Source organism: Mesorhizobium sp. B2-3-4 (genome assembly GCF_006442315.1).
GTDB lineage: Bacteria > Pseudomonadota > Alphaproteobacteria > Rhizobiales > Rhizobiaceae > Mesorhizobium.
Genome location: NZ_VFVY01000032.1, coordinates 1 through 53,038, shown reverse-complemented (window position 1 = coordinate 53,038; position 53,038 = coordinate 1). Strand labels below are relative to the sequence as shown.

Genomic DNA, 53,038 nt, shown 5'->3' with positions numbered 1-53,038 from the left:
ACCATCGAGGCAGCCGAATGCAGGAACTATTTCGAAAACGCTGGTTACGTTTCCGTCAAAACATGAAACGCTCTAGGATGACGAAGGGTGGGAGGGCGTCGCCACCCACCACAATCGTCCCAAATCCTCTTTTAATTGCTCGCCGCCAGAACCAGCACCGGCTTCTCGCTGTAGAGCGCCGGGAACAGCGCCTTCAAATTCGCCACCTTGGGCAGGTCGTTGTAGACGATGTAGGGATAGGTCGGGTTCAGCGTCAGGAAGTCCTGGTGGTAGTTCTCGGCCGGATAGAAGGTCTTGCCGGTCTCGATCGTGGTGACGATCGGCGCGCCGAACAGCTTGGCCTTGTCGAGCTGGGCGATGTAGCTCTGCGCGATCTCTTTTTGCGCATCGTTTTCGGCGAAGACCGTCGAACGGTACTGGGTGCCGGAGTCCGGTCCCTGGTAATTGAGCTGGGTCGGGTTGTGGGCGACCGAGAAATAGACCTGCAGCAGCTGGCCGTAGGTCACCTTGGACGGATCATAGGTGATCTCGACGGATTCGGCGTGGCCGGTGCGGCCGGTGCCGACCGTCTCGTAGACGGCGTCGTCCTTGGCGCCGCCGGTGTAGCCGGAAACCGCCTTGCTGACGCCCTTGACGTGCTGGAACACGCCCTGCACGCCCCAGAAACAGCCGCCGGCGAAGATCGCCTTCTCGCTGCCGGCGGCGGCCTTTTCGTCCATCGCCGGCGGCGGGATTTTCACCGCGTCCTCGGCCGAGCGCGCCGGGGTCTGCCAGAGGGCTGCCGCCGCCAGCGCCGCGAAACCGAGCACGGCCAGCGCGCCGCGGGCAAAGAACGGCCGTGTCTTTTCGATACCGGTCATGTTCTGATCTCCTGTTGTTGTTGCAATATATACGATGCAAGCCGGGAAGCAGTTCTCAATTTGCCGTGCGGCGGGGGCTCCCCCTCATCCGGCCGCTTCGCGGCCACCTTCTCCCTATGGCGAGCGAAGCGGAGGCTGGGTGAGGGGCAGCTTGTCTTACTGCGCCGGCTTCATCGCATCAGCGGCAGGCTTCATCGCATTGGTGGCCATCGGGTCGGCCGGCTTCATCGCGTCGGTCGCGGGCTTCATGGCATCGGCCGGCTTCATCGCATCCGTCGCCGGCTTCATGGCGTCGGTCGCCATCGCATTGGCGGGCTTCATGGCGTTCGTCGTGTCATCGGCGCGGGCGCCGGCGACGAAAACGGCGGCCGAAAGCGCGAAGGCGAGCGCCGGCAGGGTCAGGTACTTGGTCATAGTGAGTCTCCTTGGGTTTTGGCGCGCGCAGGCGGGCCGGGTGATGCGTTGCCGCTCAAATGCGGCCCCGCGCGAGGGGAAGAAAATCAGTTGGTCGCGGCGGCCAGGATCGGTCCGCCGCCCGGCGATTGCACCAGCACGGCGGTGCTCAAGCCACCGGGCGCGGCGGGCAGCGCATAGGCCGTGGCGTCGCCGGTCCAGCTGCCGAGTTTTGTCAGCGCGTGCACGACATTGGCATGCGGCAGCGTGCGGCCGGTGTTTTCGCCGCGCGCCACCGGCACCTCGACGACACCCTTGGTATAACGCACCAGCCAGACATCGGCCTTGCCGCCGGGTGCCGCGCCGGCGCCGATCGCGACCTTGCCGCCCGCAAGCGACAATGACGGACCGCCGGTCTTGCCGGTCGCGGAAATCAGATGCTCGATCTCGCCCGGTGCCGCGCCGACGACATCGGCATGGCCGTTGACCACCACTTGCGGCGTGAACGGCCCGTCATGGCCGAGCGGCGGCTCGTAGGAAACCTGGCGCCGGGTGAATTCCTGGCGGCCGAACGTGTCCTTCCAGCCGAGATAATCCCAGTAGGTGACGTTGAAAGACAGCGCCAGCACACCGGGCTGGTCCTTGACCTTGATGAGATTGGCGTTGGCCGGCGGGCAGGACGAGCAGCCCTGGCTGGTGAACAGCTCGACCACGGTCAGCGGCTGGGCGGCGGCAGCGCCGAGCGAGGCGGCTAGCGCCAGCGCGGCAAGCATCGCGGCGAGCGACGTTTTTGCCTGGGATACGACCATGAGAAGAAATCCTCCTTTGCGGCGGGTCATGCACCCATTTCGCTACGGGGGATGGCTTCGTTACAGCGCTCACCGGTTCGTGATCGCGGCGCCTCTTTCCCTTCTCCCCTTGTGGGAGAAGGTGGCCTCGCGAAGCGAGGTCGGATGAGGGGTGTTCCAGCTTGGCGGAACGACTTGTTCAGCGCGACAGCCCCAGGCAATGCAGCAGGATCGCCAACGCCTCACTCCGCTGGAACACCCCTCATCCGTCTCGGCGCTGCGCGCCGATCCACCTTCTCCCACAAGGGGAGAAGGAAGAAGCGCGGCTATCGCCAGGGCTGGAGGCTGATGTCCCGCACATAGGCTATGATCGTGTCGCAGACAGCGTTCATGTCTCTCAGGACGTCGTCATTCCAGAGGCGCAAAACACGAAAGCCTCTCACCTTCAATTCGGCGTCACGGCTACGATCCGAATCGGAGTCCGCATGCTGGCTGCCGTCGACCTCGATGATCAGGCCGGCTTCGATACAAACGAAATCCGCTATGAATCTGCCGAACGGCACCTGGCGCCGAAACTTTATTCCGTCGAGTCTGCGGTCGCGCAATTCTTGCCAGAGCCTTCCTTCAGCCTCCGTCATGCCACGCCGAAGCGAGCGAGCGAAATTGCGTTTGGCTGGAGCGACAGGTTGATGTGGCATGGCGCCAGATTAGTCGAACGCCACGGTACGTCTACAGCTCCCGCGGCGACAGGAACGCACTTCCTTCTCCCCTTCTGGCCCCACAAGAAGCAAGAAGAGGCTACTTCACTGCGTCAGCGCGGTGTCCGAGGGCCGCTTGTTGAAATCGCATTTGCCGGTGACGTTGTAGAAGAAGTCGGCGTTGGAGACCGGCGCCGGAACCGAGTTGCCGCCGTCTTCCCAGGCCTGATAGCTGGTCGCGCCGCAAGGCACGATGCTGAAGATATCGACCGGCTGACCGGTGGCGGTCTCGGTTATGTTGTTCGCGCTCAGCCCGCTATACAGCCGGTTCGATGTCGCCGGGTCGTTCGAGAGCAGCTTTGACGGGTTGCCCGAAGGTACGTCCATCTGCAGATAGAGGCCGCCCATCTGGCTGACGTCGATCGCCGCACCCGCGCCATTGGAAGGGTACATCGTATCGACACAGTAATATTTCGTGCCGCTCGCATCGGTCTTGACCGACACACCGGACGGCGGGTTGTTGCCAACCGTGCACACCTGCTTCTGGACCAGGGTGGTGACGGTCTTGCCCGATGAATCGGTGCTGAGGACGTTGACGTTGGTGGTGCCGTAGCCTTTGGGATCCTTGGTGTTGCCGTAGGTATAGTCGATCGTCATCAGCGGCTTGGCCACGGTGGCACCGAATTGCGTGCCGTAGAGCGTCATCGTCTTGTTCCAGTAGCCCGACACGCCGGTGACCTTGAAGGTGGCCTGCACCAGCGCCGGCGGCTTGCTGACCGCCGCGGCGACAGCGATCGGCACGGAGTTGATCCTGGCGATCTGCATGAAAAGGGTCGGCATGGCGAAGGTGGCCTTGGCCTGCCCTGTCGAGGCGGTGGTGGTGGTGCCGGCCACGAAATTGGTCAGCGTCGCGGTGCCCTGGCCGCCATTGGCGTCGAAGGAATTCTGCAGCATCGTCTGGCGCTGCGCCAGCGTCGACGTGGTGTCCATTGTGGTGATCGCCAGGATCGCGGCATCCAGCGCCTGTTGCTGGTTGGATCTGGTCTGGACCGCGCTCGTATAGTCGACCGACATGCCGATGACCGCGATCAGCGGCATCAGGCTGACGAGGAAGAGCGGCATCATCGACCCGCTGCGGGAGCGGGCAAAGCCGCGGACAACCCTGAACATTTCCAACCCCCAACAGACATTAGCGAGCGTGCAAATACCACGCAGCCGGCAAACCAAGGTCTAATGTGAACGATCAAAGTTTATGCATTCTTGGCCTTTGGCCGGGTTTTCCCGATTTTTTTCGCCGCCGTCACCCCTTTGTGACCCGCAAGGCAGCCCTTGGGCGCCAAGCCTTGCCGCCGATTGCCGCCCCTGCTAAAGCGCGCGGCATGAGCACGCCCCTCGACCACATCCGGAATTTCTCCATCGTCGCCCATATCGACCATGGCAAATCCACCCTTGCCGACCGCCTGATCCAGCTGACCGGCGGGCTGGAGGCGCGCGACATGAAGGAACAGGTGCTCGATAGCATGGATATCGAGCGCGAGCGCGGCATCACCATCAAGGCGCAGACGGTGCGGCTGCGATACCGCGCCTTGAATGGCGAGGACTATATCCTCAACCTCATCGACACGCCCGGACATGTCGACTTCGCCTATGAAGTGTCGCGCTCGCTCGCCGCCTGCGAGGGTTCGCTGCTGGTGGTCGACGCCAGCCAGGGCGTCGAGGCGCAGACGCTGGCCAATGTCTACCAGGCGATCGACAACAACCACGAGATCGTCGTGGTGCTGAACAAGGTCGACCTGCCGGCCGCCGAGCCCGAGCGCATCCGCGAGCAGGTCGAGGAGGTGATCGGCATCGACGCTTCCGGCGCCGTGCTGATCTCGGCCAAGACCGGCCTTGGCATTCCCGATGTGCTGGAGGCAATCGTCCACCAATTGCCGCCGCCGCGCGAGGGCGACGCGTCGGCCCCCTTGAAGGCGATGCTGGTCGACAGCTGGTACGACGCCTATCTCGGCGTCATCGTTTTGGTGCGCATCATCGACGGTGTGCTGAAAAAAGGCCAGACCATCCGCATGATGGGCACCGGCGCCAAATACCTGGTCGAGCGCACCGGCGTGTTCACGCCCGCCCGCATCAATGTCGACGAGCTCGGCCCCGGCGAGTTCGGCTTCTTCACCGGCTCGATCAAGGAAGTGGCCGACACCCGCGTCGGCGACACCATCACCGAGGACAGGCGCCAGACCGCGCATGCCCTGCCCGGCTTCAAGCCGGCGCAGCCGGTGGTGTTCTGCGGCCTGTTCCCGGTCGACGCCGCCGATTTCGAGGACCTGCGCGCCGCCGTCGGCAAACTGCGCCTCAACGACGCTTCTTTCTCTTATGAAATGGAAACCAGCGCCGCACTCGGCTTCGGCTATCGCTGCGGCTTCCTTGGCCTTTTGCACCTCGAAATCATCCAGGAGCGGCTGGAGCGCGAGTTCAACCTCGACCTCATCGCCACAGCACCCAGCGTCGTCTACCGGCTGCTGCTCAATGACGGTTCGGTGAAGGAACTGCACAACCCGGCCGACATGCCCGACGTGGTGAAGATTTCGGCCATCGAGGAGCCATGGATCCGCGCCACCATCCTGACCCCCGACGACTATCTCGGCGGCATCCTGAAGCTCTGCCAGGACCGGCGCGGCATCCAGGCCGACCTCTCCTATGTCGGCAAACGCGCCATGCTGACCTACGACCTGCCGCTCAACGAAGTCGTCTTCGACTTCTATGACCGGCTGAAGTCGATCTCCAAGGGCTACGCCTCGTTCGACTATCACCTCACCGACTACCGCGAGGGCGACCTGGTGAAGATGTCGATCCTCGTCAATGAAGAGCCGGTCGACGCGCTCTCCATGCTGGTTCACCGCACCGCGGCGGAGAAGCGCGGCCGGCAGATGTGCGAGAAGCTCAAGGAACTGATCCCGCACCACCTCTTCAAAATCCCGATCCAGGCCGCCATCGGCGGCAAGGTCATCGCGCGGGAAACCATCTCGGCGCTGCGCAAGGACGTGACCGCCAAGTGCTACGGCGGCGACGTCTCGCGCAAGCGCAAGCTCCTCGACAAGCAGAAAGAGGGCAAGAAGCGGATGCGCCAGTTCGGCAAGGTGGATATTCCGCAGGAGGCGTTTATTCAGGCGCTGAAGATGGGGGATTGAGGGGGTTAAAACCCGATACGAACCAGAATCTCTGTAACTGCAGCACGCGAGGCCTTCAGGCCACCGATGGTGCTATGCCGCGTGAGTTCGATGATTTCGCCGAAACCCTCGTAAAGCTCCAAGAGGCTTTGGTGGTTCGCGTTACTTACAATCAGCTTTACCCCTCTAGCCTTAGCTCGTTCAACTGATTTGGCGAGTCTTTCTTGGTCGGCCCAGGAAAAAAGCTTTTCATTATATTTATTGAATCCGTTATTATTGTGCTTAACAGTATAGGGCGGATCTATATAGACAAAATCTCCACTGGATGACATGTCAACGATCCTTTCGAAATCGTCAGCCATGAGATCGGCCTTCGCCATGGCGGAGGAGACTTCGGCAAAGTCGTCGGTGTCTAGCAAAATTTCCGACTTTGACCCTTTTGGTACGTTGAATTCACCTCGTTGATTGACGCGGTAAAGTCCGTTGTAGCAAGCGCGATTCATATACAAAAACCATGCCGCCCGCTCGAACCGCTCCATAGGAGGAGCGCTGCGCTGTCCGTAATAGTGAGTTTCACTGTGACGCTCACTGTGCCACCGTAGTTTCTCAGACACTGACGACCAATCATCTCGGATCGCCTTATACATATCGATCAGTTCCGCGTTTGCATCTGACAGCACCGCGCTCACTGGCCGCAGCCCAAGAAAAATCGAAGCGCCGCCCAAAAAGGGTTCGAAGTATCGGTTGAACTGCTTAGGGAAAAGATCCTGGTGCCGGTTAGCCAACCACCGTTTCCCGCCCGCCCATTTGAGCGGAGAAATAATTGAACTAGGCGTACGAAGAAGCATCAAGCCAGCCTCTTCCTCAGCTCGCTTTCGATAAATTCGAGCAGTGCGACGTCGTCCTCGGAGTAGGAACGTCCGTACGGATGCGCCCAAATTTTCCGGACTTCGTTAAAATCCTCAAGCCACTTAAGATATTTTGCCAAACCCTTCGGTTGGTCGGGTAGCGAAAAGCTCAGAGCGTCCTTGAACAAAGACCAATTCTCAGCGGTCTCTACTATTTTCTTCAACTCAATAAGATCCAGGTACGTTTCTAAGGGCTTGGCACCTCCTGGATCATCGAGGCTTTTTTCATACGCCTTCTTTTTTATCTCTTTGTTTCGTACTGCAAGGTTGAAGAAATCATCCCCGTGCTCATCTCGTAGCCGTCTAACAACAAAGCCGTGTACCTCGTCTGTAATCCACGAAACCATGCGGTTACATTCCTCGCGAGTATCCTTGTTCGTGCCTGCCAGAAATTCCTTCAAGCCATCCGGATCGAAATCGGGATTGGCTTGAGCTACCAATTCGGCGGCCCTGTAGAAATATCGCGCCGGTCCGCCGGATCCAAACGGAACGTAAAATCGATCTTTAAAGGCTTCATCGGTGCTGCTCGATATGAAGTCGAAGAGCGACTTACAGAACCCGACAATCCTTTCGACAAGAACTTCTGGATCACTCTCGTGAGGGTCTAGTTCGGAATGTTGGCTCAGGTGCCGCACAACTTCGCCACATAGCCTAAGATGGGCCTGGATGGCAGGGTTGTAGCAGAGGAGCTGTTGAGGTCCGGCCTCCCATCGAGAGACATTCGCCGCGCGGACCGCTGTGAAATACGCGCTGAGAAACTGTGACGTATTTTCTAACGTTGATTTTTTAGTTCCGCCGCTCAGGGCGCCAGGCAGATATGAGCCATCCCGACTGGAGCGCCGCCCCAGGAGCCCGCTTTTCAGGAGGGCCAGTTTGATCTGTGGCAGCGTTAGAACTTGGTTCTTAGTCGCAGGAACGCCGGGCGGAGCAAAGCGGTCTTCAAACGGACCAGCGATCTCATGTCGAAGTTGATCAAGGGAGCGAGCTGCGATGCCTCTCGCGGATTCTTCCGGATCATCTGAGTCCCATTTCAACTCGCCATCCAGTTCGTCCAGTAGCCGCGGCTGAACTTGCTTCTGTTCCTTGTTGATTGTCGTGAAAAGAATTGCCTCTTCGGTGGCTGGGAGCTTCTCAAACGCAACGACGGGTATGATCGGATCAATACCTTCTTCCATTAGCGAAGCGCCATATAAGCGATGCTGACCGTCAATTACCCAGCATGTTTTGTAGGATTCGGGCAAGTAGAGTTTGCCAAACCGAACGTCTGACTCGTCATCGCGGCTTCCTTGGTCGAACCTGACCGAGGTGTGGAAGCTCACAATAATCGAGTTCGCAAAATATCCGCCTTTAGACAGAAAGGCGGCAATGGCCTTAATACGCTTGGAGTCGATTAGCCGCTGATATGATGGAGCTCCTGAAGGATCGCGAAGGTCTCTGTGATTGACGAATGCGCGCCGAAGCAGTTCCTTGGCAGGTATGGTAAAAGCGAAGGCGGTTCGGCCGCCAAGCTTGAAGCGGGAAGCGGAAACGTGCCGATTGGCCAGCGCGGGAATTTTCTGGCCACTTAGAAATTCAGCGACAAATTGGTGCTTCGCGGCTCGGCCGAGTGTCTTTGCGATTTCCTGAAAATATCGCAACTCCTGCTCGCGTAGGATATGTACTTGTTTTTCCTTCGCTTTCGTCAAATCTCCTTCCGACCAACGTATCTGAGACGTCACGACGCACCAGATTATTTTTCGGTTGGAGTCGCCCAGAAACTTCCTGAGTGTATTGGCTATCGCGCGCTTGTGCACATCGAGATCAGCCACCAAGCTAAAAGCGCTCTTCCGTCGAAGGCTCTCTGTTGTCTGGCATTCGGCAACGACGATCGTATCTTCATCGATCCCAAGCACGCTTATTTTCTTAGAAATGCGCTCGCCGTCGGCGTCGATGGGAACGACAAAATCATGTCCGACGTTGAGCTGTTCAAAGCCAAGCAGATAAAGAACCGACCAAAATCTGTTCTCCAACATTTCGACGCTGGACTTTGGCCGCCGTAGACGTATCCCCGTTTTGAGAGCCTTGTCGAACTCCCATCCCTGCGCTTTGAAATCGTCAACTGAGGTCGAGGCGACCCTTTCGTAATCGAACGGCTGTCGTCTGCTCTTGTATTCTGAGATTCGCTCAGTGCGCGTCGCGGCAAAGCTCGCGTTGCTCAATTTTTCAGATTGATTCGCCCCCATGGGTGGCACTTTCAAGATATTTACGGCGATTTCAACTGCGACATGATCCGTATCGCGGAGTAAGCAGACTTTTCTGCTCTGGAGCGATCATTATTTCGATCTGTTCACTATCGTCTGCGCTATCGAGCGGAAGTCCGCACCGCCTCTAGCAATACCTCGGCACCTTTCACCATCTCCTCCTATCGGCGTATTCTCTCCCGGGCTTGGGGGGACTTTCACATGCGCTTCACGTCTGACACCCTCGCCACGGTCGGCCTCTCCCATCGGCGGCGCGCTGGGCATGGCGGGCGCTTTTCGCTCCGAGCGACGCGCTGCGCGAACGCTGTCGACCATCGACGGCATGGCAATCTTCGTCGCGGCGGCGCTGCTGACGATGAAATACCAGCGGCTTAGCAACGACCTCGTCGCAGCCGGCTTCCTCACCTTCGTGGCGGGCGAGAGCCTGCTGCTGGCCGGCAATGCGCCAGGCTTGCAGGCCAGAGTGCCTTTCTATGTCGGCGGCATCACGCTCTGAGCGGCGGGGCTGGTCATGGTCAGCGCGCCAAGCACCTTTGCGCTGTGGATGCGGCTGACCGCGCTGGTGGCCACCGTGCTGTTTGTCGTCGCGGCTTGCATGATCCTGTGAGGCGCGCCCTTGCTGCCGACCTCGGCGCCGCTGCCGGCGGCAGGCTATCCGTTCCTGGTGCTGACTTTTGTTGGGTGCATCTGGACGTTAGTGAGAAGCGGGCGGTAGCGGTACGTTTAGATCGGCCCCGTCGATATCCGCGACAGGAATACGAGCGTCGGCGCTGCCCCTCATCTGCCTGCCGGCATCTTCTCCCCGTAAACGGGGCGAAGGGGCTGTTGTCACCGCTTTCGCCAATCTTCAACGTTTGAGGAAGAGCGCCGGCGTTGCGTCGGCTTCTCTCTCCCCGTCACTATACGGGGAGAGATGTCCGGCAGGACAGTGAGGGGCGGCGCTGACTTCTACAGAATAGTCCGTCGCATCGTCCTCCATCACGCATTCGTCATCGAGCCCACCGCCAACCCATGCTGCTCCCTCTCGACACTTCATCCGTATTCCGTCTCAATCTCCGCCCATGTCCGCCCCCGTCGAAATCCGCAACAGCGCCTCCAGCAACACATTCGCGATCATCGCGCCGTTCGTCGGCGCGGCGGTTGCAGGTGTTCTGGCGTTTCGGGCGATTTCGTCCGACATGACGCGCGGGCCGGTGTTTCTGCTCATTGTCTTCGCGCTCGGCTGCCTCGGCTGGGGGCTGTACAAGGCGGGCAGTGGGTTCGACAGCGGGGTTCAGGTGACGCTGGATGCCAAGGGGTTTCGCGACAAGCGCGCCGGCGATGTGCTGGTGCCGTGGGAGACGGTGCGCAGCGCCGGGCTGGTGCATGGCAACCATGGCGGGCCGGCGCTGGTGAATTTCGAGCTGACCGGGCCGCTGCCGGAGGCGATCAAATATTCCGGCGCCAATGCGCTCAATCTGATGCTGCCGGGCGGCGGGCACACCGTGCATATGGAGATGTCGTCGCTGGATATTTCGGAAGCCGAGATGATCGCGGCGATCCGGCGGCTGGCGCCTGGGGTCAAGGTAGGACGGTAGAGGCGGCGGCTCGGGGTGCTTGAAGCTTGGACCGTGCTTCGATCTGAAGGGTTGGCGCTGCCCCTCACCTGCCTGCCGGCATCCTCTCCCCGTATAGGGACGGGGAGAGGGGGCTGTGGTCGTTGCTTTCGCCAATCACAACCGTTGTAAAAGGGCGCCGGCGTTGCGGCCAGCCTCTCTCGCCCCGTTTACGGGGGGTTGAGGAGCGGTTCGCTTCAGCGGACGAAAAGCCAACTGCTTGGCTTTTCGAGCGACGAACGTCCGGCAGGACAGTGAGGGGCGGCGCCGGCGGGTGAAGACGAGGCTCGGCGCTGCCGACCTTCTCCCCTTGCCGGAGAAGGCAAAAGGCGCCGGCGCCTCAGCTTTCAATCCAGACCTTCTCGAAATGCTGCTCCAGCGCCTGGTGCTGTTCGCAGCCCTCGATGCCCTTGCGATAGGTCCGGTAGACCGAGCGCCAGTAGGGTTGGATGATGATGCCGGAATCGCGCAGGTTCTTCTCGATGCCGGCCATGATCTCCTTGCGGGCCTTGGCGTCGGGCATGGCGAGCGCCTTGTCGAGCAGCTCGTCGAATTCCTTGTTGGCGTAGGCGCTTTCGTTCCAGGCGGCGCCGGATTTATACGCCAGCGCCAGCACCTGGACGCCGAGCGGGCGGCCGAGCCATTCGGTACAGGAATAGGGGAACTTGCTCCAGTCGTTCCAGAAGGTGGCGGCGGGCAGAACGGTGCGCTTGATCTTGAGGCCAGCCTCGCGGATCTGCGCGGCGATCGCATCGGCGGTGCTCTTCTGCCATTCGATGTCGACCGAGATCAGCTCATACTCATGGTCTGATTTGCCGGCCTCGGCGAGCAGCTTCTTCGCCGCCTCGACATCGCGCTTCGCCGGGCCGATATCGGCATATTCGGGGTGCATGGGGCCGACATGGTGGTTGTCGGCTGACTTGCCGCGGCCGTCGATGCCGAGCTTCAGTACCGCCGAATTGTCGACGGCGAGCTGGGCGGCGAGGCGCACCTTGACGTCGTCATAGGGCGCGTTGGCGACATTGAAGCGGGCGACGATGGTGGAGCCGGTGGCGATCTCGGAATTCTTCAGGCCCATCTTCTCGGTCTGCGAGACGGCGTCGGCCGTGGTTTCGTGGTCGGTATCGATCTCGCCGGATTCGAAGGCCGACAGCATGGCGTTGGGATCGGAGCCGTAGTCGATCCACTGGATGCCATCCAGATGGAACTCGCCCTTCCACCACGGCTTGTCCTTGCGCTTCACCTCCGCACCCGTCTCGGCGTCCCATTTCACCAGTTCGCAGGGCCCTGTGGTGATGGCGAGCGCCTTCATGGGATCGCCGTCGCCATCATAGGAGCGGTGCATGACGAGCGCCGGATAGTCGGCCATGCCGGCGATCAGCGAAATGTCCGGTTTGGGCAGGTTCAGCTTGACGGTGTAGTCGTCGACCTTCTCGATGCCGCCGTCGACCACCTTCTTGGTGTCGGCATTGACCAGCGCGCCCATGCGCGCGGCGACCGAATTGCCGGCCACGCCCGCCTCGCACCAGCGGGTGAGGTTGTGGACGACATCCTCGGCGTTGAAGGCGTCGCCGTTCGACCAGGTGATGCCCTTGCGCACATGCAGGGTCAGGGTTTTGGCGTCGTCGCTCATCTCCCATTTTTCGAGCAGCCAGGGCTCGAAGGAGAAGTCGGTGTTCCAGCGAACCAGATATTCGTTGCAGTGGCGCGCGACATTGGACATCTCGACGCCGTCGAAGGTGCGCGGGTCCTTGAAACCCTTGACGTTCATGGCGACGCGCAGCGTGCCGCCCTTCTTCGGCTCGGCCGCGCGGGCGGGCGTGGGCTTGAGCCCGCCGAGCGCCAAGGCGCCGGCGGCGCTGACGCCGAGGCCAGCCATGAGCGCCAGATATTCGCGGCGGCTGATGGCGCCGGTTTTGAAATCGTCGGCGGCGGGTTTGGCCCGCGGGTGCAATTTGCGGTCGGTCAGCATGAATTTCATCGTCGTTCCCTTGTTTGTTGGCCCTTGTTGGCGCAGGGCGCGCGCAAAAGCAGGCTCGTCCCGACGAATCGCCAACGCGGGGGCGGCTGCGACCGCCGGGACGCCTTTGCCTGAGGGCGCAATGATAGGGCGGGGTTACGTTACGGAGTGTTCTGGAATCCGCAGGAGTTGTGCGGTGCTCCGCAGGGGAGGCCGTGGCCCGTGGGGCAATCCAGCCCTGGTGGCTGCCGAGTTTCCGCCCCCTGTTTACGCCCCTTGGGCCGCGGCTTCGCGTTTCACCAGCGGCTTCCCCCACTCCGTCGCCGCTTCGCGGCGCCTCTCCCCCCTCCGGAGGGAGAGGAAGGGAGCCAAGGTCGGCGAACTCGCGCCCTTCCTCTCCCCCGTCGATCGGGGGAGAGGTGGCGAGCGAAGCTCGGCGGAGTGGGGGTCGACCCATGGCTCGACCCTTGTATTTCGGTCGACCAGAACCCGTTAAGGTGCGCCTATGGGTGCGGCCCCGTCAGCGTTGCCAAGGGTCAGCAAGGCAACAAAAAACCCGGCGCGAAGCCGGGTTTTTCAAAACATCCGTTCAGCCGAGCCTCAGCTCACCTGGGTCTTCGACGCCGCGGCCTGGTCCTCGGCGATCTTCTGCTGGAACATCTGGGCGAAGTCGATCGGGTCGAGCATCAGCGGCGGGAAGCCGCCATTGCGGGTCGCCTCGGCGATGATCTGGCGGGCGAAGGGGAAGAGCAGGCGCGGGCATTCAATGAACAGGATCGGCAGCATGTGCTCCTGCGGGAAGCCCGAAATGGCGAAGACGCCGCCATAGACCAGCTCGACATTGAACAGCACTTCCTGGTCGAAGGAGGCTTTGGCGTTCAGCGTCAGGTTGACGTCGAACTGCTTGTCGGAAAGCGGATTGGCGTTGACGTTGACGTTGATGGCGATGCCGGGGGCCTTGTCGCGGCCGCGCAGCGAGTTCGGCGCGCCGGGGCTTTCGAAGGACAGGTCCTTCACATACTGGGCAAGCACGTTGAGCGACGGCTGCGCCGCCGCGTTGCCGTTTCCGTTGGCCGCGCCGGTCGGTGCGTCATCATTGCTGGCCATGAGCCGTTTCCTTTTCCCCTGGGCAGCTTTGCTGACCGAATTGAAATCGGGCGTTGGCTAGCATGGCCGACATGACAAGACAAGGTTTGCCGCCTTGTGATCCGAGGCGATGGCTCCGACCTTTTATGGGCAGAGATCAAGACCCAGGGACAGCGCTGGCTGCCCGTCCTCCGCAACCGTTGCGGAAGGGCGCCCTTCCTCTCCCCCGTCGATCGGGGGAGAGGAAAGGAGCCGACCTAATCGTCCTTCAGCCGCCGCCACGGCGAATTGTGGTCCGGGCCGCGCTTGAAATCGTCCTCGCGCGAATAGTCGCCGTCCTCGAGGTCGATGACCTTGTCGCGCGAGCGGCCGCGGAAGCCGCCGGTGGAGAAACTGGTGGCGACGACGATGCGGCCCTTGAGCCGGCTCCAGGCAAGGTCGCGCAGGGGCGGCAGGAACAGGAGCAGGCCGATAATGTCCGTGATGAAGCCCGGAATGATCAGGAGAACCGCCGCGACCACGATCATGGCGCCGTGCGCCAGCTCGCGGCTGGGGTCGCGGCCGGCATCCATCTCGGCGCGGATGCGGCTCATGACGCCAAAACCCTGGTGGCGCAGCAAGAGCACGCCGGCGAGGCTGGAGGCGATGACCAGGCCGACCGTGGCCAGGGCGCCGACCTCACGGCCGACGATAACAAAACCGACGATTTCCAGCAGCGGCAGCGCGAGAAGAAAAAGAGGAAGCAGCGAGATGCGCAAATCTTGACCGATCGTTCGATGTTTTGCCCGGGCGACCAATCGCCGCTGGCATTGAGACTGCTAGATAGGTATGCCTGCCTTTGATTTGAATGATTGCGCCTTGCGTTCTATATGCTTTGAATGTTGAACGCTATGCGACCGCGGGCTCCAGGCAGCGCGGTCCGGCCTAGAGGCAGGGATTGATTGGCGGAAGATATGGGCTTCTTCGACTTCGGCACGATTTTCTTCCTGATCGCGGCGGTGGTGATCTTCTTCCAGCTGCGCAACGTGCTGGGCCGCCGGACCGGTAGCGAACGGCCGCCCTTCGATCCCTATACGGCGGCGCGCACCGACAAGGACGCCACGCAGAAGCCCGAGAACGTCGTTTCGCTGCCGCGCAAGCGGCTGCCCGGCGAGTCGGCGCCGGCCGATGCCTATACGGCGATCGACGCTTTCGCCAAGCCGGACACCGATCTCAACAAGGGCCTGCGCGCCATCAAGGACAATGACGCCTCCTTCGATCCGAAGGGCTTCGTCGACGGCGCCAAGATGGCCTATGAGATGATCGTCATGGCCTATGCCGACGGCGACCGCAAAACGCTGAAGAACCTTCTGTCGCGCGAGGTCTATGACGGCTTCGTCGCCGCGATCGGCGAGCGCGAGGCCAAGTCGGAGAAGATCCAGTCCTCCTTCGTCGGCATCGACAAGGCCGACATCGTCTCGGCCGAGATGAAGGGCGGCGAGGCGCATGTGACGCTGCGCATCATCAGCGAGCTGATCTCGGCGACCCGCGACAAGGCCGGAACCGTCATCGACGGCGATCCCGAGACGGTGGCCGAGGTCAAGGACGTCTGGACCTTCGCGCGCGACACGCGCTCGCGCGATCCGAACTGGAAGCTCGTCGCCACCGAAGAAGAAGACTGAGTCCGGCAAAGGCAGGCTCCGGTGTCGCTGTCGCCTCTCCTTGTTGAAAGGTCCTTCGGCGACCTGCCGGGCTGGAGCGACGACGACCATCTGCCGGCGTTCGCCGCCTTTGCCCGTTCCGCCTTCCATGTCCTGGTAAAACCCTATCGCAGCGGTGCGCTGGGCGTCGATTTCGCCGCCTTCGCCGGTGCCCATGCGCAAGCGCGCGAAGCGCCCGCCGCCAGTTCTTCGCAAGCCCGCGCCTTCTTCGAGCGCCATTTCGTGCCCATGCTGGTGCGGCCGGAGACCGGCGCCGGCCTCGTCACCGGTTTCTACGAGCCGCAAGTCGAGGCCTCGCCGGTGCGGACGGCGCATTTTGCCGTGCCGCTTTTGGCGCGACCGGCCGATCTCATCGACGTGGACGACACCAACCGGCCGGCAGGGATGGATCCCTATCTGGCATTCGCGCGCCGGACGGGCGACGGACTTGCCGAATATCCCGACCGTGGCGCGATCGAGCGCGGCGCGCTCGGCGGCCAGGGATTGGAGATCGCCTGGCTGGCCGACAAGGTCGATGCCTTCTTCATCCATGTGCAGGGCGCGGCGCGGCTTGCCATGACCGACGGCCGGCTCTGCCGCGTCACCTACGCCGCCAAGTCTGGCCAGCGCTTCACCGGGCCGGGCAAGGTGCTGAGCGAGACAGGCGAAATCCCGCTCGCGGAGGTGACGATGCAGTCGATCCGCGCCTGGTTCAAGGCGCATCCGCAGCGGATCGACGAGATCCTGTGGCAGAACCGCTCCTACATCTTCTTCCGCGAGGCCGCCGTGGAAGACGCGGCACTGGGACCGATCGCCGCCGCCAAGGTGCCGCTGACGCCGGGCCGCTCGATGGCCGTCGACCGGCTGCTGCACACATTCGGCACGCCCTTCCATATCGACGCGCCGACGCTCACCGCCTTCGACAAGAAACCGTTCCGGCGGCTGATGATCGCGCAGGATACAGGCTCGGCGATAACGGGTCCGGCGCGGGGCGACCTGTTCGCCGGCTCGGGCGATGCCGCGGGCGAGATCGCCGGCGTGGTGCGCAATCCAGCCGATTTTTATGCGCTGGTGCCGCGCGCGCTGGCCGGAGGCGCAAGGTGAGCAAGCGTCCGGACAAGCTCAGTGAGGACGACCGGGTGCTGTGGAACCTGGTGGCGCGCACCGCCAGGCCGCTCAAGGGCCGCGCCGTCGTCGACATTCCGGATCTGGCCGCCGAGCCCAGGCCGACGGCGGCGCAAACACCCCAACCCGTCGCCAACGCGCCCGGCACGGCAAAGCCGAAGGTCCAGCATGTCACGCACCGGCTCGACGAGCCGACGCTGGACAAATTGCAGAAAGGCCGGCTGCCGATCGAGGGCCGCGTCGACCTGCATGGCATGACGCAGGACGAGGCCTATTCGCTGCTGTTCTCGTTCCTGCACCGGGCCCATGCCGGCGGCATCCGCTATGTGCTGGTGATCACCGGCAAGGGATCGTCCTCGGGTGGCGACGGCGTCCTGCGGCGGGCCGTGCCGGCCTGGCTGTCGACGCCGGCGTTCCGGCCGCTGGTCTCCAGCCACGACCATGCCGCCCGCAACCATGGCGGCTCGGGCGCGCTCTATATCAGGCTGCGGCGGGTGCGCTCGTGACGCCGTTCGGCGAGCGGCTGCGGGCGCTGCGCGCCGAGCGCGGCGTCAGCCAAAAGGACATGGCGGCGGCGATCGGGGTCAGTGCGGCCTATCTCTCGGCGCTCGAACATGGCAGGCGCGGCGCACCGACCTGGACGCTGATCCAGAAGATCATCGGCTATTTCAACATCATCTGGGACGATGCCGAGGAGCTGGCGCTGCTGGCCGAAGCCTCGCATCCGCGCGTCAGGCTCGACACGTCGGGCCTTTCCCCGGCCGCGACCGAACTGGCCAATCTGCTGGCCGAAACCATCGAGAGGCTGGACGAAGCCGAACTTCGCCGCATCACCGCCTCGATCCGCGCGGCATTGGGCCGGCGGGCGTAGTCGCGACAGGCGCGTTTTCATCGCAGGACGGTGCCCGCCGGAGCCGACCGGCGGGCAGCCGTGGCGGGATCAGGGCTTGCCGGCGGCGCCGCCATTGCCATTGGTGCCGCGGCCACCATTGTCGCCGTGGCCGCCATTGCCGCCATTGCCACCGCCCAGGCAGTCCGACGCGCCGGCGGCGCCGCAACAATTGCCGGCCCACAGATCGTTGAGGTTGGTCTTGGCACAGCTCTTGGTCTCATCGGCCATGGCGGTGCCGGCAAGGCTCGACACGGCGGCGACGGCGAGAAGGGTGTTGCGCAGGAAAGAAGTCATTTGAGGTCTCCATGGTTGGGTTTCTGTCGTTCACGGCTGTGTGTCGCCGGGCGGACGGAAATGGTTCATGGAGAGGCGTGGAAAATTTGAGGGCATGCGTTGCGTGGCAGGATATTCGCAACGTTGGCGCTGCCCCTCATCCGCCCTTCGGGCACCTTCTCCCCGTGAACGGGGAGAAGGCAATGGCCGCGGCGTCGCCGCCTGTCTTGCAACGTTGACGATTTGCGAAAGCAAAGATGACGGTGTGTTTCTCCCCGTCCCTATACGGAGAGAAATGCCCGGCAGGGCAATGAGGAGCGGCGCTGCCCCTTGTCAGCAGTTAAGCGAACACATTGTGACGGGCACGGAGCCGCCGCGACCCGAACCGCGGCGCTCGCTGCTACTGAACCGAGCCGACCAGGACCTGCTGGCCGCCGCGGATCGAGACCCAGCGGCCGGTGTTGTCGATTGCCTGCCGCTTGAGGAAGCGGTAGCCGGTCTGGTCCCAGGCCTTGACCTTGTCGGTCAGATTGTCGAGCACGTAATCGCCCCGGTCGGTGCGCACGGTGAGCACCGCGTGGCCTTCGCCGTCGGGCTTGCGCACCACGGTTATCAAGAGGTCGGCGAGCGAGATGCCCATGCGCGAGAGCTGGCGCCGCTTTTCCAGCACATAGTCCTCGCAGTCGCCGACGCCCTTGTCGGGATAGGCCCAGACCTCGTCCTTGCCATAGATATCCATGTCGCTCATCGGCTTGACCGCGGCATTGACCCTGGAGGTGACGTTGACCAGCTTGCGCATCAGCCCTTCGGTCAGGACAGCCGGCGCGAGCCTGGCCGGACGGATCGAGCATTCGCCGGGATGCTGCTTGCAGAAATCATAGTGGCCGATCGGCTGCGAGGTGAGCCCCCCGGTCGCCATGGCGCCGGACGCCCAGGCCGGTGCCATCCAGCTTCCCGTTAGTGCCAGCCCGGCTGCCGCGCATACGCGCAGCCTTCGCATGGTTGAGGAATTCATTGTCCCCGCTCGCCCTGTTGTTAACAAAACGTTAAGGGCCATTTACACTCCGTGTCAATTACGACGACGGGCTGATTTGCAGCATGGTTACCTGCGGGGAACCATAGCGTCTATTGTGCAACAGGTCGTGTGCCGCCAGCCGATGCCCCGGCGCGAGCCGCCCGCGCCGTTTTCCAGGCAGATGCCGGTGGAGCCGCCCTCTTTGTTTTTAGGCAATTCCCAAGGGGAAGCGCTACGCGCTTCTCCCGGGAAAACCGTTACACACTTTTCCTGGAATTGCCCTAGCGCTTGGCGGCGCGGACCAGCCTCGGCTTCACCGCGACGCGGTTCTGCCGGCCATAGCTGGTGATGAAGTCGACGATGCGCGGCACGATCTCGGAACGGAAGCGCGAGCCGTTGAAGACGCCGTAATGGCCGACGGCCGGCTGCATGTAATGCGCCTTCTTGTCCGCGGGGATGTTGACGCAGAGATCCTGCGCCGCCCTGGTCTGGCCAAGACCCGAAATATCGTCGTTCTCGCCCTCGACCGTGAACAGGGCGACGTTGCGGATGGCGGACGGATCGATCCTGGTGCCGCGATGCGTCATCTCGCCCTTGGGCAAGGCATGGCGCACGAACACCGTGTCGACCGTCTGCAGGTAGAACTCGGCCGTCAGGTCCATCACCGCCAGATATTCGTCATAGAAGTCGCGGTGCTTTTCGGCATTGTCGCCGTCATGCTTCACAAGGTTCATGAAGAAGTCCTTGTGGGCGATGATGTGGCGGTCGAGGTTCATGCTCATGAAGCCGGACAGCTGCAGGAAGCCGGGATAGACCTCGCGGCCGAAGCCCGGCACCGGCCACGGCGCGCGCATCACGACATTGTCGCGGAACCAGTCGATGCCCTTTTCCTTGGCCAGAAGATTGACCGCGGTCGGGTTGCGGCGGGTGTCGATCGGCCCGCCCATCAAGGTCATCGTCGAGGGCACGAAGGGGTCGCCCTTCGTTTCCATCAGCGAAACAGCCGCCAGCACCGGCACGGAAGGCTGGCACACGGCCATCACATGGGTGTCGGGACCCAGCGTGTGCAGCATGTCGATGACATAGTCGATATAGTCGTCGAGATCGAAGCTGCCATCGGCCAGCGGCACCATGCGGGCGTCGATCCAGTCGGTGATGTGGACATCGGCATAGGGCAGCATCGCCTCGACCGTGCCGCGCAGCAGCGTGGCGTAATGGCCCGACATCGGCGCCACGATCAAAAGCTTCGGATCGGGTTTGCGCCCGGCGGGAACGGCGCGCTCGAAGCGGACGAGATTGCAGAACGGCTTCGACCAGACGGTCTTTTCCGTGACGGCGACGCTCTTCCAGTCGACCACGGTCTTGGTCAGTCCGAAGGCCGGCTTGCCGTAGCGGCGCGTGGTGCGCTCGAACAGTTCGGCGCCCGCCGCGATCGAGCGGCCCCAGGGCGTATGCGAAACCGGGTTGAGCGGGTTGGAGTAGAAAAGCCGGACCGCGTCGGCATACAGCCGCGCGGGCTGCAAGGCGGCGTGGTTCATTTCGTAGAGCTGGTAGAACATCAAGAACCCCGCTGCTGCCTCGACCGAAGGGACGACGAGCAGCGCCGAGCCTAAATGTCTCGCGGGGAGGTTAACAACTAATTGCTGCGATGCAATACGTCACGTGGCGTGACCAATGGTTCTTTCGTCCAAAGCCTTGAAGCAGCCGCTTCCCGGGGGGCAGCCGGCTCAATGTGCGCCGCCGAAATGTGAAGGATATGTGTCCGGCCCCTCATGCCGGACACCGGAAGCATCAGACGCGCGCCATGCAGATCGCGGTCTGCCCTGAGCTGATGAAGCCGAGCTGGCTGGCGGCGCCCCTGGAAAGGTCGAGCACGCGGCCCTTGATGAACGGGCCGCGATCGTTGATGCGCACGATGACGCTACGGCCGTTGTTCTTGTTGGTGACCCTGAGCTTGGTGCCGAAGGGCAGCGTGCGGTGGGCGGCGGTCATCGCCGAGGGGTTCATGCGCTCGCCGGACGCGGTCTTGGAATGCAGCGCGTACCAGGAAGCACGGCCGCACTGGGCGGCGGCGGCGGTTGCCGAGGTGGCGGAGGCGCCGACCATCAGGCCAGCAGCGATCGTTACCGCGACAAGCGCGGTCTGTTTCGTGGTCTTCATATTTGGGGGATGGCTCCGTTTTTGACAGACCCCAGCCGTTAGGTCGAGAATAAGGCAGGAAATGCGGCAGTGATCTGGCGGTTCCATGGCGAGACCACACGTTTGGAGTCACCGGGTAACAGTCTGTCAGGGATTTTCCGACGTGCAGAAGCCAGTTTTCGATTCTATTTTGACCGGCATGAAGGACTTTTGTGACAAGATCTGGCGTTGATCTTCAAATAGAAGCCTGGACGATCTGACCACTTCCTTGCGCTCTTTCATCACACTGACAGCGCCGCAATCGATCGACTTTCGAAGATGGGATCCGGCAATGAGACTGATCAAAAATCTGCTGGCCTTGATTGTGCTGGCCATCGGTGCGCTGTGGTCGCTGCAAGGCATCGGCATGGTCGGCGGCAGCTTCATGACCGGCCAGTCGCTATGGCTGTATATCGGCCTTGCCGCCATGCTGGCGGGGGCGGCCGGCCTGGTGTGGGCGAACCGGCAGGGCGGTTGAGCTTCGGGCAATCGGCTAAGTCGCGATTCAGGCCGGGCCTAGCTCCTTTCCTCTTCCTTCGGATATGCGGGGATGGCCCGAAGCCGGGCTTCCCTTCACTGCGACCAATACTGCCAGGCCCAGTAAAAACTCTCGTCGCGCGGCGGCAGCCGGTCGTGGCCGGGCCGCAGCTGGACCGGCGCAGGCGAGCGCGGGCCGTCCTCCCTTGCCGCCTTGTCGTCGGCGGCAAGGCCGAGCAGCCAGGAGCCGACATGGGCAAACAGCACGGCGGTGGAATGGGTCATCTTCATTCTCCTCTTGCGGTCATTCCCGGCCCGCCCACGGGACGAGCAGGCGCTCGATGCGGCGGATGATGAATTCGAGCACGAAGGCGATGGCCGCGATCACCAATATGCCCATCACCACCACGTCGGTGACGAGGAACTGCGCCGCCGACTGGATCATGAAGCCGAGGCCGCGTGTCGCCGCCACCAGTTCGGCCGCGACCAGCGTCGACCAACCGGCGCCGAGCGCGATGCGCAGGCCGGTCAGGATCGAGGGCAGGGCGCTGGGCAGGATGACATGGCGGATCACTTGCGCGCGCGTCGCGCCGAGCGAACGGGCGGCGTTGATACGCTCCTGCGAGACGCCGCGGACGCCGGACGCGGTCGACAGCGCGACCGGCGCCAGCATGGCAATGGCGATGACAAGAATCTTCGACGGCTCGCCGATGCCGAACCAGATGACAACCAGCGGCAGATAGGCGAGCGGCGGGATCGGCCGCAGGAATTCGAGCAGCGGATCGAAAATGCCGCGGCCGATGGTGCTGATGCCGATGGCCAGCCCCACCGGCACGCCGACGAGAATGGCCGCGGCAAGGGCGGCGAAGACACGGCCCAGGCTGGCGACGGCGTGCTGGGCAAGCGTTGCGTCGACAAAGCCATTCTGCGCGACTGCGACGAACTTGTTCCACACCGCAAGCGGCGAGGGCAGGAACACCGGCGACACCAGCTGCAGGCGGGCCGACAGCGTCCAGAGCGCCAGCACCGCCAGGATGGTCGCGACGCTGACCATGCGCGCCGAAACGCCAGCCCGTTTCGTCCGTGGCCTCGACCACGGCACCGACAGGCCGTCTGTCTCGTCCGTCCTCGAGCCGGCTCGTTCCGTGTAGGAGGAAATCGTCATGCCGCCTCTCCCTCGAAGATCGCGTCGGTCAGGTCGCCGCGTGCCACGGCGAAGGCCGGATCGGCCTTGATGGCGCGGATGGGCTCGCCCGCCGCGTAGCGCCGGGAGAAACCTGGCTCGAAGCTGCGCACCACGCGGCCGGGACCGGGCGCCAGCACGACGATGCGGGTGGCGAGCACCAGTGCCTCCTCGATGCCGTGCGTCACCATCAGCACGCCGGCCTGGCTTGCCGTCCATAGGTCGAGCAAGGTGGTCTGCATGCGCTCCCGCGTCAGCGCGTCGAGCGCGCCGAGCGGTTCGTCGAGCAGCAGGAATTGCGGTTCGGCGGCAAGCGCCCGGGCCAGGCCGACACGCTGGCGCATGCCGCCCGACAGCTCCCAGACGCGCTTGTCGCCGGCATCGCCGAGTTTCACCAAATCCAGCAACCGGTCGGCGCGGCGCGCCCGCTCGGATGGCGCGACGCCGCGCAGCCTGAGCGCGAAGGCGACGTTCTCGCGCGCCGTCAGCCAAGGAAACAAGGCGTCGTTCTGGAACACCACCGCGCGGTCCGAGCCGGGCCCGGTGATCTCCCGGCCGTCGATCGAGGCCGTGCCGCGCGCGGGCGCGACCAGGCCGGCGGCGACATTGAGCAGCGAGGTCTTGCCGCAGCCGGAACGGCCGACAAGCACGACGAAATCGCTCCTGTCGACAGCGATCGAGACCCGCTCGACGGCGGGTGCCGGCTGGCCGTCATAGTGGATGGAGATCTTGTCGAGCACGAGATGCGGCATGGGGCCCTCGTATCTGGAGGAGACTTCATCTGGAGGAGATTTGCCTGCCCCGGAACCGCGCCTCGTCAGCGGCTCCGGGACAGGCAACACACGGCGTCAGGGAAGGAGAGCCGCGCGTGTGAGGCGTCAGTTCGAGGCCAGCGCCTCGGTGACGTATTTCGATGTCACGTATTTCGAATAGTCCGGCAGCACGGCGTCGACCTTGCCCTGTTCCTTGAGGAAGGCGGATGCGGCCGCGACCGCCTTGACCGTGCCGCCGCCGAGGAATTTGTCCGAGGCCTGCTCTTCGAGCGTCGGGAAGACGTAGCCTTTGAGCAGTTCTGGAACCTCTTCGACCTTGGCGCCCGTGAGCTTGGCGATCTTTTCGGCCTGCGGTGAGGACACCGACCAGGCGTCGGGCTTGGCAAGGTACTCGGCATAGGCGGCGCCGGTGACCTTGACGAAGTCGCGCACCGTTTCCGGGTTCTTCTCTGCAAAGTCGGTGCGCACGATCCAGGCGTCGAAGGTCGGCGCGCCCCAGGCGGCGACCTGCGAGGAATCCAGCACCACCTTGCCTGATGTCTTGATCTGGCCGAGCGCCGGATCCCACACGTAAGCCGCATCGATGTCGCCGCGCGCGAAGGCGGCGGCTATTTCCGGCGGCCGCAGATTGAGAATCTGAACCGATTTCGGATCGACATTCTCATGCTTGAGCGCGGCAAGCAGGCTGTAATGCGTGGTCGAGACGAAGGGCACGGCGACCTTCTTGCCGGCAAGGTCGACGACCTTCTCGATGCCGGCGCCATTGCGGGCGACCAGCGCCTCCGACGGTCCGATCAGGCCAACCACGAAGATGGTCTGGATCGGCAGTTCACGGCTGGCGGCGGCAGCCAGCGGGCTCGAACCGACATAGCCGATATCGACCGAGCCGGAGGCGACGGCGGCGATGACATCGGCGCCGGAATCGAACTTGCGCCAGTCGATCGAGGCCTTGGTGGCCTTTTCATAGGCGCCATCGGCCTGCGGCACTTTGGAGGGCTCGACCACTGTCTGGTAGCCGATGGTGATCTTGAGGTCGTCGGCCATGGCCGGGCCGAGGAAGGCGGTGCCGGCAAGCGCGGCTGACGACAGGAGAAGGATGCGGCGCGAAATGCTGGACATGAAAGGCTCCTTGAAAAAGGGAAAACCGGATTGCCTCATGATGGTCCGCTAATTCTATGATTCTTGTAGAGTTAAATCCTTCCAAGGAACACCGGCTTGTTGGAAAAAAGTAGTCGGTATCGGGCGGGCAGGACGGAAGAGATGGCTGCGTCGCTCAGGAGCAGGCAAGGCGCGCCGACTTCGCCATGGCTTGCAGCCCAGGCCCAAGCCATGGCCTGCGGATCAGAAGGAAATTCCGGCTCCTGGGGGCAACCAGCAAATCCATACTGCGACCGGCACGGAATTTAAAACCGGATTCCAGGTGAAGACGGTTAAGTATAGTAATCTTATCGACATAGGGAGTTGGAGGCGAGGATGACGGGCCAGACCCAGCCTATCGCGGCGATTGCCGGCATCCCGCGAACTTGCGTGCGGGACGGGTCCGTTTCTGTGTCGCGGGCGTCACAAGGCGGGCCAAATTCGCCGCAACGGCCTGAAAACCAAGCAAGATCAACCGCAATTGGCTTGTATATCATGTCACTAGAATTTATGTGTCGTGGATGCTTCGGCGCGGCGGGGAGGCACGCCAGGCGTTTCGCAGGGATGGCCCGGCCATCGCAGGACAGAGAAACGTTCGGTTCATGCTCACCAAAAAAGGCAAGTACGGCCTCAAGGCACTCGTCCATCTGGCGCGGATGCCGACCGGACAGCTGGCTTTCGTTGGCGATATCGCAACCGGCAACAACATTCCCAAGAAGTTCCTCGACGCCATCCTCGGCGAGTTGCGCAATGCCGGCTTCGTCCAGAGCCGCAAGGGCAAGGATGGCGGCTACCGCCTGGCGCGGCCAGCCGACGACATCAAGGTCGGCCATGTCGTGCGCGTGCTCGACGGGCCGCTGGCCCCGATCCCCTGCGCCAGCCGCACCCAGTATCAGCGCTGTGAAGATTGCAACGAGGCGACATGCCAAGTCAGACATCTGATGCTCGAGGTCCGGCAGGCGATCGCCGAGGTGCTCGACCAGCGCAGCCTCGCCGAGATGCGCGACATTGGTCTCGACGACCTCGCGGTCGGGATGAAAGTCCAGGCCTGACGCCGGCATTCGCGGTAAAAGGCGCCGCCGCATGACCGCGCGCGCCAACGCCGTCAACTCGATCATCATCGTCGGCGGCGGCGCCAGCGGCGTCGTGCTGGCCGCGCATCTGTTGAAATCGCCCAATCCGGACCTGCGCGTCACGCTGATCGAAAAGCGCCCGCATTTCGGCCAGGGCATCGCCTATTCGACGCTTCTGTCGGCGCATGTGCTGAACGTCAGCGCCGCCGGCATGAGCGCCTATGCCGACGATCCCGGCAATTTCTGGCGCTGGCTGCTGGAACGCGGGCTGGCGAAGGCGGACCAGGCGCCGGTCTACGCGCCGCGCAGCGTCTATGCGCGCTATCTCAAGGAGCTGCTCGACGACCTGGAGACGCGCGAGCGCGAAAGCGGCCGGTTGCGCCTGATCCGCGAGGAAAGCCTGTCGATTTCGCCGACCGCGTCCGGTGTCGAGGTCGCGCTCGCCAACGGCACCAGCGTCGTCGCGCATATGGCGGTGCTGGCCACCGGCCATGACGAGCAGCCGGCGCAGGGCCATGCGGTCCGGATGGGATCGGAAGCCGATACGGCGCTCGATCCCGACGCAAGCGTCATGGTGCTGGGCACCGGCCTCAGCATGGTCGATGCGTTCCTGGCGCTGGAGCAGCGCGGCCACAAGGGCGACATCACGGCCGTCTCCCGGCGCGGCCTGCTGCCTTCGCCGCACCGCAAGGGCAATCCGATCAAGCTCGACGTCGCCGATATCCCGCTCGGCACCCAGCTCTCCTATTTCGTCGGCTGGTTCAGGGAGCTGATCCGCGAGAACCAGAAGGCCGGCATCGACTGGCGCGACGTGGTCGACGGCCTGCGCCCGTTCAACCAGAAGATCTGGCAGAACTGGCCGGCCTCGGCCAAGCGCCGCTTTGTCGAGCACACCAAGGCCTGGTGGGACATCCACCGCCACCGCATGGCGCCTGAAGTCTACGCCAGGGTGACCGAAGCCGTGCAATCCGGCCGCATCCGGCTCGTCGCCGGCCGTGTCACCCGCATCGCCCAGGGCGAGACCTTCAGCGTCGACGTCCAGTCGCGCCACAGCCAGCTTGTCGAGACCTTCGACGTCGCCCGCATCTATGATTGCTCCGGCATCGTGCGCGACATCTCGACCTCGTCGAACAGCGTGGTGCGCTCGCTGGTCGATCGCGGGCTCGGAAGGCCCGATCCGATGCGCATCGGCCTCGACGTGTCGGCCAATTGCGAGATCATCGCCAGCGACGGCACGGTGTCGCGAAAGATCCTGGCCGTCGGCCCGCTGACACGCGGCACCTTCTTCGAAATCGACGCCATTCCCGACATCCGCGTGCAATGCGCGCGGCTGAGCAGGCAATTGCTGGGATAGGCTCGTTGTTTCGACGCCATTGCCAAGGGCAAGTGCGGCGCGCTTGTCCCGGGAAAACCGCCCACACTTTTCCTGGAATTGATCCAGCGCCGGTTTCAGCCGCCCAGCGCCTCGCAGACGGCGCGCGCGGTCTCGGCGCCGGAGAAATTCCGCTGGCCGGTGATGAGGTTGCCGTCGCGCACGGCAAAGCCGCGCCACAATCCCGCCTGGACATAGTTGGCGCCGAGCGCCTTCAATTCGTCCTCGATGCGCCACGGCATCAGATGCCTGCCGCGCTCCAGCGCGCCCATCGCCCAGGTCGCATTGTCGGCGAAATCCTCTTCCGCATTGGCAAAGCCGGTGACCGTCTTGCCGGCCGCGAGCAGCGAGCCGTCGGCGCGCCGGGCATATCGAAGGATCGCGGTGCCGTGGCAAAGTGCGGCCGCCACCTTGCCGGCCTCATGGAAGGCGACGAAGGTCCGCTGCAGGCCGGTCGCGTACTCGTAAGTGAACATCGGCGCCTGGCCGCCGGCGACGACGATGGCGTCGAAGCGCCCGACATCGATCTCCGACACTGGCCGCGTGTCGGCGACCAGGGCCGCCAGCTTCGGGCTGGAGATGAAGCCGAGCGAAATGAGATCGGTTTCGGAATAGCCCGAGGGGTCGCGTGGGTCGCTCAGCGCATCGGCCTCGCATCCGCCGCCCTCGGGCGAGAAGATTTCGACCTCGTAGCCGCGTTCGGTGAAGGCGAACCAGGGATGGGTCAGCTCGCTCCACCAGAAGCCGACCGGCCAGCCGGTCGTGGTCGAGACAGCCGGGTTGGCGATGACGATCGCCACGCGCTTCGGATTGCAGGCGTTGACCGGATTGGCATCCCTGACACTCATCCTGGCTCCTTCATGAGACTGTCGACGACAGGATCGGATCCTGCAATCTGGCCATATGGCCGGGCAGATTCGGCTTTCGCCGCCGGGCGGCCTTGCCTAGGATGGCGGCATGACGCAACGCGGTAGACTTTACGGCTGTCCGGTCGAGTTCGCGCTCGATGCGCTCGGCGGCAAATGGAAGACGGTGATCCTGGCGCGGATCAAGCAAGGGCCGATGCGCTATTCGGAACTGCGCCGGCTGATCCCGTCGCTCTCCGACAAGATGCTGACCCAGCGCCTGGCCGATCTGGTCGAGATCGGTTTCGTCGTGCTCGAAACCTCGTCCGACGGCAAGGGCCGCTACGCCTTGACCGGACGCGGCCACGACATCGCCGCCGCGCTCCAGGCGCTCTACGACTGGGGCAGCGTGCATGGCCGCGCCGAGGGCGTGCGCTTCCGCACCGACATCGAGGCGGCCGCCTGACAAGCCGCTCGGCTCAGGCGGCAGCGGCGAGCGCATCGCGAAAACCATCGACGTCGGTGATGACGGCCTCGCCAAGGAAGCGAAGCGTCGCCATCGAGCGGTCGCGCGCCTCGCGGTTGCCGAAGCCGCAGGCATCCTCGATCACGACGGCGACGAAGCCATTGTCGGTCGCCTGGCGGACGGTCGGCTCGATGCCGATCTCCATGGCGATGCCGGCGAGCGCCACGGCGCCGACGCCGCAGTCGCGCAGCGCAAAGCCGAGCGAGGTCGAATCGAAAGCCGACATTGTGAGCTTGTCGAACACCGCCTCGTCCGGCCTCGGCTCCAGCTCCGGCACGATGCGCGCCGCCTCGGCGCCGCGCGGGAACCAGGGCTGCACCGCATCGGGATCGTCGCGCCGCTGCCAGGCCATGGCGGTGCGCAATTGCGTGGCGCCCATCCATTTGCGCGGCAGCGACAGATGGCGCGTGAAGGCCACCCGCATGCCGGCTGAGCGCGCCGCTTCCAGCACCAGCCCGGTGCGCTCGACGATATCGGCGGAGCCTGCGACCTGGCGGCAGATGCCGACCTGCATGTCGTAGACCACCAGCGCCATGCGTCCGGCATCGCACCACTCGGCCAGGCTGGTCGCAATCTCGATGCCTTCGCGCGACCGGATCATGCCGCGGTCCGGTCCCAGGGCTGGGCGATATCGACGGTGCGATCGAACAGATATTCGAGCGGCAGGGGAGCCGGGTCGAATGCAAGGAAATGCCATTCCAGCAGCCCGGCCTTCGACAGCGGAAAATCATCGGTGTAACGCCGGGCTTCCTCGACGCCGTCGAGCTCGAAGACGATGATGACGCCGCCGACATCGGCGCGGGCATAGTTCTCGCGCACGATGCCGGCTTTCCAGAGCCGCCATACGTTCGAGACCTCGTCGCGCAGATAGGGTTTCAGATCGTCGAGCGTGACGCCGGGCTTGAAATTGTCATAGGCGATGATCTTCATCGGCATTTCCTTGCCTCGGAAAATGGATCGCGGCCCGCTCCTCTTCGGCTAGCATGATGAAATTGGCGGCGGCAACGAACGAGATGGTTCGTTGATCGGGCCGCATCATTGGGCCTCTTTGCCAGCGGTCACGGCGATCGGCGCCGAAGGGAGGAAGACAAGTGAGCATCGAAAGGCTGAACCCTGGAGGCATGCATGCCAATCCCGCCTATTCGCAAGGCGTGGCGCTGCCGGCCTGCGCGCGCCTCGTGCTGGTCGGCGGCCAGAACGGCGTCGACGCGCAAGGACAGATCGTCGGCAAGGGCGATCTAGCGGCGCAGACGACGCAAGCGCTGGCCAATCTGGCGATGGTGCTGGAAGCCGGGGGTGCGAAGGTCGAGGAGCTGGTCAGCCTGTCGGTCTATATTGTCGGCGACCAGGACATCGCTCCAGGCTTCGGCGCCTGGATGGCATTCTGGGGCAACCGCGCCCCGCCGCCCATCATCAAGGCGCTGCGCGTGGCAGGCCTCGGCCATCCGGATTTCCTCATCGAGATCGAAGGTTTGGCGGCTGTTGCCTGAGTGATTATCTTGGCGTGTGTGCTCTACGGCCGCCGGCTTCCGAAATTGAGACCCATTATTGGCCCTCGCGAAATTCCATTCCCCGACTGGCCGGTTGATTGGCACGATCTATCTTCTTTCCCGACGCAAACGGCTGGAAAAGACGACAGGTCCGCGAAGCCGGAATGGATTGCGGTGCGGACCGCGCACAGAATCAGGATAGACTGGCCGCGCGCCGGGACGACTGCTTCCATGGAGCATCCGACATGAGCAACCCACAGACCGCGGCCCCGGACAGCCAATCGTCCCGCCTGCGCCCGCCCTACGGTTCCGTCCTCGACCTGATCGGCCAGACTCCGATCGTCGAGCTGACCAAGTTCGACACCGGGAAATGCCGGCTGTTCATCAAGCTCGAAAGCCAGAATCCCGGCGGCTCGATCAAGGACCGCATCGCGCTGTCGATGATCGCGGCGGCCGAGAAGGAAGGCAGGCTGAAGCCCGGCGGCACCATCGTCGAGGCGACCGCCGGCAATACGGGCCTCGGCCTTGCCCAGGTCGGCATCCCCAAGGGCTACCGCATCATCCTCGTCGTGCCCGACAAGATGTCGCGCGAGAAGATCCAGCATCTGCGCGCGCTCGGCGCCGAGGTGCGCATGACGCGATCCGATGTCGGCAAGGGTCATGCCGAATACTATCAGGACATGGCGGAGAAGATCGCGGCGGAGGTGCCTGGCGCCTTCTACGCCAACCAGTTCGCCAACCCGGCCAATCCGCTCGCCCATGAAACGACGACCGGCCCGGAAATCCTCGCGCAGCTCGACGGCGACGTCGACGCGGTGGTGGTCGGTGTCGGCTCGGGCGGCACGCTGACCGGGCTCGGCCGCTATTTCGCGAAACATTCGCCGAAGACCGAGATGGTGCTGGCCGATCCGGTCGGCTCGGTGCTGGCGCCGCTGATCAAGACCGGCAAGATGGAGGAGGCGGGAAGCTGGACGGTGGAAGGCATCGGCGAGGATTTCGTGCCGCCCAATGCCGATCTGGCGCTGGTGAAGAAGGCCTACTCGATATCCGACAAGCAGAGCATGCTGGCGGTGCGCGATCTCCTGTCCAGGGAAGGCATACTGGCCGGCTCGTCGTCGGGCACGCTTTTGTCGGCCGCACTGCGCTATTGCCGCGAACAGACGACGCCCAAGCGCGTCGTCACCTTCGTCTGCGACAGCGGCAACAAATATTTGTCGAAAGTGTTCGACGATTTCTGGCTGGCCGAGCAGGGGCTGGCCGAGCACGAACAGCATGGCGACCTGCGCGACCTCGTGATGCGCTCGCACCGCACTGGCGACACCGTTTTCGTCGGCCCGGACGAAAGCCTGCTCAACGCCTATGGCCGCATGCGCCGCTCCGATGTCTCGCAACTGCCGGTGCTGGACCAGGGCAGGCTGGTCGGCATCGTCGACGAAAGCGATATTCTGGCCAAGGTCGACGGCCCCTATGACGGGCGTTGGGACCGTTTCAACGGCCCGGTGCGCTCCGCGATGACGTCCAACCTGCACACGCTGCAGGCCAGCCAGACGCTGGACGCGCTTTTGCCAGTGTTCGACCGCAACGAGGTCGCCATCATCTTCGACGGCGACGAGTTCGTCGGCCTGATCACCCGCATCGACCTGATCAACCATCTGAGGCGCGCACGATGACCACAGCCAGACCGCAATCGGGCAAGAACCGCCTGGCCTTTTCCACCCGCACCATCCATGGCGGCCAGAGCCACGATCCGCTGACCGGCGCCGTGATGGTGCCGATCTACGCCACCTCGACCTACGGCCAGCAGTCGCCCGGCGTGCACAAGGGGTTCGAATATGCGCGCAGCCAGAACCCGACGCGCTTCGCCTTCGAACGCGCCGTGGCAGACCTGGAAAGCGGCAGCGCCGCCTTTGCCTTCGCCTCCGGCCTTGCGTCGATCGCCACGGTGCTCGACCTGCTCGATACCGGCGCGCATATCGTCGCCACCGACGACATCTATGGCGGCTCCTTCCGGCTGATGGAGCGGGTGCGCAAGCGCTCGGCCGGTCTGCAGGTCTCCTTCGTCGACTTCACCGACCTCGCGGCGGTCGAGGCCGCGATCCGGCCGGAGACCAGAATGCTGTGGGTCGAGACGCCGACCAATCCGTTGCTGCGCATCGTCGACCTCGAGGGCGTCGCGGCATTGGCCAAACGCAAGGGCATTCTCTCGGTCGCCGACAACACGTTCTGCAGCCCCTATATCCAGCGGCCGCTGGAACTCGGCATCGACATCGTGGTCCATTCAACGACCAAATATCTCAACGGCCATTCCGACATGGTCGGTGGCGTCGCAGTCGTCGGCGACAACAAGGATCTCGCCGCCCAGCTGAAATTCCTGCAGAACGCCATCGGCGCCATCTCAGGCCCTTTCGACAGTTTTCTCGCCCTGCGCGGTTTGAAGACGCTGGCATTGCGCATGGAGCGCCATTCCACCAACGGCCTGAAAATCGCGCAGTGGCTGGAAGCGCGAAAGGGTGTGCGCCGTGTCATCTATCCCGGCCTCGCCAGTCATCCTCAGCACTCGATCGCGGTGCAGCAGATGCACGCTTTCGGCGGCATGATATCAGTCGTGCTCGACCGCGACCTCGCCGGAACGAAGCGCTTCCTTGAACGCACGCAACTGTTCACGCTGGCCGAGAGTCTCGGCGGGGTGGAAAGCCTGATCGAACACCCCGCTCTGATGACGCACGGTTCGATCCCGGCGGAAAAGCGCGAGGAGATCGGCATTTCGGATTCGCTGGTAAGGTTGTCGGCGGGGATCGAGGATGGCGATGATCTGATTGCGGATCTGGAGCAGGCGCTGGCGGGGTGAATGGACGGCGCTTCTGCCGGCACGAGCCAATCTCCAAAGCCAGCGCCGCCGACATCTCATGATAAAGTGATCCGTCATCACCCCTGGTTGACCTCGCGCGCCATTCGCCCGAACTATGGCGCCCCATGGCGACCCGCGAACCTCAAAAGCCCGTCGAGACCCTTACCTTCGCGGTGCTGGTCTTTCCCGGCTTTCCGATGATGGCGTTCAGTTCGGTGATCGAGCCGCTGCGCGCCGCCAACATCCTGGCGAAGAGGGAATGCTATCGCTGGATCATCGTCGGGGCGACCCAGGGTCCGGTCGAGGCTTCCAACGGCGTCGTCATCCAGCCGGGCTTTTACGCAGAGGCCGCGCCCAAGGTCGACCGGATCGTCGTCTGCTCGGGCGGCGACGCCGATCATCTCGTCGCCGAGGGCGCCGCGAGCTGGATCCGCCGCAGCCTGCGCGGCGGCGCGCATATCGGCGCGGTGGCGGATGCGGCGTTCTTCCTCGCCCGCGCGGGCCTCCTCGACGGCCATGCCTGCACCTTGCACTGGACCAGCCAGGCCGCTTTCACCGAGGCCTTCCCGGCGATCGAGCTCAGGCGCGACCTCTATGTCATCGACCGCAAGCGCTTCACTTCGGCCGGTGGCGTCGGCAGCCTCGACATGATGCTGGAGATCATCACCCGCGACTATGGCGCCGAACTTGCCGCAGGCGTCGCCGAATGGTTCGTGCACAGCCAGTTGCGATCGAGCGTCGACCGCAAGCTGATGCCGCTGAGATTGCGCACCGGCGTCCAGAACGAACTGGTCCTGTCGGCCATCGCCATCATGGAGGACGCGGTCGAGGAAAGGCTGGGGATGGCCGAACTCACCGCGCGGCTCGGCGTCTCCTCCGACAAGCTCGAGCGCTCCTTCCGCTCCGAACTCGACATCTCGCCCAACGGCTACTACCGGCGCCTGCGTTTGAAACGTGCCGCCGATCTCCTGGCCCACTCGACGCTCGCCGTGCGCGACGTCGCGCTGGCCTGCGGCTTTGCCTCGATGTCGAGCTTTGCCCGGGCGTTCCGGGAAGAGCACGGGCACGCACCGAAGCAGGCGAGGCGGCATTAGGTTTTTGGACTCTGGCGGGGCATCGCCCCTCTCTGCCCTGCCGGGCATCTCCCCCTCAAGGGGGGAGATCGATGTCACCACCGCTTTCGCCAATCTCCGAAGTCGAAAAGAAGGCGTGGCGGGCAAGCTGCTAATCTCCCCCCTTGAGGGGGAGATGTCCGGCAGGACAGAGAGGGGCGCCTCGCGCCTGCCTCTCTTATTTCCCCAGCGGCATTCCGCACAACGCTGGCACGATTATTTCAACATCCCTATGTGATGTTGGGCAGAGGCGGCTGACGGAGTTCAAGGCATGAGCAACTCTCAGATGGGGAAATATGTCTGGGCATCAGTCTTATATTACGTCGCGGCCGTGGTTGGTTTTTTGATTGCTGTCCCGATCAGCATGTTCGGGATTCTCTGGGGCGTACTTGCAGTGATTGGATACTTGACGCTGATCACATTTCTCAACTTCTGGCGGCGCAGACGACATCCGCGAAGCGCCTATCAGGTCGAATTGGCTAAAAGAAGATTGGACGGCTAGTCGCTTGCAAGGCGTGGCTCGTCTTGATCTGCCCAGCGGCATCCCGCACAACAAACGCGGTTTTCCGCACAATCCTTCGCCACCGCCTGCGCCATGGTCTGGCCTTGCAACCGACCCAAGGCCAATCCCCCATGAGCATCGTCGTATTCGACCCCGACAGCACCGAGGACGTCGACTTCAAGGACCGCATGCGCCACCCCGTGGCGACGGACCCGGCCGGCGGCATGTGGCTGTCGGATACCGAGCCGTCCTTCATCGATGCCGATGCGCTGCGCAAGGGCCGGCTGGCCAAGCTGCGCGGCTGGATGCGCGAGGCGGGTTATGGCGGCGTGGTGCTGTTCGACCCCTACAACCAGCGCTACGCCACCGGCTCGCGCAACATGTTCGGCTATTTCCTGCGCAACTCGACGCGTTATTTCTTCATCCCGACCGACGGCCCGATCGTGCTGTTCGAATATCCGCAGAGCTACCATGTCTCCATGGTGCTCGACACGATCGACGAGGCGCGTCCTTCCAAGCTCGTCTGGTCGTCGGTTTCGGGCCGCGACGACGAAACCGCCGGGCCCTTCGCCGACGAGATCGCCGAGCTGTTGAAAAAACATGGCGGCGGTTCGATGAAGCTCGGCCTAGACCGCTGCAGCCATCTGCAGGCGCTGGCGCTGGAAAAGCGCGGCTGCGAGGTGCGCGATTGCCAGGGCGAGATCCTGGCGGTGCGCGCGGTGAAGACGCCGGAGGAGGTCAAATGCCTGATGGCGTCGATGGCCGGCGCCGAGGCGGCCGTCTACGCCGTGCGCGAGGCGATCAAGCCCGGCGTCTCCGAAAACGAGCTGTTCGCGCTGATGTATGGCGAGGTCATCCGCCAGGGCGGCGAATTCATCGAGACGCGGCTCTTGACCTCCGGCCAGCGCACCAATCCCTGGTTCAACGAAGCCAGCGGCCGCAAGATCCGGCCGGGCGAACTCCTGGCGCTCGATACCGACACGATCGGCTGCTACGGCTACTACTCGGATTTTTCCCGCACCTTCCGCTGCGGTCCGGGCAAGCCCACCGCTTACCAGAAATCGCTCTACCGCATGGCGCACGACCAGGTTCAGCACAACATCTCGATCGTCAAGCCCGGCATGGCCTTTCGCGAGATCGCCGAGAAGGCGTGGAAAATCCCGGACCGTTTCGTCGACCAGCGCTATACATCGGTGATGCATGGCGTCGGCATGCATGGCGAGACGCCGTTCATCGCGCATGCCATGGATTACGAGACCTATGGCCGCGACGGCCATATCGTGCCAGGCATGGTGGTGAGCGTGGAAAGCTATATCGGCGAAAAGGGCGGCCGCGAGGGCGTCAAGCTGGAGGACGAGATCCTGATCACCGAGACCGGCACGGAGCTGCTTTCGCGGTTTCCTTATGAGGACGAGTTTCTGGAGGGGCGGGGTTGATTGCCTTTGCACGCCTCGCCAGCCCGCTGAACGGAACGCTGAGTGCGAACCCAGGCCCATCCGCATGAAAACTCCCATCGCCATCAAGCGCGGCACAGTCGCCGCTGTCTTCATCGACCTGCAGGAGGAGCATCGGCAGGATCCGCGCTACCTCGTCGAGGGTTACGAAACGATCCTGGCAAACGTCCAGCTGATACAGGCGGCGGCGCGGCGCAACCATGTGCCGCTCCATCACTGGGCCTATATCGTCGATCTCGACAATCAGGACCGTCCCTTTCATCCGGTGGGCGAGGACGGCAAGTCGGCCTTTTCCGACAAGAGCGATCCGCTCACCGAAATCTGCCGCGAAGTGGCGCCGGCCGAGGACGAGGCGCTGCTGATCAAGGCCGAGGCGAGCGCCTTGCGCACCGGCCCGGCCGCCGACCGGCTCAAGGCTTCCGGCATCGAATGGCTTGTCATATCCGGCGTCTGGACCGAGGCCTGCATCGACGCCTCGGTCAAGGACGCGGTGGCCAAGGGCTTTCGCGTGCTCCTGGTCAAGGATGCCTGCGGCAGCGGCAGCGCGGCCATGCACCAGACAGGCATCCTCAACCTTGCCAACCGCCTCTATGGCGGCGCCGTCACCGACACGGACGGCGCCTGCCGGCTGCTGGCCGGCGAGACCGTCAGCGTCTGGCAGGTCGAGGGCTCGGTGCCGCTGCGCTTCAGCTTTGAAAATGCCGCCCGTCTTTATGCCGAGCTTTGACGTGCCCGTTGGACTGAGATGAGCGACCGCGGCAAATACGGACCACGGCTCGATCCGGTTCTCTGGGCCTATATCGACAGCGTCAACGCCTGGTATCCGCCACAGATATCAGCGCAGCCGATCGACAGGCAGCGCGCGGTCTATGACCGGATGTGCCGCGCCTTCCACCAGGGCCGTCCGCCCGGGGTCAAGGCCAGCGACCTGATGGTCAGTTCGAAGAAGCATGGCATCCCGGTCCGCCGCTACCGGCTCGCCGATACGGTGCCGCTCGCGACGGTGCTCTATTTCCATGGCGGCGGTTTCATCCTCGGCGGGCTCGAGAGCCATGACGACATCTGCGCCGAGCTCTGCGCCGGCACCGGCTTCGACGTCTTGTCGGTCGACTACCGGCTGGCGCCGGAGCACCTCCACCCCGCCGGCTTCGACGACGCCATGGCCGCTTTCGAATGGGCGGCGGCAAGCAGCGACCTGCCGCTGGTATTGTGCGGCGAAAGCGCCGGCGGCAATCTGGCGGCAGCGGTGGCGCAGGCCACGCGCCATCATCCGCGTGCCGCCATCGGCCAGGTGCTGATCTATCCCGGCCTCGGCGGCAAAGAGGCCATGGGCTCCTATCTCGAACATGCCGATGCGCCGCTGCTGTCGACGGGCGACATCGCCTTCTACCGCGACGTCAGGTCGGCAAGGCGGCAATCGCCCGACGATCCGACCTTCTCGCCATTGCGCGACACCGATTTTTCCGGCCTGCCGCCGACCGTGATCGTGACGGCCGAATGCGACCCGCTGTCGTCGGACGGCGAGGCCTATCGCGACCATATAGTGGAGGCCGGCGGCAGGGCCTGGTGGCACGAGGAGCCGCGCCTGGTGCACAGTTTCCTGCGCGCCCGCACGACGGTACCCGCCGCGGCGGACGCTTTCGCGCGCATCATCTCTGTGGTGGCCGCGCTGGGCCGGGGTGAGTGGCCGTACTGAGGATCCGGATTACGAAGCCGTCGCGGCGCTTGCCTCGGACGACGTTGCTTTCAGCCAGAGCGCCTTTTCGCCGAGCGTGGCGACCATGGTGGCATGCGCCGCGCGCTCCGCTTCCGTCAGCCGTGGCCGCAACGGCGCCGGGCGCTCGGCGACGATGATTTCGATCTGGCGGACATTCTCGCCGCCCCGGGCCGGCGCGGTGGCGCTGTCCAGGATGAGCGCCGCCTGCTTGCCGCCGATCAGCTCGATATAGACCTCGGCCAGCAATTCGGAATCGAGCAGGGCGCCGTGCTTGGTGCGCTTGGTGTTGTCGATGCCGTAGCGCCGGCACAGCGCGTCGAGCGAATTCGGGCCCATCGGATGCTTGCGTCGCGCCAGCGCCAGCGTGTCGACGACAAGCCCGTTGTCGACGGGCGGGTGGCCGAGCCGGCCGAATTCGACATTGAGGAAGCCGATATCGAAGGTGGCATTGTGCGCGATCAGCTTGGCGCCGTCGGTGAACCGCAGCCATTCCTCGGCGATCTCGGCGAAACTCGGCTTGCCCGCGAGGTCGGCCGCGCTGATGCCGTGCACCGCCTGCGCCTCGGCATGGATCGCGCGGCCTTGCGGGTTGATATAGTGATGGAAGGTCCTGCCGGTCGGGAAGCGATTGACCAGCTCGACGCCGCCAAGCTCGATCACGCGGTCGTCGCGCGCATCGAGGCCGGTGGTTTCCGTATCGAAAATGATCTCACGCATCGAATCAGGTGCTCCTGATACGCAGAATCACGAGAGCGGAACAAAATGGCAATGGGAAACGACGCCGAGCAGGGCAATCACTACAGGTTTGCGCCGACATTCAATACATATCCGTGGCTTGCCTAGCCGGTCAGCTCGGCAATGATCGCATCGACCTGAGCGCGCGCCGCCTCCAGCCCCTGGCCAGTGTCGACGACGAAATCCGCCAGCCGGCGTTTTTCGGCGTCCGGTACCTGCTTGGCCAGGATCGAGGCCAGTTTTTCCTCGCTCATGCCCGGCCGCGCCAGCACGCGCTGGCGCTGGATTTCGGCCGGCGCGGAGACGACGACGATTTTGTCGACCCGGCCGCGGCCGCCGGTTTCGAACAGCAGCGGAATGTCGAGCACCGCTATCGATTCGCCGGCGTTACGATGCCTGGCCAGGAAGGCGTCGGCATCGGCACGCACCAGCGGATGGATGATGGCTTCCAGCTGCTTCAAGGCGGCGGCATCGCCCAGCACACGGGCGCCAAGCTTTGCCCGGTCGACCACGCCGCCGGCGGTGGTGCCGGGAAAGGCGGCCTCGACCAGGGGGGCCGCCTTGCCGGCATAGAGGCGGTGCACTGTCTCGTCGGAATCGTGTACCGGCACGCCGGCCTCGGCGAACATTTTTGCCGTCGTCGACTTGCCCATACCGATCGAGCCGGTGAGGCCAAGCACGATCATGGCCTGGTCACCCGAGACTGGGGAACCAGATCGGCAACGATGAGCGCGCGCAGCTCCGGCGTCACCTTCGGCCTGACGCCGAACCAGCGCTCGAAACCCGGCACCGCCTGGTTGAGCAGCATGCCGAGCCCGTCGACCGCCTTCAGCCCGCGTGCCCGCGCGGCGGCGAGCAGGGGGGTTTCGAGCGGCACATAGACGATGTCGTTGACCACGGCATGGCCGGGCAGCAGCGCGGGGTCGGCGGGCAGGCCCTCATTGCCCAGCATGCCGAGCGCGGTGGTGTTGACGAGCAGGCCGGCGTCGCCCAGCAGTTCGGCGGTGGCGCCCGCTTCATGCGCCGAAACACCGGCACCGAAGCGGTCACGCAACTCGACGGCCCGGGCGAGCGTGCGGTTGACGATGCGGATGTCCTTGAGGCCGCGCGTCTTCAGCGCGTGGATGACGGCGCGGGACGCACCGCCGGCACCCAGCACCACGGCCGCACCATTGGAGGCCCAGCCCGGCGCGTAATCGTCGAGATTGGCGGCAAAGCCGTGGCCGTCGGTATTGCCGCCCCACAAGGTGCCGTCCTCGAGCCAGAGCGTGTTGACGGCGCCGATCTCGTCCGCCGCGTGGTCGCGGCGCGCGACCTTCGCGAAGGCGGCCTCCTTGTGCGGGATGGTGACATTGCCGCCGCGATAGCCATTGACGCGCAGGCTCGAAAGGAAATCGGCGAAATCCCCGGGCGCGACATCGATCGCCTGATAGCTGCCGTCGATGCCATGTTCGGCCAGCCAGTGGCCGTGGATCATCGGCGAGCGCGAATGTTTTATCGGATGGCCCGTGACAAATGCTTTCCTGGAGGCTTCAGCCATCGATGGCTCCCAGGGCGCGCAGTTCCACCAGCAGCGGCAGCAGCGGCAGGCCGACAATGGTGAAATGGTCGCCTTCGATCTTTTCGAAGAGCTGGATGCCTTCGCCCTCGACCTGATAGGCGCCGACGCTCGACAGCGCCTTGGCGCCAACGCGGGCAAGATGGCGGCCGATGAAGGCCGGGTCGAGCTTGCGCATGGTCATGGAGGCGATGCCGACATGGCGCCACAGCACCTTGCCGTCGCGCACCAGCACGGCGGCGCTGTTCAATTGATGCGTCTTGCCCGACAGCGCCAGGAGGTGGCGGCGCGCGCCTTCCATGTCGGCCGGCTTGTGGAACACCTCGTCGCCGAGCGACAGCGTCTGGTCGCAGCCGAGCACCAGGGCGCCCGGCCGGCGCTCGCTGACTTCGGTCGCCTTGGCCTCGGCCAGCACCAGCGCGACATCCTCGGGCGAGGCGCCGCTGTCCTGCAACGGCGCCTCCAGCGCGCGCTCATCGAGCGTGGCGGGAACGGCTTCGATGGCAATGCCGGCATTTTCCAGCATCGCCTTGCGGAAGGGGCTGCCGGAGGCAAGGATTATTTTTTCGGTCATGTCTCGTCTGCCTACCGTGTCTTTCCCCGCAGGGCAACGATGGCAGCCGCCGTCTCCTCGATCGAGCGGCGGCTGACGTCGATCATCGGCCAGCCATGCCTGGTGCAGATCTGGCGGGCATAGGCGAGTTCCTCGTTGATGGCGGCGCGGTCGACATAATCGGTCGGCACGTAGCTGCTCGAATTGCCAAGGATGCGGTTCTGGCGCACATGCGAGATGCGCTCGGCGGTGGCGATCAGCCCGACGATCAGCGGCGTCCGGGCGTTGACCAGGCTCTCGGGCACCGGCACGCCGAGCACGATCGGGATATTGGCGGTCTTGTGGCCGCGGTTGGCGAGATAGATGCTGGTCGGCGTCTTCGACGTCCGCGAAATGCCGATCAGCACGATGTCGGCATCGTCCATATTGGCCGGTAGCTGGCCGTCATCATGCTCCATGGTGAAGTTGAGCGCGTCGATGCGCCGGAAATATTCAGCGTCGAGCACATGCTGGGCGCCGACGCGGCGGCCGGCCGGCGTGCCGAGATAGGACTGGAAGACGGTCAGCACCGGCTCCAGCACCGACACGCAGGGCAGGCCCATGGCCGCGCAGCGCTCGTCGATGCCGCGCGCCAGCTTCTGGTCGACGACCGTATAGAGGATGATGCCCGGCTCCTCCTCTATGTCCTCGAACACCTTGGCGATCTGCTTTTCGGTGCGGATCAGCGGGTAGATGTGTTCGATGGCGCGCGCATCCTTGTACTGCGCCGACGCGGCGCGGCCGGCGGCGAGCAGGGTTTCGCCGGTGGCGTCGGAAATCAGATGCAGGTGGAAGAAGCTCTGGGGTTTGTTCACAGGGGTCACCTGGGGCTGTGGGCGGATGTGGATAAGGTTGGACAGGCGGGCCTGCCGGCCGAAGGCGACTGTATCAGATGCCGGTTTGTCCACAATTCGATGTGCTGTCAGCTTCATCGGACGGCTGGGGACAAATCCGGGGACGAAGGATTTTGCCTTTCATCCGTCCACAGGAGACCTCTTCAGGGCACCCGATCTAGCGCATTGACTCCCCAGCGAGATTCCTGATTGTCCCCAGAACGCCGCAAACCGCGACCGGGAATGCGCGACAATATGCTTGCTGGTGTTTTGGCGGCCAAAGCGGGACAGGTGACAACCACCACAACCAACAGACTCTTAGAATCAGAAGACTCTTCTAAAATAAGATATTTGATTAAAGGGAAGCCGGGAGAGGCGAGCGCTCGATGCCAAGACGGATGATGCTGGATGTCCTGAAGGGCAAGGCTCACTTTCCTCCTCCGCTCTGGATGATGCGCCAGGCCGGACGCTACCTGCCGGAGTATCGTGAAACGCGAAAGCGCGCCGGTTCGTTCCTCGACCTCTGCTACAATCCCGACCTTGCCGTGGAAGTGACGATGCAGCCGATTGAGCGCTTCGGCTTCGACGCCTCGATCTTGTTCTCGGACATCCTTGTCGTTCCCCATGCGCTGGGCCGTGACGTGCGCTTCGAGGAAGGCAGGGGGCCGCTGTTGACGCCGATTTCGGCGCCCGAGATCGCGGCTCTCGAAGGCGATATGTTTCACGTGAATCTCGAACCGGTCTACGAGGCGGTGCGCCGGCTGCGGGCGAAACTGCCCGACGAAACCACGCTGATCGGCTTTTGCGGCGCACCGTGGACGGTGGCGACCTATATGATTGCCGGCCACGGCACATCGGACCAGGCGCCGGCGCGGCTGTTTTCCTATCGCGAGCCGCCGGCGTTCAAACGTCTCCTGAAGGTGCTGGCCGATCATTCGGCGGCCTACCTCATCAGGCAGATCGAGGCCGGCGCCGATGTCGTGCAGATATTCGATTCCTGGTCGGGCGTGCTCGACGATGCCTCGTTCGAGGCCTTCTGCGTCGAGCCGGTGGCTGAGATCGTCAGGCAAGTCCGGGCTGTTCATCCCGACGTGCCGGTGATCGGTTTTCCCAAGGGCGCCGGCGCGCGCTACGAGAGCTACCGTCAAAAGACCGGCGTGACGGGGCTCGGTATCGACTGGACGGTGCCGCTGGAGACGGCGAAGGCGTTGCAGCGGCAAGGCGCGGTCCAGGGCAATCTGGACCCGCTGCGGCTGGTGGCTGGTGGCCAGGCGCTGGCCGACGGCGTCGGGGCGATCCTGAAAGCGCTGGGAGATGGACCGCTGATCTTCAATCTCGGCCATGGCATCACGCCGGAGACGCCGGTGGCGCATGTCGAGGCGATGGTGAAACAGGTGAGGAGCGCGGCACGCTGATGGCCCAGTCAGACAATGGCGGCGGCAACGCCAACAGCACCGGCCAGGCGATGAAGCGCATGGTGGTCGGCATAGCCGTGCTGGTCGTCCTCACCGCGCTTTTGTTTTTCCTTGCGCCGGCCGATTTCTATCCCTGGGCTAAGGCGATCCATATTCTCGCGGTCATCTCCTGGATGGCCGGCATGCTCTATCTGCCGCGGCTGTTCGTCTATCACGCGGATGCGCAGAAGGGCTCCGTGCAGTCGGAGACCTTCAAGGTGATGGAGCGCCGGCTGCTGCGCGGCATCATCAATCCGGCGATGATCCTGACCTGGGTGTTCGGGCTTTGGCTGGCCTGGAAGATATTCGCCTTCCAGGGCGGGTGGCTGCACACCAAGATCGCCCTGGTGCTGGTTTTGTCGGGCATTCATGGCTATCTCGCCGGCGCGGTGCGCAAATTCGCCGAGGATCGCAACGAAAAACCGGCAAGGCACTGGCGGATCGTCAACGAGATCCCCACATTGCTGATGATCGCAATCGTGATCCTCGTCGTGGTGAAGCCCTTCTGAGGCTTCGTCAGACCCCGTCAAAAGGCGGCTTGCTCTTTCAGCCGACCGACGATACAAGACGGGTCTTCCTTCCCGTCATGCGCCGCCCGTCATTGCTTTCGGCCGCGCCCGGCATTTGTCGCATCCCGCCGATTTTTTCCCCAAAGCCTACCCAGAGTCTATCTAATGCAAGAAATGAAACTCACCGAGTTCAAGAACAAGAAGCCCCCAGAGCTGATCGCCTATGCCGAATCGCTCGAGGTCGAGAACGCCAGCGTCATGCGCAAGCAGGAGTTGATGTTCGCGATCCTGAAGAAGCTTGCCGCCCAGGACGTCGAAATCATCGGCGACGGCGTGGTCGAGGTGCTGCAGGACGGTTTCGGCTTCCTGCGCTCCGCCAATGCCAATTATCTGCCAGGTCCCGACGACATCTACATCTCGCCGTCGCAGATCCGGCGCTTTTCGCTGAAGACCGGCGATACGGTCGAAGGGCCGATCCGCAGCCCGAAAGAGGGCGAGCGCTATTTCGCGCTGCTCAAGGTCAACACGATCAATTTCGACGACCCCGAAAAGATCCGCCACAAGATCCATTTCGACAATCTGACGCCGCTCTATCCGACCTCGCGGCTGAAGATGGAGGTCGACAATCCGACCAGCAAGGACATCTCGCCGCGCGTCATCGACCTAGTGGCGCCGATCGGCAAGGGGCAGCGCGCCTTGATCAACGCGCAGCCGCGCACCGGTAAGACGGTGCTTTTGCAGAACATCGCGCATTCGATCACGGCCAATCATCCGGAATGCTACCTGATCGTGCTTCTGATCGACGAGCGTCCCGAGGAAGTGACCGATATGCAGCGCTCGGTCAAAGGCGAGGTTATCTCCTCGACCTTCGACGAGCCGGCGGTGCGCCACGTGCAGGTCGCCGAAATGGTCATCGAGAAGGCCAAGCGCCTGGTCGAGCATGGCCGCGATGTCGTCATCCTGCTCGATTCGATCACCCGCCTCGGCCGCGCCTACAACACCGTCGTGCCGTCATCGGGCAAGGTGCTGACCGGCGGTGTCGACGCCAACGCGCTGCAGCGTCCGAAGCGCTTCTTCGGCGCCGCCCGCAACATCGAGGAAGGCGGCTCGCTGACCATCATCGCGACCGCGCTGATCGATACCGGCAGCCGCATGGACGAAGTCATCTTCGAAGAGTTCAAGGGCACCGGCAACTGCGAAATCCAGCTCGACCGCAAGGTCGCCGATAAGCGCATCTATCCGGCCATCGACATCCTGAAGTCGGGCACCCGCAAGGAGGACCTGCTGGTATCGCGCCAGGATCTGCAGAAGATCTTCGTGCTGCGCCGCATCCTGGCGCCGATGGGAACCACCGACGCGATCGAGTTCCTGATCGACAAGCTGAAGCAGACCAAGACCAATGGCGATTTCTTCGATTCGATGAACACGTAAGGGTTTGTCCGGATCTTCCGGACCGCCTTCAGAACCCCGCTCCGGGAAACCGGGGTGGGGTTTTTTGTTGCCTGCGTCCGGGTCGGCGAATTCGAGGCTATTGCCGACGCAGCAGACGGTCGAGTTCGCCCGCGTCCGCCACCGCCGGCAGGCAAAGCTGTCCGGTGCACAGCCAGGCTCCCGGCCGGTTGGTCGGCGGCAGGATCCCGCCGGGCAGCAACGGTCGATTCGCCGCCGTACCGATCGGCACGACAATATCCACACGGCGCGGATCGGGATTTCGATTCGCGACCGGAACGAGCTTCGCGTCGTCCAGATCATCCACGATGACCAGCTTCAGCGGCTCGATGGCGAGCGCGCAGGCATTGACGATGCCGGTCTGGCCATAGGCCTGGTGCGCGGCGCGGCCGGCGGCATGCTCGGCGGTCCTCCAGGCTTTCTCCTGCAGGCCGAGATTGCCGGTGAGGAAAGCAAGCCGCAGCATCGCCTCGATGATCTGGCTGCTGGCGGACGGAATGGCCTCGTCTACATCGCCCCTGATGCGGATCGGCACATCGGTGCTGTCCGAGGCGGTCAGGTAATAACCCGTGCCGTCCGCGTCGGCGTGCCAATGGTCGAGCTGTTCGAGAAACTGGCCGGCCCGGTCGACATAGGTCCAGTCGCCAGTGGCTTCGAACAGCGAGATCGCCGCGTTGATCATGGCGGCATAGTCGCTCGACAGAGCCGGAAACAGTTTCCTGGCGCCGAGCATGGAATGCGGCAGACGACCGTCCCGGCTTGCCGCGTCGATATGGGCGAAGGCCTTTGCGGCCGCCTCGATCCAGTCGGGCCGGGCCAGCGAGCGGCCGGCCTCGGCGAGCGCGGCTATGACAAGGCCGTTCCAGTCGGTGAGGGTCTTGGCATCGAGGCCCGGCCTGACGCGCTCCTCCCGGACAGCGAGAAGCCTTGCCTTCAGCGGGCTCAGCCGGTCGCGGTCGGAAATCCCGATCCCTTGCCGGGCAAGCGTCTGGTGGATCACCGGCTTGCCTTCCCAGCCGGGCGGGCTGGAAAGCGTGAAGTATTTGAAAAACAACGCTGAATCGTCGCCCAGTACGGCTTCGACCTCCTGCCTGGTCCAGGTGTAGAACAGTCCCTCCTCGCCATCGCTGTCGGCGTCGAGGCTGGCGGCAAAGGCGCCCCCGTCAACGCGCATCTCGCGCAGCAGCCAGGCCACCGTGTCTTCGATTCGTACCCGGAACAAATCATTGCCGGTCGCGGCATGGCCCCAGTTGCAGAAGCGGATGAGCTGGGCGTTGTCGTAAAGCATCTTCTCGAAATGCGGCACCAGCCATTCGGCGTCGGTCGAATAGCGGCTGAGCCCGCCGCCAATGTGATCGTAGATGCCGCCGGCCAGCATATGTTCGAGGCTGATGAGAACGTCGTCGCGATGCGCGGCGTTGCCGTCGCGCAGCCAGGACAGCCAGAGCGTGAGCATGAACGGCGCGTTGGGGAATTTCGGTGCGCCGGCCAGGCCGCCGCGGTCGCGGTCGATCATGCCGGCGATGCGGCCGGCGAGATCGGACAGCGTGTCGCGATCGAGAAGCGCCTTGGCATGGGTGGCCGAGAGCCGTGCCTCGACATGCGAGGTCAAGCCGTCGGCGCTCTGGTGCAGGCTCGCCCGCTTCTCGCGCCAGGCCTTGTCGACCGCCTCCATCACCTGGATGAAGCCCGGGCGGCCATAACGCGGCTCGCGCGGGAAATAGGTGCCGCCCCAGAACGGCTTGCCGTCCGGCGTCATGAACATGGTCAGCGGCCAGCCGCCTTGCTCGCCCATGGAGGACAAGGCCGCCATATAGATCTGGTCGATGTCGGGACGCTCCTCGCGGTCGACCTTGATATTGACGAACAGACGGTTCATGACGGCGGCGACGTCGGCGTTCTCGAAGCTTTCATGGGCCATGACGTGGCACCAGTGGCAGGCGGCATAGCCGACGGAAAGCAGGATGGGCTTGTCCAGCGCCTTTGCTTCCTCGAGCGAGGCCGGCGACCATCCCCGCCAATGCACGGGATTGCCGCTGTGTTGCTGCAGATAGGGGCTGGCCTCGTCGGCAAGCAGGTTTTGCGCGGGCAATGTCACAATGGCCATCTTTCGGGGCAACTGGTTTCGGGGCGGTCCGGGGTCGGTGATGAGGCGGAAGCTAGGGCGGTTCGGTAGAGCGGGCAAATGATTTCAGGCGATTCGATCGTGGCGCTGTCGAGCGGCCGGCTTCCAGCCGGCGTCGCGGTGCTGCGCCTGTCCGGCCCCAAGACTCGATTCGTGATCGAAACGATTGTTTGCGGCATGGTTAAGGAGCGGGCCGCGGTTCTGCGCAAGTTCAAGGCGGCGGATGGGACGGTGCTCGACACCGGACTGGTCGTCTTCTTCCCCGGTCCGGCCAGCTTCACGGGTGAGGATGTCGCAGAGTTTCATGTTCATGGCGGGCGCGCCGTGGTGGCGAGGATGCTGGAAACAATTGCCGGATTTGACGGCATCAGGCACGCGGAACCCGGAGAATTCACGCGCCGCGCCTTTCTCAATGGCAAGCTCGACCTGGTCGAGACCGAGGCGCTGGCGGATCTGGTCAATGCCGAGACCGAAGCGCAGCGGCGTTTTGCTGTCCAGAATGCCGAGGGCGCGCAAAGTGAACTCTATCAGCGCTGGCGGCGCCGGCTGATCCATGCGCGGGCCATGATCGAGGCCGAGATCGATTTCGCCGATGAGGATGATGTGCCGGGATCCGTTTCGGATACGGTCTGGTCTGACGTGCGGTCGATGATCTCGGAGATCGAGCACCATGTCGCCGGGTTCCACGCGGCGGAGATCATCCGCGACGGTTTTGAGGTGGTGATCCTCGGCGCGCCCAATGCCGGCAAGTCGAGCCTGTTCAACGCGCTGGCGCGGCGGGACGCGGCCATTGTGACGGATGAGCCGGGCACGACGCGGGATTTGCTTGAGCTGGTCCTGGATCTTGGCGGTCTGCGCGTCAGGCTGACGGACACGGCCGGTTTGCGCGAGGCGCCCGGCAAGGTCGAGGCGATCGGCATCGAAAAGGCGCGCGCCAAGGCCGGGCGTGCCGATCTTCTCCTGTTGCTGCGGGACCTGACGGACCCGCAGGAGACCGATTTGCCGGCGATGACCACACCCGCCTTGCGCGTCGGGACCAAGACGGATCTGCTGGACGGCCGGATTGGCCACGAGATCGATGGCCGCTACGACTTTGTCATCTCGGTGAATGATGGGACCGGCTTAGACGCGCTGCTCGCGCGGATCGAACGGCTGGCCGCGGACGCTGCCGGCGTTGTCGGCGATGTCTTGCCATCGCGCCTGCGCCACGTCGAATTGCTGGCCGCGGCGAACCAGCATTTGGTCCGCGCGACGGAGGGCGAGGCCGCGGGCCAGGAGTTGCGTGCCGAGGAATTGCGGCTTGCGGCGGATCGCCTGGGTCGGATTGTCGGCGCCATCGATGTCGAGGATATGCTGGATGTGATTTTTTCGCAGTTCTGCATTGGAAAGTGATTCACGTGAAACAGGCAGTCGCCAAGAGCTAAGTGACTCACGTGAAACACCGAGGTTCTCGGCGACTGTCCACAGCTGCGCCACTCAGACCAGATCGTCTTCCCTGAGCCCAAGGATCTATCGACGCGACATGGTCGGACCGGCAGGGTCTCCGAGAAACCACAGTGCGTGGCTCTGGTACCAGGTGAAGCCCAGGAGGACGACGGATGACACAGCTCTGTTGTTTCACGTGAAACGACCTGCATCTTGACAGCGTCCGCTCCGGGGGACATGTCTCCCGCAACTTCTCAATCTGGGATCCTGAAATGACCGATCACTATGATGTGGTTGTGGTGGGCGGCGGCCATGCGGGTTGCGAGGCGGCCAGTGCGGCCGCACGCGCCGGCGCCAGAACCGCGCTGGTGACGCTGCGCTTCGACACGATCGGCGTGATGTCGTGTAATCCGGCGATCGGCGGGCTCGGCAAGGGGCACCTGGTGCGCGAGATCGATGCCATGGACGGCCTGATGGGTCGCGTTGCGGACGCCGCCGGCATCCAGTTCCGCCTGCTCAACCGCCGCAAGGGACCGGCGGTGCGCGGTCCGCGCACGCAGGCCGACAGGAAGCTCTATCGCCTTGCCATGCAGGAAGCGATTCGGCAGCAGAACGATCTCGACGTGGTCGAGGGTGAAGTGCTCGATTTCGAGATTGCCGACGGCCGGATCGCGGCGGTTCTGCTGGCGGACGGCCGCCGGCTTGCCTGCGGCGCCGTGGTGCTGACGACCGGCACCTTCCTGCGCGGGCTGATCCATATCGGTGAGAAGAAGATGGTCGCCGGGCGCATGAACGAGAAGGCCAGCATGGGGTTGTCGGCGACGATGAACCGCGCCGGCTTCAAGCTCGGCCGGCTCAAGACGGGCACGCCGCCACGGCTGGATGGACGGACGATCGACTGGGCGTCGCTGGAAAGCCAGGCGGCGGACGCCGATCCGGTCCCCTTCTCGCTATTGACCGACCGCATCACGACGCCGCAGATCGACTGCGGCATTACGCGCACGACCACCGCCACTCACGAGCTCATCAGGTCAAATCTTGGACGCTCGGCCATGTATTCCGGCTCGATCGAGGGCGTCGGGCCACGCTACTGCCCGTCGATCGAGGACAAGATCGTCAAGTTCGGCGACCGCGACGGGCACCAGATCTTTCTCGAGCCGGAAGGGCTAGACGACCATACCGTCTATCCCAACGGCATTTCGACATCGCTGCCGGAGGACGTCCAGCTCGATATCCTGAAGACCATCCCCGGGCTGGAGCGCGCCGCCATGCTGCAGCCCGGCTATGCCATCGAATATGACCACGTCGATCCGCGTGAACTCCATCAGACGCTGGAGACAAGGCGCGTCGCCGGGCTTTTTCTCGCCGGGCAGATCAACGGCACGACCGGCTATGAAGAGGCTGCCGGCCAGGGGCTGCTCGCCGGGCTCAACGCGGCGAGACGCGCTTCAGGCGGGGAGCAGGTCGTGCTCAGCCGGACCGAGGCCTATATCGGCGTGATGGTCGATGACCTGACCAGCCGCGGCATTGCCGAGCCCTACCGGATGTTCACCTCGCGGGCCGAATTCCGGCTGTCGCTGCGCGCCGACAATGCCGACGAGCGGCTGACGCCACTGGCCGACAGGCTTGGGATTACCTCGCCGCGGCGCACACAGCGCTATGGGGATGTGATGCGGCGGCTCGACGATGCCCGCCAACTGGCGCTTTCGCTGACCATGACGCCAAACGAGGCGGCGCGGCACGGCCTGGAGATCAACCGCGACGGCGTGCGCCGGTCCGGTTTCGAATTGCTCGCCTATCCCGGCGTCGACGTGGGCTGGCTGGCCGGGATCGAACCAAGATTTCACGATATCGATGCCAAGACTGCCGAGCGACTCGAAACGGAAGCGAAATATTCAGTCTATCTCGACCGCCAGAGCACGGATGTGGCGCAGATACGGCATGAGGAGAGCCGGCTGATCCCCGAGACGGTCGATTTTGGTGGCGTGCCCGGGCTGTCCAACGAGTTGAAGCAGAAAATGCAGGCGAGGCGGCCACGTTCCATCGCCGATGCGCAGCGCATGGAAGGGATGACGCCGGCGGCGCTGGCGATCATCGTCGCGCATGTCCGCCACCATGAGGGCGCGCAGAGGAACGTTGCGTGAGCTCTCTTTCCCTGGAGAGCCTGCGGGACGCCGCCGGCCCGGTTTCACGTGAAACATTCGATCGCCTGGTGGCGTTCGACGCGATGTTCCAGAAATGGAACCGCAGCATCAATCTGGTGGCGCAATCGACTTCGGGCGATGTCTGGCAGCGCCACATCCTGGACAGCGCGCAGCTGGCGCGGATAGAGCCCGATGCCAGGCAGTGGGTCGATATCGGCTCGGGCGGCGGATTTCCCGGGCTGGTCATGGCCTTCCTGCTCACCGAACGTCCGGCGGCAAGCATCGATCTGGTCGAAAGCAACCGCAAGAAAGCCTCGTTCCTGCAGACCGTCATCGGCCAGTTCGGCCTGCCGGCACGGGTGGTGGCGCGGCGCATCGAGGATAGCCATGCGTTTGTTTCGACACCGCAAATCGTCACGGCACGGGCGTTGGCGCCCCTTTCGGTCCTTCTCGACCTGTCGGCGCCGTGGCTGAGCGCAGGCGCGCGCGCTCTGTTCCACAAAGGTCGGGATTATCGCGCCGAAGTGCAAGAAAGCGTTAACCGCTGGACCTTCGATCTGGTAGAACATCCAAGCGTGACCGACGCCAGCGGCGTCATCCTTGAACTGTCTGATCTGCGATCCGTCTGATCTTCGCCCCGTCAGACCTTTGGCGACCCCAAAAATGAATTTCTGGCATAAACCCATGATCAAAAACGGCCCCCGCATCATCACCGTAGCCAACCAGAAAGGCGGCGTCGGCAAGACGACCACCGCCATCAACCTGGCGACGGCGCTGGCGGCGATCGGCGAAAAAGTGCTGATCGTCGACCTCGACCCGCAAGGCAATGCAAGCACCGGCCTCGGCATCGACCGCAAGGACCGGACAGTCTCGTCCTATGACGTGCTGACCGGCGAGCTAGACCTCGAGGCGGCCGCGGTTCCGACGGCCGTGCCGGGTCTTTCGATCGTGCCGTCGACGCTCGACCTGCTCGGTATCGAAATGGAGATCGCCTCGGCGCCCGACAGGGTGCTCAAGCTGCGCAATGCACTGCGTGCCGCCACCGAACGCGGGGCACCCTTCGGCTATGTGCTGATCGATTGCCCGCCCTCGCTCAATCTTTTGACTTTGAATTCAATGGCGGCAGCCGATTCCGTTCTGGTTCCACTGCAATGTGAGTTCTTCGCGCTGGAAGGTCTCAGTCAGCTGCTCGAAACCGTCGAGCAGGTGCGCCGCTCCATCAATCCGGATCTCACCATCCAGGGCATCGTCCTGACCATGTATGACGGCCGCAACAACCTTGCCAACCAGGTGGTGCAGGATGTGCGCCAGCACATGGGCGACAAGGTCTACGAAACCATCATCCCGCGCAATGTGCGGGTGTCGGAAGCGCCTTCCTACGGCAAGCCGGCGATCCTCTACGATTTGAAATGCTCGGGTAGCCAGGCCTATCTGCAGCTGGCCTCAGAAGTGATCCGCCGCGAGCGTAAATTGCGCGCCGCTTGATTAGGGCTGATGCATATTTAACCGCCGATTCGATACCGAAACGATTCGAAATAGACGTGGAATAGAAATGAACGAAGATCTCTCGAGGAAAAGACTGGGTCGCGGGCTGGCAGCTTTGATCGGCGAGATCGACCGGCCGGCGGCACCGGAAAAGCCCGGCATGAGCGCCGACGGCAAGGTGCCGATCGAGTTCATCAGCGCCAATCCGAAGAATCCGCGCCGGCATTTCGGCGATGCCGAACTGACTGATCTTGCCCAGTCGATCCGCGAACATGGCGTCGTCCAGCCGGTGGTGGCGCGGCCATCGCCCACCCAGGCCGGCCGCTACGAGATCATCGCCGGTGAGCGGCGCTGGCGCGCGGCGCAGCGTGCCGGGCTCACCGAGATCCCGGTCATCATCCGCGATGTCAACGACCGCACGGCGCTGGAGCTGGCGATCATCGAGAACGTCCAGCGCGCCGACCTCAATCCGGTCGAAGAGGCGCAGGGCTATCAGCAGCTCATCGACGACCATGGCTATACCCAGGCCGATCTCGGCCAGGTGATCGGCAAGAGCCGCAGCCATGTCGCCAACACGTTGAGACTTTTGAAGCTGCCCGACGTGATCCGCGACATGCTGGTCGACGGTGCGCTGTCGGCCGGCCATGCCCGCACGCTGGTGACGGCGGAGGATCCGGCCGGCCTTGCCAAGCGCATCGTCGAGGAAGGCCTTTCCGTGCGCCAGGCCGAAGCGCTGGCGCAGATGCCGGCCGGCAGTCCCGCCAAGGAAGCCAAGCCGGCAGCGGCTGCCGAGCAGAAGGACGCCGACACGCTGGCGCTGGAGAAGCTGCTCACCGATACGACCGGCATGATCGTGACGGTCGACCACAAGGGCAAGGGCGGGACGCTGCGCATCGCTTATCGCTCGCTGGAGCAGCTCGACGAGCTCTGCAGGCGGCTAAAACAGGACTGATATTTAGCCGGACAACTATTCTGATGCGGCTGCGTCCCTGGCGCCGGCGCGGCTATCTGATTCACGAGAGAATCTCCTTTATAGTCAACGGTTTGCGTTGCACCTCAACTGCCTGCCGGCAGCCCGTACAGTGACGGCGCCGTCGCGGATGATTTCGTCAATCGCCAAGGTTGAATGACAGGCGCCGGCGTCGCAGCCAGCGTCTTTCTCCCGTTCCACGGGGAGAAATGCCCGGCAGGGCAATGAGCGACTATCTTTGGTGTCAAGTTGCATTTGCGAACTCCACGCGCGCATCGCGTGCTTTCGCATTGAGGATGACTAGGAGTTTTCGGGCCAACGCCATGCGAATGACCATTTTGGTTTTGCCAGCCTTTTGCAACCGTTCGGCGAAAGCGTGCAGATGAGGATCGTACC

At 63.8% G+C, this 53,038-nt stretch carries 54 protein-coding genes and 1 pseudogene; 27 read left to right on the top strand and 28 right to left on the bottom strand.

Annotation, left to right across the window (positions count from 1 at the left end; genetic code table 11):
• Positions 1-131: 131 nt before the first annotated feature.
• The 5 genes from msrA to FJ967_RS31890 all read right to left on the bottom strand — a co-directional run bounded on the left by msrA (position 132) and on the right by FJ967_RS31890 (position 3,909).
• The gene (msrA, locus tag FJ967_RS31910) at positions 132-860 is read right to left on the bottom strand and encodes a peptide-methionine (S)-S-oxide reductase MsrA (RefSeq protein WP_140736291.1); all 729 of its coding nucleotides are present in this window, start codon (positions 858-860) and stop codon (positions 132-134) included.
• A gap of 156 nt (positions 861-1,016) precedes the next feature.
• Positions 1,017-1,274: a hypothetical protein gene (locus FJ967_RS31905; protein WP_140736290.1), complete on the bottom strand. Its 258-nt coding sequence runs from the start codon at positions 1,272-1,274 to the stop codon at positions 1,017-1,019.
• Between the two features lie 86 nt (positions 1,275-1,360).
• Entirely contained in the window at positions 1,361-2,062 is a 702-nt protein-coding gene (locus FJ967_RS31900) for a DUF1223 domain-containing protein (protein WP_181176215.1), read from the bottom strand.
• 305 nt (positions 2,063-2,367) lie between these two features.
• On the bottom strand, positions 2,368-2,739 hold the full coding sequence (locus FJ967_RS31895) for an endonuclease domain-containing protein (protein WP_140736289.1): 372 nt from the start codon (positions 2,737-2,739) through the stop codon (positions 2,368-2,370).
• A 105-nt stretch (positions 2,740-2,844) separates the two neighbouring features.
• Positions 2,845-3,909, bottom strand: coding sequence for a TadE/TadG family type IV pilus assembly protein (locus FJ967_RS31890; protein ID WP_140736288.1), 1,065 nt, complete (start codon positions 3,907-3,909; stop codon positions 2,845-2,847).
• A gap of 209 nt (positions 3,910-4,118) precedes the next feature.
• On the opposite strand from FJ967_RS31890, the gene lepA reads away from it, so the two are divergent.
• The gene (lepA, locus tag FJ967_RS31885; protein ID WP_140736287.1) at positions 4,119-5,924 is read left to right on the top strand and encodes a translation elongation factor 4; all 1,806 of its coding nucleotides are present in this window, start codon (positions 4,119-4,121) and stop codon (positions 5,922-5,924) included.
• A gap of 5 nt (positions 5,925-5,929) precedes the next feature.
• Here lepA and FJ967_RS31880 read toward each other — a convergent pair whose 3' ends face one another.
• Together FJ967_RS31880 and FJ967_RS31875 are read right to left on the bottom strand one after the other, a co-directional pair.
• Positions 5,930-6,751: a Dam family site-specific DNA-(adenine-N6)-methyltransferase gene (locus FJ967_RS31880; RefSeq protein ID WP_140736293.1), complete on the bottom strand. Its 822-nt coding sequence runs from the start codon at positions 6,749-6,751 to the stop codon at positions 5,930-5,932.
• On the bottom strand, positions 6,751-9,033 hold the full coding sequence (locus FJ967_RS31875; protein ID WP_140736286.1) for a DGQHR domain-containing protein: 2,283 nt from the start codon (positions 9,031-9,033) through the stop codon (positions 6,751-6,753). Before FJ967_RS31875 ends, FJ967_RS31880 begins: the two co-directional genes overlap by 1 nt.
• A 280-nt stretch (positions 9,034-9,313) precedes the next feature.
• On the opposite strand from FJ967_RS31875, the gene FJ967_RS33870 reads away from it, so the two are divergent.
• Both FJ967_RS33870 and FJ967_RS31865 read left to right on the top strand, forming a co-directional pair.
• The gene (locus FJ967_RS33870; RefSeq protein WP_246675461.1) at positions 9,314-9,547 is read left to right on the top strand and encodes a hypothetical protein; all 234 of its coding nucleotides are present in this window, start codon (positions 9,314-9,316) and stop codon (positions 9,545-9,547) included.
• A gap of 565 nt (positions 9,548-10,112) precedes the next feature.
• On the top strand, positions 10,113-10,628 hold the full coding sequence (locus tag FJ967_RS31865) for a hypothetical protein (RefSeq protein ID WP_140736285.1): 516 nt from the start codon (positions 10,113-10,115) through the stop codon (positions 10,626-10,628).
• Positions 10,629-10,986: 358 nt separating this feature from the next.
• On the opposite strand, the gene FJ967_RS31860 is transcribed toward FJ967_RS31865, so the two are convergent.
• From FJ967_RS31860 to FJ967_RS31845, 3 genes are all read right to left on the bottom strand, one after another.
• Positions 10,987-12,627 (bottom strand): ABC transporter substrate-binding protein, encoded by a 1,641-nt coding sequence (locus FJ967_RS31860; protein ID WP_140736284.1) that lies wholly within the window; start codon positions 12,625-12,627, stop codon positions 10,987-10,989.
• A 579-nt stretch (positions 12,628-13,206) separates the two neighbouring features.
• Positions 13,207-13,713 (bottom strand): protein-export chaperone SecB, encoded by a 507-nt coding sequence (gene secB / locus FJ967_RS31850; RefSeq protein ID WP_140736283.1) that lies wholly within the window; start codon positions 13,711-13,713, stop codon positions 13,207-13,209.
• A 236-nt stretch (positions 13,714-13,949) separates the two neighbouring features.
• On the bottom strand, positions 13,950-14,450 hold the full coding sequence (locus tag FJ967_RS31845) for an FxsA family protein (RefSeq protein ID WP_140736282.1): 501 nt from the start codon (positions 14,448-14,450) through the stop codon (positions 13,950-13,952).
• A 195-nt stretch (positions 14,451-14,645) separates the two neighbouring features.
• Here FJ967_RS31845 and FJ967_RS31840 point away from each other — a divergent pair, with 195 nt between their 5' ends.
• Genes FJ967_RS31840 through FJ967_RS31825 form a run of 4 tightly spaced genes read left to right on the top strand, consistent with a single transcriptional unit; the run spans position 14,646 to position 17,367 of the window.
• Positions 14,646-15,353, top strand: a complete 708-nt coding sequence (locus FJ967_RS31840) for a Tim44/TimA family putative adaptor protein (RefSeq protein ID WP_140736281.1) — start codon at positions 14,646-14,648, stop codon at positions 15,351-15,353.
• 21 nt (positions 15,354-15,374) lie between these two features.
• Positions 15,375-16,475 (top strand): murein transglycosylase A, encoded by a 1,101-nt coding sequence (locus tag FJ967_RS31835; protein ID WP_140736280.1) that lies wholly within the window; start codon positions 15,375-15,377, stop codon positions 16,473-16,475.
• Positions 16,472-17,002, top strand: coding sequence for a Smr/MutS family protein (locus FJ967_RS31830; protein WP_140736279.1), 531 nt, complete (start codon positions 16,472-16,474; stop codon positions 17,000-17,002). The genes FJ967_RS31835 and FJ967_RS31830 overlap by 4 nt, the downstream gene beginning before the upstream one ends.
• A complete protein-coding gene (locus tag FJ967_RS31825; RefSeq protein WP_140736278.1) occupies positions 16,999-17,367 on the top strand; it encodes a helix-turn-helix transcriptional regulator in 369 nt (122 codons plus the stop codon). The genes FJ967_RS31830 and FJ967_RS31825 overlap by 4 nt, the downstream gene beginning before the upstream one ends.
• A 69-nt stretch (positions 17,368-17,436) precedes the next feature.
• Here FJ967_RS31825 and FJ967_RS31820 read toward each other — a convergent pair whose 3' ends face one another.
• From FJ967_RS31820 to FJ967_RS31800, 4 genes are all read right to left on the bottom strand, one after another.
• Positions 17,437-17,682 (bottom strand): hypothetical protein, encoded by a 246-nt coding sequence (locus FJ967_RS31820; protein ID WP_140736277.1) that lies wholly within the window; start codon positions 17,680-17,682, stop codon positions 17,437-17,439.
• Between the two features lie 379 nt (positions 17,683-18,061).
• Positions 18,062-18,676, bottom strand: a complete 615-nt coding sequence (locus FJ967_RS31810) for a transglutaminase-like cysteine peptidase (protein WP_140736276.1) — start codon at positions 18,674-18,676, stop codon at positions 18,062-18,064.
• A 281-nt stretch (positions 18,677-18,957) separates the two neighbouring features.
• Entirely contained in the window at positions 18,958-20,235 is a 1,278-nt protein-coding gene (locus tag FJ967_RS31805) for a polyhydroxyalkanoate depolymerase (protein WP_140736275.1), read from the bottom strand.
• Positions 20,236-20,467: 232 nt separating this feature from the next.
• Positions 20,468-20,836: a septal ring lytic transglycosylase RlpA family protein gene (locus tag FJ967_RS31800; protein ID WP_140736274.1), complete on the bottom strand. Its 369-nt coding sequence runs from the start codon at positions 20,834-20,836 to the stop codon at positions 20,468-20,470.
• 310 nt (positions 20,837-21,146) lie between these two features.
• On the opposite strand from FJ967_RS31800, the gene FJ967_RS31795 reads away from it, so the two are divergent.
• The gene (locus FJ967_RS31795; RefSeq protein ID WP_140736273.1) at positions 21,147-21,332 is read left to right on the top strand and encodes a hypothetical protein; all 186 of its coding nucleotides are present in this window, start codon (positions 21,147-21,149) and stop codon (positions 21,330-21,332) included.
• A gap of 95 nt (positions 21,333-21,427) precedes the next feature.
• Here the strand turns inward: FJ967_RS31795 and FJ967_RS31790 are convergent, their stop codons facing one another.
• The 4 genes from FJ967_RS31790 to tauA form a co-directional block, all read right to left on the bottom strand.
• Positions 21,428-21,616 (bottom strand): hypothetical protein, encoded by a 189-nt coding sequence (locus FJ967_RS31790; RefSeq protein WP_140736272.1) that lies wholly within the window; start codon positions 21,614-21,616, stop codon positions 21,428-21,430.
• A gap of 19 nt (positions 21,617-21,635) precedes the next feature.
• Positions 21,636-22,496, bottom strand: coding sequence for an ABC transporter permease subunit (locus FJ967_RS31785; protein ID WP_140736271.1), 861 nt, complete (start codon positions 22,494-22,496; stop codon positions 21,636-21,638).
• Entirely contained in the window at positions 22,493-23,266 is a 774-nt protein-coding gene (locus FJ967_RS31780; RefSeq protein WP_140736270.1) for a taurine ABC transporter ATP-binding protein, read from the bottom strand. The genes FJ967_RS31785 and FJ967_RS31780 overlap by 4 nt, the downstream gene beginning before the upstream one ends.
• 126 nt (positions 23,267-23,392) lie before the next feature.
• Positions 23,393-24,406, bottom strand: coding sequence for a taurine ABC transporter substrate-binding protein (gene tauA, locus FJ967_RS31775; protein ID WP_140736269.1), 1,014 nt, complete (start codon positions 24,404-24,406; stop codon positions 23,393-23,395).
• Positions 24,407-25,026: 620 nt separating this feature from the next.
• Between tauA and FJ967_RS31770 the strand changes: the two genes are divergently transcribed.
• Together FJ967_RS31770 and FJ967_RS31765 are read left to right on the top strand one after the other, a co-directional pair.
• Positions 25,027-25,476: an Rrf2 family transcriptional regulator gene (locus tag FJ967_RS31770; RefSeq protein ID WP_140736268.1), complete on the top strand. Its 450-nt coding sequence runs from the start codon at positions 25,027-25,029 to the stop codon at positions 25,474-25,476.
• A 31-nt stretch (positions 25,477-25,507) separates the two neighbouring features.
• The gene (locus FJ967_RS31765; protein WP_140736267.1) at positions 25,508-26,851 is read left to right on the top strand and encodes an FAD/NAD(P)-binding protein; all 1,344 of its coding nucleotides are present in this window, start codon (positions 25,508-25,510) and stop codon (positions 26,849-26,851) included.
• 95 nt (positions 26,852-26,946) lie between these two features.
• On the opposite strand, the gene FJ967_RS31760 is transcribed toward FJ967_RS31765, so the two are convergent.
• Positions 26,947-27,717 (bottom strand): type 1 glutamine amidotransferase domain-containing protein, encoded by a 771-nt coding sequence (locus FJ967_RS31760; RefSeq protein ID WP_140736266.1) that lies wholly within the window; start codon positions 27,715-27,717, stop codon positions 26,947-26,949.
• Between the two features lie 109 nt (positions 27,718-27,826).
• Between FJ967_RS31760 and FJ967_RS31755 the strand changes: the two genes are divergently transcribed.
• The gene (locus tag FJ967_RS31755) at positions 27,827-28,180 is read left to right on the top strand and encodes a helix-turn-helix domain-containing protein (protein ID WP_140736265.1); all 354 of its coding nucleotides are present in this window, start codon (positions 27,827-27,829) and stop codon (positions 28,178-28,180) included.
• Positions 28,181-28,193: 13 nt separating this feature from the next.
• Here the strand turns inward: FJ967_RS31755 and FJ967_RS31750 are convergent, their stop codons facing one another.
• Both FJ967_RS31750 and FJ967_RS31745 read right to left on the bottom strand, forming a co-directional pair.
• Positions 28,194-28,841, bottom strand: coding sequence for a cysteine hydrolase (locus FJ967_RS31750; protein ID WP_140736264.1), 648 nt, complete (start codon positions 28,839-28,841; stop codon positions 28,194-28,196).
• On the bottom strand, positions 28,838-29,170 hold the full coding sequence (locus tag FJ967_RS31745; RefSeq protein WP_140736263.1) for a hypothetical protein: 333 nt from the start codon (positions 29,168-29,170) through the stop codon (positions 28,838-28,840). Before FJ967_RS31745 ends, FJ967_RS31750 begins: the two co-directional genes overlap by 4 nt.
• A gap of 161 nt (positions 29,171-29,331) precedes the next feature.
• On the opposite strand from FJ967_RS31745, the gene FJ967_RS31740 reads away from it, so the two are divergent.
• The 8 genes from FJ967_RS31740 (at position 29,332) to FJ967_RS31700 (ending at position 37,342) form a co-directional block, all read left to right on the top strand.
• Positions 29,332-29,730 carry a RidA family protein gene (locus tag FJ967_RS31740; RefSeq protein ID WP_140736262.1) on the top strand — a complete coding sequence of 133 codons (399 nt, stop codon included), beginning with the start codon at positions 29,332-29,334 and terminating at the stop codon, positions 29,728-29,730.
• 245 nt (positions 29,731-29,975) lie between these two features.
• A complete protein-coding gene (locus FJ967_RS31735) occupies positions 29,976-31,400 on the top strand; it encodes a pyridoxal-phosphate dependent enzyme (protein ID WP_140736261.1) in 1,425 nt (474 codons plus the stop codon).
• Positions 31,397-32,578 carry a PLP-dependent aspartate aminotransferase family protein gene (locus FJ967_RS31730; RefSeq protein WP_140736260.1) on the top strand — a complete coding sequence of 394 codons (1,182 nt, stop codon included), beginning with the start codon at positions 31,397-31,399 and terminating at the stop codon, positions 32,576-32,578. Before FJ967_RS31735 ends, FJ967_RS31730 begins: the two co-directional genes overlap by 4 nt.
• 125 nt (positions 32,579-32,703) lie before the next feature.
• Complete coding sequence (locus FJ967_RS31725) at positions 32,704-33,672, top strand: GlxA family transcriptional regulator (RefSeq protein ID WP_140736259.1); 969 nt, start codon at positions 32,704-32,706, stop codon at positions 33,670-33,672.
• Positions 33,673-33,961: 289 nt separating this feature from the next.
• Positions 33,962-34,192 carry a hypothetical protein gene (locus FJ967_RS31715; protein ID WP_140736258.1) on the top strand — a complete coding sequence of 77 codons (231 nt, stop codon included), beginning with the start codon at positions 33,962-33,964 and terminating at the stop codon, positions 34,190-34,192.
• Between the two features lie 131 nt (positions 34,193-34,323).
• The gene (locus FJ967_RS31710) at positions 34,324-35,628 is read left to right on the top strand and encodes a Xaa-Pro peptidase family protein (protein WP_140736257.1); all 1,305 of its coding nucleotides are present in this window, start codon (positions 34,324-34,326) and stop codon (positions 35,626-35,628) included.
• Between the two features lie 64 nt (positions 35,629-35,692).
• Positions 35,693-36,373, top strand: coding sequence for an isochorismatase family protein (locus FJ967_RS31705; protein ID WP_140736256.1), 681 nt, complete (start codon positions 35,693-35,695; stop codon positions 36,371-36,373).
• A gap of 18 nt (positions 36,374-36,391) precedes the next feature.
• Complete coding sequence (locus FJ967_RS31700; protein ID WP_140736255.1) at positions 36,392-37,342, top strand: alpha/beta hydrolase; 951 nt, start codon at positions 36,392-36,394, stop codon at positions 37,340-37,342.
• Positions 37,343-37,351: 9 nt separating this feature from the next.
• On the opposite strand, the gene dnaQ is transcribed toward FJ967_RS31700, so the two are convergent.
• The 5 genes from dnaQ to FJ967_RS31675 all read right to left on the bottom strand — a co-directional run bounded on the left by dnaQ (position 37,352) and on the right by FJ967_RS31675 (position 41,063).
• Positions 37,352-38,080, bottom strand: coding sequence for a DNA polymerase III subunit epsilon (gene dnaQ / locus FJ967_RS31695; RefSeq protein WP_140736254.1), 729 nt, complete (start codon positions 38,078-38,080; stop codon positions 37,352-37,354).
• A gap of 122 nt (positions 38,081-38,202) precedes the next feature.
• Positions 38,203-38,784, bottom strand: coding sequence for a dephospho-CoA kinase (gene coaE, locus FJ967_RS31690; RefSeq protein WP_140736253.1), 582 nt, complete (start codon positions 38,782-38,784; stop codon positions 38,203-38,205).
• Entirely contained in the window at positions 38,781-39,638 is an 858-nt protein-coding gene (locus FJ967_RS31685; protein ID WP_140736252.1) for a shikimate dehydrogenase, read from the bottom strand. The genes coaE and FJ967_RS31685 overlap by 4 nt, the downstream gene beginning before the upstream one ends.
• Positions 39,631-40,230, bottom strand: a complete 600-nt coding sequence (locus FJ967_RS31680) for a Maf-like protein (protein ID WP_140736251.1) — start codon at positions 40,228-40,230, stop codon at positions 39,631-39,633. Before FJ967_RS31680 ends, FJ967_RS31685 begins: the two co-directional genes overlap by 8 nt.
• Positions 40,231-40,241: 11 nt before the next feature.
• Entirely contained in the window at positions 40,242-41,063 is an 822-nt protein-coding gene (locus FJ967_RS31675; RefSeq protein ID WP_140736250.1) for a pyruvate, water dikinase regulatory protein, read from the bottom strand.
• A 404-nt stretch (positions 41,064-41,467) separates the two neighbouring features.
• Here FJ967_RS31675 and hemE point away from each other — a divergent pair, with 404 nt between their 5' ends.
• The 3 genes from hemE (at position 41,468) to rho (ending at position 44,475) form a co-directional block, all read left to right on the top strand.
• Entirely contained in the window at positions 41,468-42,496 is a 1,029-nt protein-coding gene (gene hemE / locus FJ967_RS31670; protein ID WP_140736249.1) for a uroporphyrinogen decarboxylase, read from the top strand.
• Positions 42,496-43,044: a protoporphyrinogen oxidase HemJ gene (hemJ, locus tag FJ967_RS31665; RefSeq protein ID WP_140736248.1), complete on the top strand. Its 549-nt coding sequence runs from the start codon at positions 42,496-42,498 to the stop codon at positions 43,042-43,044. Before hemE ends, hemJ begins: the two co-directional genes overlap by 1 nt.
• A gap of 165 nt (positions 43,045-43,209) precedes the next feature.
• Positions 43,210-44,475 (top strand): transcription termination factor Rho, encoded by a 1,266-nt coding sequence (gene rho, locus FJ967_RS31660; RefSeq protein WP_140736247.1) that lies wholly within the window; start codon positions 43,210-43,212, stop codon positions 44,473-44,475.
• A gap of 97 nt (positions 44,476-44,572) precedes the next feature.
• Here the strand turns inward: rho and FJ967_RS31655 are convergent, their stop codons facing one another.
• The gene (locus FJ967_RS31655; RefSeq protein ID WP_246675459.1) at positions 44,573-46,600 is read right to left on the bottom strand and encodes a thioredoxin domain-containing protein; all 2,028 of its coding nucleotides are present in this window, start codon (positions 46,598-46,600) and stop codon (positions 44,573-44,575) included.
• Between the two features lie 78 nt (positions 46,601-46,678).
• On the opposite strand from FJ967_RS31655, the gene mnmE reads away from it, so the two are divergent.
• The 5 genes from mnmE (at position 46,679) to FJ967_RS31630 (ending at position 52,624) form a co-directional block, all read left to right on the top strand.
• Positions 46,679-48,010, top strand: a complete 1,332-nt coding sequence (gene mnmE / locus FJ967_RS31650; protein WP_140736246.1) for a tRNA uridine-5-carboxymethylaminomethyl(34) synthesis GTPase MnmE — start codon at positions 46,679-46,681, stop codon at positions 48,008-48,010.
• 305 nt (positions 48,011-48,315) lie between these two features.
• Positions 48,316-50,187, top strand: coding sequence for a tRNA uridine-5-carboxymethylaminomethyl(34) synthesis enzyme MnmG (gene mnmG / locus FJ967_RS31645; RefSeq protein WP_140736245.1), 1,872 nt, complete (start codon positions 48,316-48,318; stop codon positions 50,185-50,187).
• Positions 50,184-50,816 carry a 16S rRNA (guanine(527)-N(7))-methyltransferase RsmG gene (gene rsmG / locus FJ967_RS31640; RefSeq protein ID WP_140736244.1) on the top strand — a complete coding sequence of 211 codons (633 nt, stop codon included), beginning with the start codon at positions 50,184-50,186 and terminating at the stop codon, positions 50,814-50,816. The genes mnmG and rsmG overlap by 4 nt, the downstream gene beginning before the upstream one ends.
• A gap of 55 nt (positions 50,817-50,871) precedes the next feature.
• Positions 50,872-51,672 (top strand): ParA family protein, encoded by an 801-nt coding sequence (locus FJ967_RS31635; RefSeq protein WP_140736243.1) that lies wholly within the window; start codon positions 50,872-50,874, stop codon positions 51,670-51,672.
• A gap of 67 nt (positions 51,673-51,739) precedes the next feature.
• Positions 51,740-52,624 (top strand): ParB/RepB/Spo0J family partition protein, encoded by an 885-nt coding sequence (locus tag FJ967_RS31630; RefSeq protein WP_140736242.1) that lies wholly within the window; start codon positions 51,740-51,742, stop codon positions 52,622-52,624.
• A 262-nt stretch (positions 52,625-52,886) separates the two neighbouring features.
• On the opposite strand, the pseudogene FJ967_RS33865 reads toward FJ967_RS31630, so the two are convergent.
• A pseudogene (locus FJ967_RS33865) lies at positions 52,887-53,038 on the bottom strand (IS110 family transposase); the annotation flags it as partial.

Bases quoted from the DNA above. Each gene is read 5' to 3' on its own strand.
- FJ967_RS31735 (WP_140736261.1), top strand. From the start codon at position 29,976: ATGAGCAACCCACAGACCGCGGCCCCGGACAGCCAATCGTCCCGCCTG.
- FJ967_RS31900 (WP_181176215.1), bottom strand. From the start codon at position 2,062: ATGGTCGTATCCCAGGCAAAAACGTCGCTCGCCGCGATGCTTGCCGCG.
- FJ967_RS31785 (WP_140736271.1), bottom strand. From the start codon at position 22,496: ATGACGATTTCCTCCTACACGGAACGAGCCGGCTCGAGGACGGACGAG.
- FJ967_RS31705 (WP_140736256.1), top strand. From the start codon at position 35,693: ATGAAAACTCCCATCGCCATCAAGCGCGGCACAGTCGCCGCTGTCTTC.
- FJ967_RS31895 (WP_140736289.1), bottom strand. From the start codon at position 2,739: ATGCCACATCAACCTGTCGCTCCAGCCAAACGCAATTTCGCTCGCTCG.
- FJ967_RS31770 (WP_140736268.1), top strand. From the start codon at position 25,027: ATGCTCACCAAAAAAGGCAAGTACGGCCTCAAGGCACTCGTCCATCTG.
- FJ967_RS31630 (WP_140736242.1), top strand. From the start codon at position 51,740: ATGAACGAAGATCTCTCGAGGAAAAGACTGGGTCGCGGGCTGGCAGCT.
- FJ967_RS31745 (WP_140736263.1), bottom strand. From the start codon at position 29,170: ATGAAGATCATCGCCTATGACAATTTCAAGCCCGGCGTCACGCTCGAC.
- FJ967_RS31655 (WP_246675459.1), bottom strand. From the start codon at position 46,600: ATGGCCATTGTGACATTGCCCGCGCAAAACCTGCTTGCCGACGAGGCC.
- FJ967_RS31860 (WP_140736284.1), bottom strand. From the start codon at position 12,627: ATGAAATTCATGCTGACCGACCGCAAATTGCACCCGCGGGCCAAACCC.
- secB (WP_140736283.1), bottom strand. From the start codon at position 13,713: ATGGCCAGCAATGATGACGCACCGACCGGCGCGGCCAACGGAAACGGC.
- FJ967_RS31820 (WP_140736277.1), bottom strand. From the start codon at position 17,682: ATGACTTCTTTCCTGCGCAACACCCTTCTCGCCGTCGCCGCCGTGTCG.
- FJ967_RS31810 (WP_140736276.1), bottom strand. From the start codon at position 18,676: ATGAATTCCTCAACCATGCGAAGGCTGCGCGTATGCGCGGCAGCCGGG.
- tauA (WP_140736269.1), bottom strand. From the start codon at position 24,406: ATGTCCAGCATTTCGCGCCGCATCCTTCTCCTGTCGTCAGCCGCGCTT.
- FJ967_RS31755 (WP_140736265.1), top strand. From the start codon at position 27,827: ATGACGCAACGCGGTAGACTTTACGGCTGTCCGGTCGAGTTCGCGCTC.
- FJ967_RS31780 (WP_140736270.1), bottom strand. From the start codon at position 23,266: ATGCCGCATCTCGTGCTCGACAAGATCTCCATCCACTATGACGGCCAG.
- FJ967_RS31795 (WP_140736273.1), top strand. From the start codon at position 21,147: ATGAGACTGATCAAAAATCTGCTGGCCTTGATTGTGCTGGCCATCGGT.
- FJ967_RS31760 (WP_140736266.1), bottom strand. From the start codon at position 27,717: ATGAGTGTCAGGGATGCCAATCCGGTCAACGCCTGCAATCCGAAGCGC.
- FJ967_RS31635 (WP_140736243.1), top strand. From the start codon at position 50,872: ATGATCAAAAACGGCCCCCGCATCATCACCGTAGCCAACCAGAAAGGC.
- FJ967_RS31800 (WP_140736274.1), bottom strand. From the start codon at position 20,836: ATGAAGACCACGAAACAGACCGCGCTTGTCGCGGTAACGATCGCTGCT.
- rho (WP_140736247.1), top strand. From the start codon at position 43,210: ATGCAAGAAATGAAACTCACCGAGTTCAAGAACAAGAAGCCCCCAGAG.
- FJ967_RS31880 (WP_140736293.1), bottom strand. From the start codon at position 6,751: ATGCTTCTTCGTACGCCTAGTTCAATTATTTCTCCGCTCAAATGGGCG.
- FJ967_RS31700 (WP_140736255.1), top strand. From the start codon at position 36,392: ATGAGCGACCGCGGCAAATACGGACCACGGCTCGATCCGGTTCTCTGG.
- FJ967_RS31750 (WP_140736264.1), bottom strand. From the start codon at position 28,841: ATGATCCGGTCGCGCGAAGGCATCGAGATTGCGACCAGCCTGGCCGAG.
- hemE (WP_140736249.1), top strand. From the start codon at position 41,468: ATGCCAAGACGGATGATGCTGGATGTCCTGAAGGGCAAGGCTCACTTT.
- mnmE (WP_140736246.1), top strand. From the start codon at position 46,679: ATGATTTCAGGCGATTCGATCGTGGCGCTGTCGAGCGGCCGGCTTCCA.
- FJ967_RS31680 (WP_140736251.1), bottom strand. From the start codon at position 40,230: ATGACCGAAAAAATAATCCTTGCCTCCGGCAGCCCCTTCCGCAAGGCG.
- coaE (WP_140736253.1), bottom strand. From the start codon at position 38,784: ATGATCGTGCTTGGCCTCACCGGCTCGATCGGTATGGGCAAGTCGACG.
- FJ967_RS31805 (WP_140736275.1), bottom strand. From the start codon at position 20,235: ATGTTCTACCAGCTCTACGAAATGAACCACGCCGCCTTGCAGCCCGCG.
- FJ967_RS33870 (WP_246675461.1), top strand. From the start codon at position 9,314: ATGGCGGGCGCTTTTCGCTCCGAGCGACGCGCTGCGCGAACGCTGTCG.
- FJ967_RS31840 (WP_140736281.1), top strand. From the start codon at position 14,646: ATGGGCTTCTTCGACTTCGGCACGATTTTCTTCCTGATCGCGGCGGTG.
- mnmG (WP_140736245.1), top strand. From the start codon at position 48,316: ATGACCGATCACTATGATGTGGTTGTGGTGGGCGGCGGCCATGCGGGT.
- FJ967_RS31715 (WP_140736258.1), top strand. From the start codon at position 33,962: ATGAGCAACTCTCAGATGGGGAAATATGTCTGGGCATCAGTCTTATAT.
- msrA (WP_140736291.1), bottom strand. From the start codon at position 860: ATGACCGGTATCGAAAAGACACGGCCGTTCTTTGCCCGCGGCGCGCTG.
- FJ967_RS31730 (WP_140736260.1), top strand. From the start codon at position 31,397: ATGACCACAGCCAGACCGCAATCGGGCAAGAACCGCCTGGCCTTTTCC.
- dnaQ (WP_140736254.1), bottom strand. From the start codon at position 38,080: ATGCGTGAGATCATTTTCGATACGGAAACCACCGGCCTCGATGCGCGC.
- FJ967_RS31875 (WP_140736286.1), bottom strand. From the start codon at position 9,033: ATGGGGGCGAATCAATCTGAAAAATTGAGCAACGCGAGCTTTGCCGCG.
- FJ967_RS31905 (WP_140736290.1), bottom strand. From the start codon at position 1,274: ATGACCAAGTACCTGACCCTGCCGGCGCTCGCCTTCGCGCTTTCGGCC.
- lepA (WP_140736287.1), top strand. From the start codon at position 4,119: ATGAGCACGCCCCTCGACCACATCCGGAATTTCTCCATCGTCGCCCAT.
- FJ967_RS31710 (WP_140736257.1), top strand. From the start codon at position 34,324: ATGAGCATCGTCGTATTCGACCCCGACAGCACCGAGGACGTCGACTTC.
- hemJ (WP_140736248.1), top strand. From the start codon at position 42,496: ATGGCCCAGTCAGACAATGGCGGCGGCAACGCCAACAGCACCGGCCAG.
- FJ967_RS31790 (WP_140736272.1), bottom strand. From the start codon at position 21,616: ATGACCCATTCCACCGCCGTGCTGTTTGCCCATGTCGGCTCCTGGCTG.
- FJ967_RS31765 (WP_140736267.1), top strand. From the start codon at position 25,508: ATGACCGCGCGCGCCAACGCCGTCAACTCGATCATCATCGTCGGCGGC.
- FJ967_RS31725 (WP_140736259.1), top strand. From the start codon at position 32,704: ATGGCGACCCGCGAACCTCAAAAGCCCGTCGAGACCCTTACCTTCGCG.
- FJ967_RS31890 (WP_140736288.1), bottom strand. From the start codon at position 3,909: ATGTTCAGGGTTGTCCGCGGCTTTGCCCGCTCCCGCAGCGGGTCGATG.
- FJ967_RS31865 (WP_140736285.1), top strand. From the start codon at position 10,113: ATGTCCGCCCCCGTCGAAATCCGCAACAGCGCCTCCAGCAACACATTC.
- FJ967_RS31685 (WP_140736252.1), bottom strand. From the start codon at position 39,638: ATGGCTGAAGCCTCCAGGAAAGCATTTGTCACGGGCCATCCGATAAAA.